The 56,170-nt window shown below is 72.4% G+C and carries 56 protein-coding genes and 1 pseudogene (2 of these 57 only partly in view); 28 read left to right on the top strand and 29 right to left on the bottom strand.

The features are described 5' to 3' along the window. The 3 genes in view from AMK10_RS01120 to AMK10_RS01110 are tightly spaced (at most 44 nt apart) and all read right to left on the bottom strand, a layout consistent with a single transcriptional unit that may run on beyond the window. Positions 1-281, bottom strand: partial view of a TetR/AcrR family transcriptional regulator gene (locus AMK10_RS01120; RefSeq protein WP_073743860.1) — the 5' portion only. It extends 271 nt beyond the left edge of the window; the window shows 281 of its 552 coding nt (coding positions 1-281); its start codon is at positions 279-281; the stop codon falls past the left edge of the window. Positions 282-287: 6 nt separating this feature from the next. Beyond that, positions 288-869, bottom strand: coding sequence for a sugar O-acetyltransferase (locus AMK10_RS01115; protein WP_073743858.1), 582 nt, complete (start codon positions 867-869; stop codon positions 288-290). Between the two features lie 44 nt (positions 870-913). Next, positions 914-2,155, bottom strand: a complete 1,242-nt coding sequence (locus AMK10_RS01110; protein ID WP_073743856.1) for a hypothetical protein — start codon at positions 2,153-2,155, stop codon at positions 914-916. Between the two features lie 64 nt (positions 2,156-2,219). Here AMK10_RS01110 and AMK10_RS01105 point away from each other — a divergent pair, with 64 nt between their 5' ends. Continuing rightward, positions 2,220-4,703 carry a helicase C-terminal domain-containing protein gene (locus AMK10_RS01105; RefSeq protein WP_073743854.1) on the top strand — a complete coding sequence of 828 codons (2,484 nt, stop codon included), beginning with the start codon at positions 2,220-2,222 and terminating at the stop codon, positions 4,701-4,703. Between the two features lie 18 nt (positions 4,704-4,721). Here AMK10_RS01105 and AMK10_RS01100 read toward each other — a convergent pair whose 3' ends face one another. From AMK10_RS01100 to AMK10_RS01090, 3 genes are all read right to left on the bottom strand, one after another. After that, complete coding sequence (locus AMK10_RS01100; RefSeq protein ID WP_241839457.1) at positions 4,722-6,128, bottom strand: MATE family efflux transporter; 1,407 nt, start codon at positions 6,126-6,128, stop codon at positions 4,722-4,724. Next, a complete protein-coding gene (locus AMK10_RS01095) occupies positions 6,125-7,120 on the bottom strand; it encodes a phosphotransferase family protein (RefSeq protein WP_241839456.1) in 996 nt (331 codons plus the stop codon). Before AMK10_RS01095 ends, AMK10_RS01100 begins: the two co-directional genes overlap by 4 nt. Before the next feature lie 134 nt (positions 7,121-7,254). Continuing rightward, positions 7,255-8,343, bottom strand: coding sequence for a LacI family DNA-binding transcriptional regulator (locus AMK10_RS01090; protein WP_073745941.1), 1,089 nt, complete (start codon positions 8,341-8,343; stop codon positions 7,255-7,257). 370 nt (positions 8,344-8,713) lie between these two features. Between AMK10_RS01090 and AMK10_RS01085 the strand changes: the two genes are divergently transcribed. After that, positions 8,714-10,357 carry a DNA repair helicase XPB gene (locus AMK10_RS01085; RefSeq protein WP_073743852.1) on the top strand — a complete coding sequence of 548 codons (1,644 nt, stop codon included), beginning with the start codon at positions 8,714-8,716 and terminating at the stop codon, positions 10,355-10,357. 106 nt (positions 10,358-10,463) lie between these two features. On the opposite strand, the gene AMK10_RS01080 is transcribed toward AMK10_RS01085, so the two are convergent. After that, on the bottom strand, positions 10,464-10,655 hold the full coding sequence (locus AMK10_RS01080) for a hypothetical protein (protein WP_198959600.1): 192 nt from the start codon (positions 10,653-10,655) through the stop codon (positions 10,464-10,466). Positions 10,656-10,792: 137 nt separating this feature from the next. Further along, positions 10,793-11,773: a zinc-dependent alcohol dehydrogenase family protein gene (locus AMK10_RS01075; RefSeq protein WP_073743848.1), complete on the bottom strand. Its 981-nt coding sequence runs from the start codon at positions 11,771-11,773 to the stop codon at positions 10,793-10,795. Between the two features lie 186 nt (positions 11,774-11,959). Here AMK10_RS01075 and AMK10_RS01070 point away from each other — a divergent pair, with 186 nt between their 5' ends. After that, positions 11,960-12,403, top strand: coding sequence for a winged helix-turn-helix transcriptional regulator (locus AMK10_RS01070; RefSeq protein WP_079180589.1), 444 nt, complete (start codon positions 11,960-11,962; stop codon positions 12,401-12,403). Between the two features lie 247 nt (positions 12,404-12,650). After that, complete coding sequence (locus AMK10_RS01065; protein ID WP_073743846.1) at positions 12,651-14,711, top strand: HelD family protein; 2,061 nt, start codon at positions 12,651-12,653, stop codon at positions 14,709-14,711. Positions 14,712-14,788: 77 nt separating this feature from the next. Here the strand turns inward: AMK10_RS01065 and AMK10_RS01060 are convergent, their stop codons facing one another. The 9 genes from AMK10_RS01060 to AMK10_RS01020 all read right to left on the bottom strand — a co-directional run bounded on the left by AMK10_RS01060 (position 14,789) and on the right by AMK10_RS01020 (position 24,877). Then, positions 14,789-15,832, bottom strand: coding sequence for an SGNH/GDSL hydrolase family protein (locus AMK10_RS01060; RefSeq protein ID WP_241839455.1), 1,044 nt, complete (start codon positions 15,830-15,832; stop codon positions 14,789-14,791). Positions 15,833-15,981: 149 nt separating this feature from the next. Beyond that, positions 15,982-18,231, bottom strand: a complete 2,250-nt coding sequence (locus tag AMK10_RS01055) for an MMPL family transporter (RefSeq protein WP_073743842.1) — start codon at positions 18,229-18,231, stop codon at positions 15,982-15,984. A gap of 152 nt (positions 18,232-18,383) precedes the next feature. Then, positions 18,384-19,073, bottom strand: coding sequence for a copper homeostasis protein CutC (locus AMK10_RS01050; protein WP_073743840.1), 690 nt, complete (start codon positions 19,071-19,073; stop codon positions 18,384-18,386). A 177-nt stretch (positions 19,074-19,250) separates the two neighbouring features. Continuing rightward, positions 19,251-20,660, bottom strand: a complete 1,410-nt coding sequence (locus tag AMK10_RS01045; protein ID WP_073743838.1) for a lipase family protein — start codon at positions 20,658-20,660, stop codon at positions 19,251-19,253. A 146-nt stretch (positions 20,661-20,806) separates the two neighbouring features. Beyond that, entirely contained in the window at positions 20,807-21,787 is a 981-nt protein-coding gene (locus AMK10_RS01040; protein ID WP_073743811.1) for a CU044_5270 family protein, read from the bottom strand. Continuing rightward, positions 21,780-22,364 (bottom strand): RNA polymerase sigma factor, encoded by a 585-nt coding sequence (locus AMK10_RS01035; protein WP_073745939.1) that lies wholly within the window; start codon positions 22,362-22,364, stop codon positions 21,780-21,782. Before AMK10_RS01035 ends, AMK10_RS01040 begins: the two co-directional genes overlap by 8 nt. 205 nt (positions 22,365-22,569) lie before the next feature. Then, positions 22,570-23,421 carry a biotin-dependent carboxyltransferase family protein gene (locus AMK10_RS01030; protein ID WP_241839487.1) on the bottom strand — a complete coding sequence of 284 codons (852 nt, stop codon included), beginning with the start codon at positions 23,419-23,421 and terminating at the stop codon, positions 22,570-22,572. 74 nt (positions 23,422-23,495) lie between these two features. Beyond that, positions 23,496-24,131, bottom strand: coding sequence for a 5-oxoprolinase subunit B family protein (locus tag AMK10_RS01025; protein ID WP_073743779.1), 636 nt, complete (start codon positions 24,129-24,131; stop codon positions 23,496-23,498). Next, a complete protein-coding gene (locus AMK10_RS01020; protein WP_073745937.1) occupies positions 24,128-24,877 on the bottom strand; it encodes a LamB/YcsF family protein in 750 nt (249 codons plus the stop codon). Before AMK10_RS01020 ends, AMK10_RS01025 begins: the two co-directional genes overlap by 4 nt. 91 nt (positions 24,878-24,968) lie before the next feature. Between AMK10_RS01020 and AMK10_RS01015 the strand changes: the two genes are divergently transcribed. Together AMK10_RS01015 and AMK10_RS01010 are read left to right on the top strand one after the other, a co-directional pair. Continuing rightward, entirely contained in the window at positions 24,969-25,613 is a 645-nt protein-coding gene (locus tag AMK10_RS01015) for an HD domain-containing protein (protein WP_073743777.1), read from the top strand. A 72-nt stretch (positions 25,614-25,685) separates the two neighbouring features. Then, on the top strand, positions 25,686-26,945 hold the full coding sequence (locus tag AMK10_RS01010; protein WP_079180586.1) for a Cmx/CmrA family chloramphenicol efflux MFS transporter: 1,260 nt from the start codon (positions 25,686-25,688) through the stop codon (positions 26,943-26,945). 116 nt (positions 26,946-27,061) lie between these two features. On the opposite strand, the gene AMK10_RS01005 is transcribed toward AMK10_RS01010, so the two are convergent. From AMK10_RS01005 to AMK10_RS00995, 3 genes are all read right to left on the bottom strand, one after another. Then, positions 27,062-28,315 (bottom strand): hypothetical protein, encoded by a 1,254-nt coding sequence (locus tag AMK10_RS01005; protein ID WP_073743775.1) that lies wholly within the window; start codon positions 28,313-28,315, stop codon positions 27,062-27,064. Positions 28,316-28,403: 88 nt separating this feature from the next. Beyond that, on the bottom strand, positions 28,404-28,700 hold the full coding sequence (locus tag AMK10_RS01000; protein WP_073743772.1) for a DUF4031 domain-containing protein: 297 nt from the start codon (positions 28,698-28,700) through the stop codon (positions 28,404-28,406). Continuing rightward, entirely contained in the window at positions 28,697-29,065 is a 369-nt protein-coding gene (locus AMK10_RS00995) for a hypothetical protein (RefSeq protein WP_073743770.1), read from the bottom strand. The genes AMK10_RS01000 and AMK10_RS00995 overlap by 4 nt, the downstream gene beginning before the upstream one ends. A 102-nt stretch (positions 29,066-29,167) precedes the next feature. Here AMK10_RS00995 and AMK10_RS00990 point away from each other — a divergent pair, with 102 nt between their 5' ends. From AMK10_RS00990 to AMK10_RS00955, 8 genes are all read left to right on the top strand, one after another. Next, positions 29,168-30,085 carry a MurR/RpiR family transcriptional regulator gene (locus tag AMK10_RS00990; RefSeq protein ID WP_073743768.1) on the top strand — a complete coding sequence of 306 codons (918 nt, stop codon included), beginning with the start codon at positions 29,168-29,170 and terminating at the stop codon, positions 30,083-30,085. An 82-nt stretch (positions 30,086-30,167) separates the two neighbouring features. Beyond that, positions 30,168-31,148 carry an N-acetylmuramic acid 6-phosphate etherase gene (murQ, locus tag AMK10_RS00985; protein WP_073743766.1) on the top strand — a complete coding sequence of 327 codons (981 nt, stop codon included), beginning with the start codon at positions 30,168-30,170 and terminating at the stop codon, positions 31,146-31,148. Positions 31,149-31,183: 35 nt separating this feature from the next. Beyond that, positions 31,184-32,695, top strand: coding sequence for a PTS transporter subunit EIIC (locus tag AMK10_RS00980; RefSeq protein ID WP_073743764.1), 1,512 nt, complete (start codon positions 31,184-31,186; stop codon positions 32,693-32,695). Between the two features lie 114 nt (positions 32,696-32,809). Then, a complete protein-coding gene (locus tag AMK10_RS00975; RefSeq protein ID WP_073743762.1) occupies positions 32,810-32,977 on the top strand; it encodes a DUF5670 family protein in 168 nt (55 codons plus the stop codon). Positions 32,978-33,167: 190 nt separating this feature from the next. Then, a complete protein-coding gene (locus tag AMK10_RS00970) occupies positions 33,168-33,521 on the top strand; it encodes a PRC-barrel domain-containing protein (protein ID WP_073743759.1) in 354 nt (117 codons plus the stop codon). A gap of 186 nt (positions 33,522-33,707) precedes the next feature. Further along, on the top strand, positions 33,708-34,535 hold the full coding sequence (locus AMK10_RS00965; protein ID WP_073743757.1) for a hypothetical protein: 828 nt from the start codon (positions 33,708-33,710) through the stop codon (positions 34,533-34,535). A gap of 67 nt (positions 34,536-34,602) precedes the next feature. Next, positions 34,603-36,480, top strand: a complete 1,878-nt coding sequence (locus AMK10_RS00960) for a hypothetical protein (protein WP_073743754.1) — start codon at positions 34,603-34,605, stop codon at positions 36,478-36,480. Positions 36,481-36,493: 13 nt separating this feature from the next. Then, entirely contained in the window at positions 36,494-36,892 is a 399-nt protein-coding gene (locus AMK10_RS00955) for a DUF5955 family protein (RefSeq protein WP_073743752.1), read from the top strand. 30 nt (positions 36,893-36,922) lie between these two features. On the opposite strand, the pseudogene AMK10_RS00950 reads toward AMK10_RS00955, so the two are convergent. Next, positions 36,923-37,048 (bottom strand): annotated as a pseudogene (locus AMK10_RS00950) (Uma2 family endonuclease); the annotation flags it as partial. A 178-nt stretch (positions 37,049-37,226) separates the two neighbouring features. On the opposite strand from AMK10_RS00950, the gene AMK10_RS00945 reads away from it, so the two are divergent. Then, positions 37,227-38,255, top strand: a complete 1,029-nt coding sequence (locus tag AMK10_RS00945; RefSeq protein WP_241839454.1) for a hypothetical protein — start codon at positions 37,227-37,229, stop codon at positions 38,253-38,255. A 28-nt stretch (positions 38,256-38,283) separates the two neighbouring features. Here AMK10_RS00945 and AMK10_RS38445 read toward each other — a convergent pair whose 3' ends face one another. From AMK10_RS38445 to AMK10_RS00930, 3 genes are all read right to left on the bottom strand, one after another. Beyond that, entirely contained in the window at positions 38,284-39,756 is a 1,473-nt protein-coding gene (locus AMK10_RS38445; RefSeq protein ID WP_073743750.1) for a hypothetical protein, read from the bottom strand. A gap of 133 nt (positions 39,757-39,889) precedes the next feature. Beyond that, on the bottom strand, positions 39,890-40,123 hold the full coding sequence (locus AMK10_RS00935; RefSeq protein WP_073743748.1) for a hypothetical protein: 234 nt from the start codon (positions 40,121-40,123) through the stop codon (positions 39,890-39,892). Beyond that, positions 40,113-40,313, bottom strand: coding sequence for a hypothetical protein (locus tag AMK10_RS00930; RefSeq protein WP_241839453.1), 201 nt, complete (start codon positions 40,311-40,313; stop codon positions 40,113-40,115). Before AMK10_RS00930 ends, AMK10_RS00935 begins: the two co-directional genes overlap by 11 nt. 157 nt (positions 40,314-40,470) lie before the next feature. Here AMK10_RS00930 and AMK10_RS00925 point away from each other — a divergent pair, with 157 nt between their 5' ends. From AMK10_RS00925 to AMK10_RS00915, 3 genes are all read left to right on the top strand, one after another. Next, on the top strand, positions 40,471-41,307 hold the full coding sequence (locus AMK10_RS00925) for a helix-turn-helix domain-containing protein (RefSeq protein ID WP_073745931.1): 837 nt from the start codon (positions 40,471-40,473) through the stop codon (positions 41,305-41,307). Then, positions 41,294-41,560 (top strand): DUF397 domain-containing protein, encoded by a 267-nt coding sequence (locus AMK10_RS00920; RefSeq protein WP_073743746.1) that lies wholly within the window; start codon positions 41,294-41,296, stop codon positions 41,558-41,560. Before AMK10_RS00925 ends, AMK10_RS00920 begins: the two co-directional genes overlap by 14 nt. A gap of 74 nt (positions 41,561-41,634) precedes the next feature. Further along, the gene (locus AMK10_RS00915) at positions 41,635-41,889 is read left to right on the top strand and encodes a DUF6332 family protein (protein ID WP_198959599.1); all 255 of its coding nucleotides are present in this window, start codon (positions 41,635-41,637) and stop codon (positions 41,887-41,889) included. Positions 41,890-41,906: 17 nt separating this feature from the next. Here AMK10_RS00915 and AMK10_RS00910 read toward each other — a convergent pair whose 3' ends face one another. Both AMK10_RS00910 and AMK10_RS00905 read right to left on the bottom strand, forming a co-directional pair. Further along, entirely contained in the window at positions 41,907-42,752 is an 846-nt protein-coding gene (locus tag AMK10_RS00910) for a helix-turn-helix transcriptional regulator (protein ID WP_073743745.1), read from the bottom strand. Positions 42,753-42,786: 34 nt separating this feature from the next. Further along, positions 42,787-43,542 (bottom strand): SDR family NAD(P)-dependent oxidoreductase, encoded by a 756-nt coding sequence (locus AMK10_RS00905; protein WP_073743743.1) that lies wholly within the window; start codon positions 43,540-43,542, stop codon positions 42,787-42,789. A gap of 238 nt (positions 43,543-43,780) precedes the next feature. Between AMK10_RS00905 and AMK10_RS00900 the strand changes: the two genes are divergently transcribed. Both AMK10_RS00900 and AMK10_RS00895 read left to right on the top strand, forming a co-directional pair. Continuing rightward, positions 43,781-44,986, top strand: coding sequence for an NAD(P)/FAD-dependent oxidoreductase (locus tag AMK10_RS00900; RefSeq protein ID WP_073743741.1), 1,206 nt, complete (start codon positions 43,781-43,783; stop codon positions 44,984-44,986). Beyond that, positions 44,983-45,897 carry an RNA polymerase sigma-70 factor gene (locus tag AMK10_RS00895; protein ID WP_073743739.1) on the top strand — a complete coding sequence of 305 codons (915 nt, stop codon included), beginning with the start codon at positions 44,983-44,985 and terminating at the stop codon, positions 45,895-45,897. Before AMK10_RS00900 ends, AMK10_RS00895 begins: the two co-directional genes overlap by 4 nt. 57 nt (positions 45,898-45,954) lie before the next feature. Here the strand turns inward: AMK10_RS00895 and AMK10_RS00890 are convergent, their stop codons facing one another. Continuing rightward, positions 45,955-46,530: a hypothetical protein gene (locus tag AMK10_RS00890; protein WP_073743737.1), complete on the bottom strand. Its 576-nt coding sequence runs from the start codon at positions 46,528-46,530 to the stop codon at positions 45,955-45,957. A 442-nt stretch (positions 46,531-46,972) separates the two neighbouring features. Here AMK10_RS00890 and AMK10_RS00885 point away from each other — a divergent pair, with 442 nt between their 5' ends. From AMK10_RS00885 to AMK10_RS00865, 5 genes are all read left to right on the top strand, one after another. Further along, positions 46,973-47,815, top strand: coding sequence for a hypothetical protein (locus tag AMK10_RS00885; protein ID WP_073743735.1), 843 nt, complete (start codon positions 46,973-46,975; stop codon positions 47,813-47,815). Between the two features lie 184 nt (positions 47,816-47,999). After that, on the top strand, positions 48,000-48,590 hold the full coding sequence (sigK, locus tag AMK10_RS00880; protein ID WP_073743733.1) for an ECF RNA polymerase sigma factor SigK: 591 nt from the start codon (positions 48,000-48,002) through the stop codon (positions 48,588-48,590). After that, positions 48,587-49,333, top strand: a complete 747-nt coding sequence (locus tag AMK10_RS00875) for an anti-sigma factor (protein ID WP_073743731.1) — start codon at positions 48,587-48,589, stop codon at positions 49,331-49,333. The genes sigK and AMK10_RS00875 overlap by 4 nt, the downstream gene beginning before the upstream one ends. A gap of 185 nt (positions 49,334-49,518) precedes the next feature. Next, the gene (locus AMK10_RS00870) at positions 49,519-49,878 is read left to right on the top strand and encodes a hypothetical protein (RefSeq protein WP_073743729.1); all 360 of its coding nucleotides are present in this window, start codon (positions 49,519-49,521) and stop codon (positions 49,876-49,878) included. Positions 49,879-50,000: 122 nt separating this feature from the next. Further along, the gene (locus AMK10_RS00865) at positions 50,001-50,435 is read left to right on the top strand and encodes an ATP-binding protein (RefSeq protein ID WP_073743727.1); all 435 of its coding nucleotides are present in this window, start codon (positions 50,001-50,003) and stop codon (positions 50,433-50,435) included. A gap of 54 nt (positions 50,436-50,489) precedes the next feature. Here the strand turns inward: AMK10_RS00865 and AMK10_RS00860 are convergent, their stop codons facing one another. Continuing rightward, positions 50,490-51,059: a hypothetical protein gene (locus AMK10_RS00860; RefSeq protein WP_073743725.1), complete on the bottom strand. Its 570-nt coding sequence runs from the start codon at positions 51,057-51,059 to the stop codon at positions 50,490-50,492. 198 nt (positions 51,060-51,257) lie between these two features. Here AMK10_RS00860 and AMK10_RS00855 point away from each other — a divergent pair, with 198 nt between their 5' ends. The 3 genes from AMK10_RS00855 (at position 51,258) to AMK10_RS00845 (ending at position 55,500) form a co-directional block, all read left to right on the top strand. Beyond that, positions 51,258-53,636, top strand: coding sequence for a hypothetical protein (locus tag AMK10_RS00855; RefSeq protein WP_143194935.1), 2,379 nt, complete (start codon positions 51,258-51,260; stop codon positions 53,634-53,636). Between the two features lie 275 nt (positions 53,637-53,911). After that, positions 53,912-54,322 carry a hypothetical protein gene (locus AMK10_RS00850; protein WP_073743723.1) on the top strand — a complete coding sequence of 137 codons (411 nt, stop codon included), beginning with the start codon at positions 53,912-53,914 and terminating at the stop codon, positions 54,320-54,322. Positions 54,323-54,459: 137 nt separating this feature from the next. Then, the gene (locus AMK10_RS00845) at positions 54,460-55,500 is read left to right on the top strand and encodes a LacI family DNA-binding transcriptional regulator (RefSeq protein WP_073743721.1); all 1,041 of its coding nucleotides are present in this window, start codon (positions 54,460-54,462) and stop codon (positions 55,498-55,500) included. 30 nt (positions 55,501-55,530) lie between these two features. Here AMK10_RS00845 and AMK10_RS00840 read toward each other — a convergent pair whose 3' ends face one another. Further along, positions 55,531-56,170, bottom strand: partial view of a glycosyl hydrolase gene (locus tag AMK10_RS00840; protein WP_073743719.1) — the 3' portion only. Its footprint extends 2,141 nt past the window's final position; the window shows 640 of its 2,781 coding nt (coding positions 2,142-2,781); the start codon falls outside the window, past its right edge; its stop codon occupies positions 55,531-55,533.

The raw sequence follows: 56,170 nt of genomic DNA, 5'->3' as shown, positions 1-56,170 counted from the left end.
TGGATGAGGTCGACCACCGCTTCCCGCGCCTCGTCCTGGGTGCCCGCGCGGCCCAGGTGCAGCTCGAACACGGCCACGATGTCGTCGGCGAAGCGGGTGAAGGCCTCGCGCAGCAGCTCGTCCATGCCGCTGAAGTGGTACGTCATCGAGCCGAGCGGCACCTCCGCGCGCACCGCGATCTTGCGGTGGGAGACCCCGGCCACGCCCTCGTCCGCGATGTGGTCGAGCGTGGCGGCGAGGATGCGCTCGCGGCGCTGCGGGTCGGTGTGCCCGGTGGCCATGGCGTGTCAGATCTCGCGCACGACGCGCGCGGGATTGCCCACGGCGACGACGTCGGCGGGGATGTCCTTGGTGACGACGGCACCGGCGCCGATCACGGAGTTGTCGCCGATCGTCACCCCGGGGCAGACGATGACGCCGCCGCCGAGCCAGACGTTGTCCCCGATGGTGATGGGGAGCGCGGCTTCGAGCTTGTCCCGCCGGGGCTCCGGCTCCACCGGGTGGGTGGGTGTGAGGAGCTGGACGTTGGGGCCGATCTGGCAGTCCTCGCCGATGGTGATCCGGGCGACGTCCAGCGCGGTGAGGTGGTAGTTGACGAAGGTGCGGGCACCGATCGCGATGTTGCTGCCGTAGTCGACGTAGAGCGGCGGGCGCACTTCGACGCCCTCGCCGACCGAGTCGAGCAGCTCGGCCAGGATCGTCCGGGCCTGCTCGGCGTCCTCGGTGTGCGCGGCCTGGTAGCGGGCCGCGAGCCGCATGGCCCGCTGCTGCCGCAGGGCGATCTCCGGGTCGTCGGCGATGTAGAGGTCACCCGCGAGCATGCGCTCCAGGTTGGTACGCGGATCCTGGGCGAAGTAGTCCGTCGTCATGCGTACGATCGTACACCTGGAATGTACGAACGTACACTCGCGGTTCACCCGGACAGCCGCCGTGCCCTCCACACCAGATAGAGCGCGGACGCGACCGCCGCCACCCGCACCACCACCGGCAGGACGTCCGTCATCGCGTCCCCCATGGCGTCCGCGGCCAGAGGGCTGCCCCAGCGGCCCTCCATGCGCCCCCACAGCCAGACGAAGGCGCCACCCACCACCACTCCCGGCAGGCCCATCGCGACCCACTTCGCCTCGGCGCGCGAGAACCTGCGGGAGCTGTAGGCGAGCAGCCAGCCGCCCGCGAGCGCCAGGAGGGACCCGAGTACGGCGCCTGCCACCAGCAGCGCCGCGGCCAGCAGCAGGACCGGGTTCGACAGGCGGACCCGCCCCGTGGAGCCGGAGCCCTCGGCGGACCGCCGGCGGCGGCGCAGTCGCGGCCTCCACCGGGGCCGGGTCCCGGGCTCCTCGGCCGCCTCCTGCTCCTCGTCCGGCTCGCCCTCGCCCTCGTCCTCGTCCTCCGCCTCCTCCGCCGGAGCGCGCGGCCCCGGGGGTTTCGGCCTGCCCGGCAGCCCGAACAGCTCCGGACTCTCCAGGCCGCCCACGAAGCCGGGCACGGGCGTGCCGGGGCCCGGCGCGCCCTGCGGTCCGAACAGCTCCGGACTCTCCGGACCGCCCACGAAGCCGGGCACGGCCGTGCCGGGATCCGTCGCACCCCGGCCGCCCTCCCCGAAGGGACCCGGCTCGATCCGCCACCACTCGGGCTCGCCCCCGGACGGCTGCTGGTCCAGCCCGGCCATGTGCGGCGCCGAGGCGGACGGCCAGCCGGGAACCGGCTCGCCACCGGGACCGGCGGCATCGGCCCGGGAACCGGCGGCCTCCGCGGCGGCATCGGCCCGGGAACCGGCGGCCTCCGCTTCCGGCGACGCGCCCTTGCGTGACGCGTCTTTACGGAGCGTCCGCCGCGCCCGGGGCACCGCACCGGCGCCCGCGTCCGCCTTCTTCCCGTCCGTGCTCCTGGCCGCGCGCGGCGGGGGCGGCGTCACCCCGCCGTCGCCCGACTCGGCCGCCGCCGCGACGAGTTCGTCCGGGGCGCCGAGTCTGCCGAGGATGCGGCGCACCACCGCCGGGGAGTCCGAACCGTCCGTGCCGCGCTGCCGGTCGATCTCGCCCCGCAGCGTCGCGACGAGCCGCATCCGGGCGCCCGAGGACAGCTGTTGCCGCTGCGCCAGGTCACCGACCCGGCTGAGATAGTCGTAGACAAGCTGGTCGCTCTCGATCCCCACGCGATCGTTCTCCCTCTACCCGCCCTGCCCCGACGGTAGCGCTCCAGGGGCTACCGTGGGTTGGATGGGGACGACCACACCACCGCGCACGCTCGCCGAAGCTCTGCGCGCCCGGGGCGACGAATCGCTGGCGGGGCTTCTGCGTGCCCGCCCCGACCTGCTCAGCCCCGTGCCGAACGACATCACCCAGCTGGCGACGCGGGCCGGCACGCGCGCCTCCGTGGTGCGCGCGCTGGAGCACCTCGACCGCTTCGCCCTCCAGACCGCGGAGGCGCTGGCGGTGGCGCCGGACCCGGCTCCGTACGACACGCTGCTCGCGCTCCTCACCGGTGACGGCCAGGGCGACGGCGAGGGGCGCGACGGATCGGGCGCGACGATCACCGCCGCGCTGCCCGCCGCCCTGACGACCCTGCGCGAACAGGCCCTCGTCTGGGGCGAGGACGCCCGGCTGCATCTCGTGCGCACCGCGCGCGAGCTGCTGGCGCCGTCCCCGCAGCACCCCTCCCCCACCGGCCTCGGCCCGACCGTCGCGGAGGCCACGGCCGGGATGTCGCCCGGCCGGCTCCAGGAGATCCTGGCCGCCGCCGGACTTCCGGCCACCCATGACCCGGTGTCCGCCGTCGCGGCGCTCGCCGGGCTCTTCACCGACCGGACGAGGATGGCGGAGCTGCTGGACACCGCGCCGGCCGAGGCGCTGTCCGTCCTCGACCGGCTCGTCTGGGGCCCGCCGTACGGCGAGGTCACCCCGAATCCCACCCCGCCCGTGCAATGGCTGCGCGACCGCGGGCTGTTGCTTCCCGTGTCGACGCGCACGGTGGTCCTGCCGCGCGAGGCGGCGCTGCATCTGCGGGCCGGACGCGCCCACCGCGTGCCCGAGCCCGTGCCCCCGGAGCTCATGGCGGCGGCCGAGCGCGATCCCCAGGCTGTGGACAGGGCGGCGGCGGGCCAGGCGTTCATGGCGCTGTCCACCGTCGAGGAGCTGCTGAAGCTCTGGAACCACGGCGGCCCGGCCATCCTCCGCGCGGGCGGCCTGAGCGTGCGCGAGCTGAAGCGGTGCGCGAGCGCGCTCGACGTCTCCGAGCCCGTCGCCGCCTTCTGGATCGAACTCGCCTACGCGGCGGGCCTGCTGGCCTCCGACGGCGAGACCGACGAACGCTATGCGGCGACCCCCGCGTCCGACGAGTGGCTCGACCTCGCCGCGCAGGAACGCTGGACCCACCTCGCCACCGCCTGGCTCACCGCCACCCGCACCTCCGGGCTGATCGGCGGCCAGGACGCCAAGGGCCGGGCCCTGTCCGCGCTCGGCCCCGATCTGGACCGTTCGGCCGCGCCCGAGGTGCGCCGCCGGGTCCTGGCCCTCTTCGCCTCGCTCCCGCCGGGCACCGCCCCCGACCCGCAGACCCTGCTGGCCAGGCTGCGCTGGGAGCGGCCCCTGCGTACGTCCAGACCGGGCGGCCCGCCCTCACCGGCGGGCGCCCCCTCCCCCGACGAGGCCACCGACCTGCGGTCCCGGCTCGCCCTGTGGACGGTCAACGAGTCGGAGCTCCTCGGCATCACCGGCCGCGGCGCCCTCTCCTCCCAGGCCCGCGCACTGCTCGACGAGGGTCCCGCCGAGGCCGCGGCCCGGCTCGCCCCGCTGATCCCCGAACCGCTGGACCATGTGCTGCTCCAGGCCGATCTGACGGCCGTCGCCCCCGGCCCGCTGGAGCGCCCGCTCGCCGACATGCTCTCGGTGCTCGCCGACATCGAGTCCAAGGGCGGCGCGACGGTCTACCGCTTCACCCCCGGCTCCGTGCGCCGCGCTCTCGACGCCGGGCAGGCCGCGTCCGACCTGCACGCCTTCCTCGCCACGCACAGCCGCACCCCGGTGCCGCAGCCGCTGAGCTATCTCATCGACGACGTGGCCCGGCGCCACGGCCATCTCCGGATCGGCGCCGCCTCGGCGTACGTACGCTGCGACGACGAGGCCGTGCTCAACGAGATCCTGGCCGACAAGCGCTCGGCCACCCTGCGGCTGCGCCGGCTCGCGCCGACCGTCCTGGCCGCCCAGACCGACCCGGGCTCGCTGCTCGAAGGGCTGCGGGAGATGGGGTACGCCCCGGCCGCCGAGTCCGCCGAGGGCGATGTCCTGATCACCCGTGCCGGCGCCCGCCGCACCCCGCCCAGGACGCCTCCGGCTCCCGTGCCCGAGGGCCCGCCCGTCCCGGACGCCACCCTGCTGAGCGCGGCCGTACGGGCCATCAGGGCCGGCGACACGGCCGCCAGGGTCGTCCACAAGGACACCCCGGACTCCACGGCCACGGGCTCCCTGCCGCGCACCACCCCCGCCGAGACCCTGGCCACCGTGCAGGCGGCGGCGATGACCGGCTCGGCGGTCTGGATCGGCTACGTCAACGCGGACGGGGCGGCCAGCCAGCGCGTGATCGCCCCGGTCAAGGTCGAGGGCGGTTTCGTCACGGCGTACGACCACACCGCCGACGAGGTACGGACGTATCCGCTGCACCGGATCACCGGGGTCGCCGAGCTCGCCGACGAGGAGACGGCCTGACGGGCCGTCCCCGGTAGCTCAACGCCACCGCGGCGGTTCCGGTGACCGTGCTCGGCGCAGGACGAGAAGGGCCGCCGTGGCGGAGAGGAGCGCCGCGGCGGGAAAGCTCGTCCACAGCCAGGGGGTCCCGAAAGCGCTGAGGACGAGCAGGAGCGGGACCTGGACGGCGAGGACCGATCCGACCGAGATCACGAAGGAGGGCCGGGACCGTCCGCGTGCCTGGAAGTAGGTGGACAGCAGGACCGGCACACCGGTGAAGGGGTAGCTCAGGGCCATGACCCGCATCACCGCCGCCGTGGTGTCGCGGGTGCCGGGGTCGTCGGCGAAGGCCGAGGCCAGGGGGTCGGCCGCCACGAACAGCAGGGCGCAGGCGGCCGCTCCGTAGAGGACGGTCGCGCGCAGGGCCAGGACGCGGGTGCGCTCGGCCCGTCCGGTCAGGCCGCGGCCGGCGTTGTAGCCGATGAGCGGCTGCATGCCCTGGGCGATGCCGGTCTGCGGCATGAGGACGAACGTGGTGACGCGGACAGCGGTCGCGTAGGCGGTGAGCGCCGCAGGGTCCGCGAGGGCGGCCAGACGGTTGTTGGCGACGAAGGTGACGAGCGTGGCACCGAGGCCGGTGAGGAAGGAGGGAGTTCCCACCGCCACGAGTTCACGCAGGGTCGGGCCGTGCGGGCGAAGGTCCGTCAGGGTGATGCGGTAGGGGCGGTCGCGCTGGAGGAAGAAGAACCACAGGCTCATCGCCATGGAGACCGCCTGCCCGGCGACGGTCCCCACGGCGGCGCCGCGCACTCCCCAGCCGAGGCCGAGGATGAGCAGGGGGTCGAGGACGATCTGGCACAGGACCGGGAGCATCCACAGCATCGTGGAGAAGCGCAGGCGTCCCTCGGCCCGGACCAGGCTGGAGAACCCGGTCGATGTGATCGCCCCGGCCAGCATGATCAGCGCGTAGTCGTGCGCATGGGCGCGGACGTCGCCCCTGGCTCCCAGCAGCGTCAGCAGCGGGTCGAGCGTGAGCAGGCCCACGAGCGTGATGGTCACCGCCGCCGCCCAGTAGACGAGGAAGGTGTTGCCGGCCGCGCGCGCGGCCTGACGGGTGTTCCCACTGCCGAGACTGCGGGAGACCATGGAGGCGCCGCCGACGCCGACCGTCGTGGAGACCGCGCCGAGGATCAGCAGGAGGGGCGACACGATGTTGACGGCCACCAGCGCGTCGGCGCCGACCCCCCAGGAGACGAACCACGCGTTGGTCAGGGCGTAGATGCCGTAGGTGGCCACGGACATGGTGGTGGCCAGGCTGTTGCTCCACAGCAGCCGCCCCACGGGCCTGGTGCCCAGGGACGCGGCACGGTCGGGCCGCCCTCCCCGCGGGGCGGTCCCCGCGGAGGGTGCGGGCCCGGCGGCGGATTCGTCGGACGCGTACGTCACGGCCGGCCGTGACCGAACCGGCTCATCAGCAGGTCGAGCTGGGTGCGGCCGAAGTCGTACGTGGTCATGTCCTGATGGCCCCGGTACTTCGTCTCGACGACCATGATGACGGCCAGGTACAGGGAGTAGAGGCGTCGTCGCACGCACTGTGAGGGGGACAGCTCGCCCAGGCCGTAACCGGCCATGAAGTCGGACGGGTCGCCGAACACCGGGAGGTCGATGCCGGTGAAGCCCGCCTCCATGAGCGGATCTCCCCAGACAGCCCGCTCGTGGTCGAGGACCGCGACGATCCGGCCGTCCCTGATCATCGAGTTCTTCGTCCACAGGTCGAGCTCGACGAACCGCGGCTCGTGCACGTCGTCGAGGGCCCACGCGTGCTCGGCGAGGACGTCACGGATGTCGCCGTGGTCCCACCCGAGGTCGACGCCCGCCCGCCGGCCGTCGTCGAGCGTGTCCTCGATCATCCGGGTGAACGCCTCACGCCACGTCGGGTGTCCGGGGCCCTCCAGCGGCCCGAAGTGCGGTCCCACGATCGAGTTGAGCTCCCGGTTGAGCGCGCCCAGCTCCCTGCCGCCCGCAGCGACGACGTCGGCCGGGAGGCGGCCTTCGGACGTGGCGATGCCGAAGTTGTCCGCGTCGACGAACTCCATGAAGAAGTAGTCCGCGTCGACCAGTTCCCGGGACAGGTCCGCGTGGTCGATCCGTGGGATCGGGACGGCGGTGCGTTCCCGGACCAGTGCCATCGCGGCCAGTTCGTTGCGCATCATCCCCACCTCGCGGGTCAGCACCTCTGTCCCCGCCGGCGGCGCGATCTTCAGCACCGCCTGCTGTCCGTCGCGCAGCCGGATCCTGTAGGCGACGTTGAACCAGCCGTGGGTGATCTCCTCGGCGAAGTCGTCGCCCTCGGGGAGCTGATGAGCCCCGTAGGCCCGTTCGATCATCGCCCGCAGCGTCCGCGTGGACTGCCGGTTCTTGGTGATGCTCTCGGTCACGGCTTCCACAGGGCTCCCTCGGCTCGGACTTCCCGGGAGCGGATCTTCCTGACCTGGCACTTCCCGGCGCCGAACACCGTAGGACGAAAGAGGGCCGCCGCAGTAGGGCAACGTTCCCACACGGCTGTCTCGGCTCAGTGCGTCCCGCAGCTCTCCCTCAGCAGGACCCGGGAGGGCACGACCAGATCCTGGCGTGGCAGACGCGGATCGGCCAGGCACGCCTCCAGGACGCCGACCGCGAGCCGGCCCAGATCCGCCACCGGCTGCTCGACCGTCGTCAGCCGCGGCGAGCAGGTCCGCGCGGCGTCGATGCCGTCGAACCCGGTGACCGCGACGTCGTCCGGCACCCGGACGCCCTCGGCGCTGAGCACGTCGAGGAACCCCAGCGCGGTCTCGTCGTTGGTGCACACCAGGGCCTCGGGAAGTCGGGCGCGCCCGCTCCGGTGGTCGGCCACGACCTGTTCGGCCAGCCGTCGCCCGGAGTCACGCGTGAAGTCCCCGCGCAGGACCGGCTCGGCGGGCACGGGCAGCCCCAGCGCCCTCGACGCCGAACAGAACCCCCGGAAGCGGTCGATGTCGTCACGCGTACCCGGCCGGCCTGCGGCGAACCGGAGGTCCCGCAGACCGTGCACGCCCACGAGGTGCTCGACCAGGACCCGTATCCCCTCCCCGTTGTCGACCCCGACGTGGTCATATCCTCCGGCAGGCCGCGGGCCCGCGACGAGCACGACGGGAACCCGGTGCGCCACATGCTCCAGGAGCGCGTCCGGCAGCGTCCCGGCGACCACCACCAGGCCGTCGACACGTCCGGCCAGGTCCCGGACCCGGGCTTCCGCCTGCGGCGGACGGGCCACAGCGACGGCCAGTGCGTAATCCGCCTCCCAGGCGGCGTACTCCGCGCCCCGCAGGACCTCACCGAAGTACAGGCTCCCCCAGGTGGCCCCGCCGGGCCCGGGACCGGAATCCTCGACCAGCTCGACAGGCGTACGGAGCGGCCCCAGCGCCTGCTGAACCCCCGCCGGACCCATGTCGGGCAGGCACAGGCCCAGCAGCCCGGTCCGCCGGGCCACCAGGCCACGGGCCGCTCCCGACGGTACGAACCCCAGCTCCGTGATCGCCTTCTCGACCAGCGCCCGTGTGCCGGCCTTCACATACCCGTGGGCGTTGACCACCCGGGAGACCGTGGACACGGAGACACCGGCACGCCCGGCCACGTCCCGCATGGTGGCGGCCCTGAGGGCGGGCGCTGCGACCGGAGGGACAGCCTCCGGACGGCGTGCGGCGGTCCGGCGCGCTCCCGCCCGGCGGGCGTCCGGCGGCCGGGCACGCCTCTCGTCCGTCATCGCGCGATCGGTCCGTGGCGGTCGGCGCTGGTCATGGCGCGATTGAACAACACCCCTGCCGAACACACAAATGTGCACACAACAACCCTTCGATCGCACGGTGTGTGTGCTGAGGCGCCGGTGGTCCTGACCGGCGGCGACGAGGCAGGGGCCGCACACGGCTCCCCCGCTCACGCCCCCGATGCGGCACACTGGACGTTTGGCCGTTCGCACCCGGGCGGCCACCCCACGCCGGAAAGGGCCGACGCGCGTGACCGGACCCCTCATCGTCCAGAGTGACAAGACGCTGCTCCTGGAGGTCGACCACGACCAGGCCGAGGCCTGCCGTCGTGCCATCGCGCCCTTCGCCGAGCTGGAGCGTGCGCCCGAGCACATCCACACCTACCGGCTGACCCCGCTCGGCCTGTGGAACGCCCGCGCCGCGGGGCACGACGCCGAGCAGGTCGTCGACGCCCTCGTGGAGTACTCGCGCTACCCCGTGCCGCACGCGCTCCTCGTCGACATCGCCGAGACGATGGCACGGTACGGCCGTCTCACCCTGTCCAAGCACCCGGTGCACGGGCTGGTGCTGACCTCCAACGACCGGCCGGTGCTGGAGGAGATCCTCCGCTCGAAGAAGGTCCAGCCGCTCGTCGGGGCCCGTATCGACCCGGACACCGTGGCCGTGCACCCCTCCGAGCGCGGGCAGATCAAGCAGACGCTGCTGAAGCTGGGCTGGCCGGCCGAGGATCTCGCCGGGTACGTCGACGGCGAGGCGCACCCGATCGAGCTCGACCAGGACGGCTGGGCGCTGCGCCCGTACCAGCGGCAGGCCGTCGACGGCTTCTGGCACGGCGGCTCGGGTGTCGTCGTGCTCCCCTGCGGCGCGGGCAAGACGCTGGTCGGCGCCGGTGCGATGGCGGAGGCCAAGGCGACCACGCTGATCCTGGTCACCAACACCGTGTCGGCGCGGCAGTGGAAGCACGAGCTGGTGAAGCGGACCTCGCTGACCGAGGAGGAGATCGGCGAGTACAGCGGTACGCGCAAGGAGATCCGCCCGGTCACGATCGCCACGTACCAGGTGCTGACCACCCGCCGTAAGGGGATCTACCCGCACCTGGAGCTGTTCGACTCCCGGGACTGGGGGCTCGTGATCTACGACGAGGTGCATCTGCTGCCCGCGCCCGTCTTCAAGTTCACCGCCGACCTCCAGGCACGCAGGCGCCTCGGGCTGACCGCGACGCTGGTGCGCGAGGACGGCCGCGAGTCGGACGTCTTCTCGCTGATCGGGCCCAAGCGCTTCGACGCCCCGTGGAAGGAGATCGAAGCGCAGGGTTACATCGCGCCCGCCGACTGTGTCGAGGTCCGGGTGAACCTCACGGACTCGGAGCGCCTCGCGTACGCGACGGCCGAGGCCGAGGAGAAGTACCGGTTCTGCGCGACGACCGCGACGAAGCGGAAGGTCACCGAGGCCCTCGTGCGCAAGCACCGGGGTGAGCAGACCCTCGTCATCGGGCAGTACATCGACCAGCTCGACGAGCTCGGCGAGCATCTGGACGCCCCGGTGATCAAGGGCGAGACGAGCAACGCGCAGCGCGAGAAGCTGTTCGACGCGTTCCGCCAGGGCGAGATCAGCGTGCTGGTGGTGTCGAAGGTCGCGAACTTCTCGATCGACCTGCCGGAGGCCACGGTCGCCATCCAGGTGTCCGGGACGTTCGGTTCGCGCCAGGAGGAGGCACAGCGGCTCGGCCGGGTGCTGCGGCCGAAGGCGGACGGGCACGAGGCCCGGTTCTACTCGGTGGTCGCGCGCGACACGATCGACCAGGACTTCGCGGCGCACCGCCAGCGGTTCCTGGCCGAGCAGGGCTACGCGTACCGGATCGTCGACGCGGACGAACTGCTCACGGAGAGCTGACGGGGGCCGGTCGCGTACGGGGCCCGGTCGGGCGCAGGGGCAGGCCCCGGTACGGGGCCGGTCCGGTGCGGCGGCCGGTACCGTACGGCGCCCGGCCGGGGCGGGCTCAGCGGTGGCGGCGGACGACGCCCGCCTCCTCCGCGTACTCGCCGAGTACGGCCACACCGAACGCGGCGCGCACATAGACGGAGACGGCGCGCACCACGTCCCCGGCGCGGTGGCCGCGCGGGCGGCCGGTGGCCGCGGTCGCGCCGTGCGCGGGCCCGGTCCTTCGCGGGTTCAGATAAAGGGTGCTCATGCATTCCATGGTGCTCCGCCCGGCCGCGCCCCGGCATCGGCCGGGCGGCCGAAGAATGTGCGGACCGGGGTCGCCCGCAGGACGGACCCGTCCCCTACGGGACGGACACAGGCTGCGGGCCACCGTGCCCCTCGTGGTCAGACGGTGACGACGATCTTGCCGACCTGCCGTCCCCGCTCCAGGTACCGGTGCGCCTCGACGATGTCGTCGAGGCCGAACACCCGGTCCACGGTGGGCCGCAGCGCTCCGGTGCGCAGGCCGGCGTCCAGGAAGGCCGCGATGCGGCGCACCACGACGGGGTCGAGCGTGTGCTCGAAGCCGGCGTAGCCGAGGACCGTGAGGGGCCAGTTCATCGGGAACGTCGCGGGCCGGGGGTCCAGCCAGCCCGCGGTGACCAGGGTTCCGCCGGGTCTGGCCGCCTTCGCCAGGTCCGCCAGACCGGGGCCCATGACGGAGTCGAGGATGACGTCGGCCCCGGCCCCGCCGCTGTGCCTGCGGGCGGCCTCCGCCACGTCCTCGTCGTCGGTGACGACGACCGCGGCGGCGCCCGCGGCCAGCAGGCGGTCCTTCTTCGCGGTGTGCCGGGTGACCGCCAGGGGAACGGCACCGATCTGCCGGGCGACCTGGAGGGCGGCCAGGCCGACGGAGCTGGAGGCGGCGGTGATCAGGACATGGTCGCCGGGGCGCGTCCCGGCCTTCTCCACGAGCGCGCCGTACGCCGTGGAGTACGCCACCCACAGGGCCGCCGCGCCGGTCGCGTCCAGCCCTTCGGGCCGCGCGACGACGGTGGCGGCGGGCACGGTGGTGTATTCGGCGTAGGTGCCGTTGAGGTCCATCGCCGGGACGGCGGTGACAAGGACCGCGCCGCCCGCTGCGAGCCCCTCGACACCGGGGCCCACCGCGTCGACGACGCCCGTTGCCTCGCAGCCCAGCCGGGCGTGCGGCAGACGGACCGGCCCGGGGTAGGACCCCGCACGCATCATCTGGTCGAGCCGGTTGACGCCGATGGCCTCGATCCTGATCCGTACCTCGCCCTCGGCGGGCTCGACGACCGGTTCCTCGGCGATGCGCAGGACGTCCGGTGCTCCGGTCCTGTCGAACACGACGACGCGTGGCATGGGGTGACCCGTCTTTCTCTCGGAGGGCTGCGCGCGGGGCGGCGGAAGGGCGCTCGGCCCTCCCGCGTGGGGCGGCGGCAAGGCGCTCGACGGGGCGCGGAAACTGGGGTGTTGCCCGCGTCCGGCGTCGTCGCACACAGACGAAACTACGGATCCGACAGGTACCTCCTGGTACCTTCCCGTCCCATGAGCCACTCGGCCGGAGACGTCTTCCTCGCCGACTGCCCCGCCCGGCTGGCGATCGAGATCATCGCCGACAAGTGGGCCGTCGTCGTGATCTTCGCGCTCAGCCGCTCACCGTGCCGGCACGGTGAACTGGTCGGCCTGATCGGCGGTGTCTCGCGCAAGGTCCTCACCCAGACGCTGCGCAGGCTCCAGGGCTACGGCCTCGTCGAACGCCATGCGTACGCCGAGGCGCCGCCCCGGGTCGAGTACAGCCTCACCGAGCTCGGCCGGACGCTCGTGGTGCCCATCGCCGCCCTGACGGAGTGGGCGGCCCAGCACGGCGAAGCCGTCGTCGACTTCCAGGAGTCGGAGCAGGACGGGTCCGCCGGGCAGGCGGCAGCGGTCCCCCGACGCGGGGACGTCCGGGCAGGCACCCCCGTCCGCCGAAGCCCTCCGGGCCCGTGATCTATTCGTTCGCCCCCGGAAGCCGCGATCGCTACAATCGCCCGTCTGCCCGCCTCCCGCACCGTGGTACCGGCTCGCCCTTCCGAGCGGCCGGCAGCCGGGGGAGCGCCGCCGACCGGACGGAAACCGGCCGACAACAGCCGCACGCGCCACTCGCGTGCGCATCTGTGTGTGTGAACGTCCCCGAGCGGACCGGGCGGTGAGCCCTGTCCGCCGTCCTGCGTCGACAAAGCCGGAGGCAAACACCGTGCCCGCGCACGAAGAGTCAAGCAATCCACTGGTCAGGGAGCAGGCGCATCTCGCCGCGTCCCGTGCCGCGCTGCGCGCCATGCGCGAGGACGTGCAGGCACTCGACATCCGCGACGTCACCGCGAACTGGGTCAACGCCGCAGTCCTCCAGGCACAGATCGACGACCGCATCAAGGCGCTCGCCGACCTCTCCCACACCCCGCTGTTCTTCGGGCGTCTCGACTATCTGCACGTGGTCGGGGCCGAGAAGGCGGAGGGCGCCGAGGGAGAGCAGTTCTACATCGGGCGCCGCCATGTCCACGACGCGCAGGGCGACCCGATGGTCATCGACTGGCGCGCGCCGGTCTCCCAGCCCTTCTACCAGGCCTCCAGGAGCAACCCGCTGGACGTCGACCGGCGCCGCCGCTTCGGCTACACCGGCGGGGAGCTGACCGCGTACGAGGACGAGCACCTCACCGACCCCGCGGAGGAGGAGCAGACCAGCAGGCTGCTCCAGGCCGAGATCGAGCGGCCCCGTGTGGGTCCGATGCGCGACATCGTGGCGACGATCCAGCCCGAGCAGGACGGGATCGTCCGCAGCGGGCTCGGCGGGACGGTCTGTGTCCAGGGAGGCCCCGGCACCGGGAAGACGGCCGTGGGCCTGCACCGTGTGGCGTACCTCCTGTACGCGCACCGCGAGCGGCTGGCCCGCACGGGCACCCTGGTGATCGGCCCGAACCGCTCGTTCCTCCACTACATCGAGCAGGTGCTCCCCGCGCTGGGCGAGCTGGAGGTCAAGCAGGCCACCGTGGAGGACCTGGTGACCGCCCGCGTCGAGGTGCGCGGCACGGACGAGTCGGCCGCCGCGGTGATCAAGGGCGACGCCCGCATGGCGGAGGTCCTGCGGCGGGCGATCCGCTCGCACGTCACACCCCCGGTGGAGCCGGTCGTGGTGGTGCGCGGCTCTCGTCGCTGGCGGGTCCCGGCGTACGAGATCGAGGAGATGGTGGCCGAGCTGCTGGCCCGCGACATGCGCTACGGCGCGGCGCACGAGGCGCTCCCGCAGCGCATCGCGCACGCCGTCCTCGTACGGATGGAGGAGGCGGGCGAGGCCCCGGACGACCGGGTGCAGAACTCGGTTGCGCGCAATCCCGCCGTGAAGGCGGCCGTGAAGGCGATCTGGCCGGCGGTGGAGCCGGCGAAGCTGGTGCTGCGGCTTCTGACGGACGCCGGTTTCCTGGCGGAGCACGCGGAGGGACTCCTCGACGAGGACGAGCAGAAGCACGTCCTGATGGCCAGGCCCGCCCGCAGTGTGAAGTCCGCGAAGTGGACGGCGGCGGACGCGGTCCTGATCGACGAGGCCGCCGACCTGGTGGCCCGCACGCACTCGCTGGGCCATGTCGTCATCGACGAGGCCCAGGACCTCTCCCCCATGCAGTACCGCGCGGTGGGCCGCCGCTGCTCGACCGGTTCGGCGACGGTGCTCGGCGACCTGGCGCAGGGGACGACGCCCTGGTCGACGCAGAGCTGGGAGCAGGCGCTGTTCCACCTGGGCAAGGCGGACGCGGTGGTGGAGGAGCTGACGGCTGGCTTCCGCGTGCCGCGCGAGGTGATCGCGTACGCCTCCCGGCTGCTCCCGGCGATCTCGCCCGGTCTGTCCCCGGTGGAGTCGGTCCGTGAGACCCCGGGTTCCCTGGACGTACGGGCGGTGGCCGAGGGGGACGCGCTGGACGCGGCAGTGGTCGCGGCGTGCGAGGAGTCGCTGCGCCACGAGGGCTCGATCGGCCTGATCGCGGCCGACGCCCGTGTCCCCGCCCTGGCGGAGGCCCTCGCGGCGGCGGGCCACAGCGTGCTGGCCCCCGGCGAGGAGACGACGGCCGACTCCCGGCTGACGCTGGTCCCGGCCTCGCTGGCGAAGGGCCTGGAGTACGACTACGTGGTGCTGGACGAACCGGCGGCCGTGGTCGACGGGGAGCCCGACGAGCGCACCGGCCTGCGCCGTCTGTACGTGGCGCTGACGCGTGCGGTCTCGGGCCTTGTGGTCCTGCACGCGGCGCCGCTGCCGGAGCGGCTGGGCTGAGGGCTGCGCCGCGAAGCCCCAGGCCGATGGCGGGTCCTGGGGCCTCGTTCGTGCGGCGAACGCGGTTGTGCGGCCGGTCAGCGGTTGAGGACTTCCTCGATCTTGGTGGCCACCTGCTTGGCCTGGATGTCGCGGCCCTTCGCGTTGGGGTGCGCGTACCAGGGGATCTTGGTGCCGAGGAGCTCGAGCTGGGATTCCTCCAGCAGGCCGCCGATGCCACGGTCGGCGCCGTCGCACGCCGTGTTGGCGCCGGTGCTGGCGTAGAGGTCGACGTAGTCGGCGCCGCCTTCGGCGTCGGCGGCGGCCTTCTTCATGGCGTCGTTCAGCCGCTTCTGGATCTGGTCCAGGACCGGCAGGGCGTCCTGGGGGATGTCGGCGAACGGCAGCTGCGTCTGGCCGGGCGCAGCGGTCTGGCACTTGGTGGTGTCCTCGGGCACGAGCCTGGGGTAGCCGACCAGGACGCGCTTCGCGTCGGGGGCGAAGTAGCCGATGCGGTCGAGCAGCTCCTCCAGCTCATATCCGACCCGCTCGAACTGGCCGTCCAGCCACTGCTTCCCGTCCCCGGTCTCGAAGAACTCACCGCACTTGGCAGCCGGCTCATCCGTGTCCACCGGGTCTCCCGGCAGCAGAGAGGGCTTCCGGAGTTCGTCGGAACACTGCTTCAGGATGCGGTTGAAACCCAGTGTGTTGCCGCCCAGGCTTCCCACGGTCAGCTGGGTGTCCTGCTTGAGGGCGTCCTGCTGCGCCGGGAGCGTCCCGGCGCCGAAGGGCAGCTCCTGCTTCTCCCAGAAGTGATGGAGGAGGGCGCCTCCGCAGGAGACGTCGGCCTGGAGGTTGAGCGTGATGTCCTTGTCGGCCAGGCGCCGGGTGGCGACGGCGGGATAGTTGTCCGTGGCCTGGAAACACCAACCCCTCTCGCTGTCCTGGTTGTTCACGGGAGAGATGCCGAAGTTGGCGGTGTAGGAGTCGCCGAAGAAGACGGTCGGCACCGGCTCGGTGGGCGCCGCGGCGGCACCTCCCGCCGGGACGGCGAGCGCCAGGCAGCTGCCGAGCGCGATCGCGGCGGCGGCCCGCCGCCGCGCCCTGGGAGTGGTGGTGGTCCTACGCATGGCTGAAGACATGGCTGTGCCCTTTCATCGGGGCCCACGAGAAGAGGAAGCGAGAGGGATGTAACGCAAGGTATTCATTCACATGCGGAACGTGATGGTCCAGTCGTGGTGAAGCGCAACCGGGCGATCTTGGTCGGCTACCCCCATGGAACACAGCCCGGCTACGCCTTCGTCTTCGGTCCTTCCGCGTCGAGGTGCGGCAGGATCCGGTCGAGCCACCGCGGGGTCCACCAGGCGGCGCGGCCGAGCAGGGTCATCACGGCGGGCACGAGGAGCAGGCGTACGACGGTGGCGTCGATGAGGACACTGGCGGCGAGGCCGAGGCCGAGCATCTTGACCACGATGTTGTCGCTGATGAGGAAGGCCGCGAAGACGCTGACCATGATCAGCGCGGCGCAGGTGATGACCCGCGCGGTGATCTCCAGGGCGTGCGCGACGCTCGCCCTGGGGTCGCCGGTGGACAGCCATGCCTCGTGGATGCGGGAGAGCAGGAAGATCTCGTAGTCCATGCTGAGGCCGAAGACGATGGCGAACATCATCATCGGCACATAGCTCTCGATCGGCACGTCGCCCGACACCCCGAGCGCCGGTCCGCCCCAGCCCCACTGGAAGACGGCCACCACGACCCCGTACGAGGCCGCGATCGACAGCACGTTGAGCAGGGCCGCCTTGACCGCGACGAGCAGCCCGCGGAACACGGCCAGGATCACGAGGAAGGCGAGGGCGACCACCACGGCGATGATCAGGGGCAGTCTGCTGGAGACGATGTCGAGGAAGTCGACCTGGGCGGCGGTCGTGCCGGTCACGTAGCCGTGCGCGGCGGTGCCGGACACCGCGTCGGGCAGGACGTCGTCCTTGAGGTGGTTGACCAGGCTCGTGGTCCGCTCGTCCTGCGGCGCGGCGACGGAGTAGGCGGTGGCCGTGAGGACGTCCCCGTCGGACGTGGCGGTGAGCGGGGTGATGACGGACGCGTCCGGCACCTTGGAGAGGGCCTGTCCGGCCTGGCTCGCCAGGGCGGACCGGTCGTCCTGCGACACCTTGCTCTGGTCGATCACGATCGTCAGCGGACCGTTCGAACCGGGGCCGAACGCCGAGGACATGAGGTCGTAGGCCCGCCGGTCGGTGAAGGACTTGGGGTCGGCGCCGTCGCCGATGTGACCGAGCTGGATGAAGAAGACGGGGAAGGCCAGGACGGCCAGGACGACGACGCCCGACGCCAGGAACCACCACGGTCTGCGCTCGACGCGCTGGGCATAGCGGTGCCAGGTGCCGGTCTGCCGCTCCCCCGGTCCGGCGTTCACGTCGCCCTCGATCTCGGCGATCGGCCGGCGGACGTGGATCCGGTCGATGTGGCGGCCGATCAGTCCGAGCATGGCGGGCACCAGGGTGAGCGCCCCGAGCACCGCCGTGACGACGGTGACGGCGGCGGCAACGCCCAGCTTGCCGATGAAGCCGATCCCGGAGACCCAGAGTCCGCAGAGGGCGATGATCACCGTGCATCCGGAGAGCAGCACGGCCCGGCCGCTGGTGCTCGTGGCCGAGCCGGCGGCGGCGACCGGGTCCTTGCCGTCCATGAGGTTCTGGCGGTGCCGGGTCACGAGGAAGAGGGCGTAGTCGATGCCGACGCCGAGCCCGATCATCGTGGCCAGCGTCGGCGAGACGGTGGCGAAGGTGGTCGCGGCGGCCAGCAGCCCCAGGAGGGCGAGCCCGCAGACGACGCAGATCAGGGCGGTCACCAGCGGCAGCAGCGCGGCGACGAGACTGCCGAAGCCGATCAGCAGCACCAGGACGGCCACCCCGAAGCCGATGGCCTCGCTGGTGCGGTCGTTCGCATCGGGCCGGGCCAGCTCGCCGAGCGAGCCGCCGTACTCGACCTCGGCACCCGCCTTGCGCAGCGGTTCGACGGCCGAGTCCACACCGTCGAGGTAGCCGTCCCCGAGCGTGGAGGGCTGCTCGCTGAACCGGATGGTGATGTACGCGGTCTTCCCGTCGGTGGAGAGCGGCCCGACGTCCGAGCTGCCCGAGCCGCTCTGCGTCGTCAGCGGGTTCTGGACGGACAGCACGTCCGGCAGCTTCTGGAGGCTGCCGACGACCGTCGACATCTGGCTGCTCAGTCCGGTGAGCGAGGCGTCCGCGTCGTACACCACCACCTGGCTGCTGTAGCCGCCGGCCGTCGGGGCGTGCGCCTCCAGCACGTCGAGGCCCTCCTGCGACTGGGTCCCGGAGATCGAGAAGTCGTCGGAGTAGTCACCGCCGTAGGCGTGGTGCAGGGCCTGGAGCGCGGCGAGCGCCGCCAGCCAGAGCACGATGACGATCACGAAGTGGCGTGCGCACCAGGCGCCGGTGGCGTGCAGCACGCCCGGGCGGCGCGCAGCCGTGCCGGAGCCGCTGGGGGGCTGTGGTCGGGGCACGTGAACTCCGGGGCTGGACCGGACACCTTGGACAACCAGCATTCAAGGCCGGTTCCGCCCCGACGGCACTCCGGCGGGTGGGAACGGGTGAGGGACGGGGCGCGGGGACGGACGCGGCGACGGGTGCGCCGGCCCGTCCCGCCCGTCCCGTCTCACCCGTCGAGCGCCGTGCGCCACTCCCGTACGGCAGCCACGTCCACCGGCCCGTCCCAGCCGCCCGGCCGGGCCGCGCCGCCGATGTGGAAGGCCTCGATGCCCGCGGCACGCAGGCGCGGCAGGTGCTCCAGGCGCAGGCCTCCGCCGACCATGATCTGCGGCTCGTAGCCGGGCAGGTCCGCGTGCTCCGCTTCGGCCAGCAGGGTGTCGATGCCCGCGTCGACACCACGGGGCGAGCCCGCCGTGAGGTACGTGTCCAGCCCCGGCAGGTCCGCGAGGTGCTTGCGCAGGACGTCGCGGTCGGCGGCGCGGTCGATGGCGCGGTGGAAGGTCCAGCGGCAGCCGTTCAGCTCGGCGACGAGCCGTTCGACGGCGACGAGGTCGGCGTGGCCGTCCTCGTCGAGGAAGCCGAGGACGAATTCCTCGGCGCCCGCCGCGCGCATCTCGCGGGCCTTCTCCACCAGGACGCCGATGTCACCGGCGGCGAAGCCGTCCGTGACCCTGAGCATGACCCGCAGCGGGATGTCGACGGCGGCCCTGATCGCCATGAAGGTCTCCACCGAAGGGGTCAGGCCGTCGGCCGCCATGTCGGTGACCAGTTCGAGGCGGTCCGCGCCTCCCGTCTGCGCCGCGACCGCGTCCTCCGCGTCGAGAGCGATCACCTCCAGAACTGCACGGTTGCTCATGGTCTTCCATTCCCTCGGAGCGGCTACGGACTACAGGTCTAGTCCAATAACCAGACTACGGGCCCGTCCCCCGCCGCGCAGCTCCCACGATGAACGCGTACATGAACATGCGCGAGGCCGCGGCGGCGTCCATGGGCGGACGCGCGCCGCGGCCTCAGGGCTCACGGGGCGGGGATGTCAGGGCTGGACGGGCATCGACCAGCAGTTGGAGGTGGCCTTCCGCCCCGAGAGACGGTCGGTCAGCCAGGAGATGGCGCTGCCCTGGTCGGTGAGGAGCGGGGCGAGGTGGTTGGTGAGGATCTTGTCGCCGAGGTTGGGGAGCAGGACCGCCTCGTACGTCACGTTCGCGCCCTTGCGGCACCAGTCCACCGCGAGCTGCCTGGCCTGCGCGTGCCCGACGATGTCGTCCTGCACACCGGTCACGACCCGCACCGGGGCCGCCGGCTTCAGGGTGCCGATGCGCTGCCGGTCGAGGATCGCCTGGAGCTTCGGCTCGGCCGCGATGATGTCGGCGATCGGCTTGCCGCTGGCGGTCCACTTCTTGCTGCTGGTGAAGCCGTGGCCGAGGATCGCGTCGCCCACGCACATGGTCGAGGTGTCCTTCAGCGCGGCCTTGCCGACGTCGTTGGTGTTCGCGTCGACGATCGCCTTCAGCGACGGGTCGGTCTGGGCGAATCCGTTGATCGACCAGCCCAGCGCTCCGGCCAGGGCGCTGCCGTCTATCCCCTTCATGACCTCGGTGAGGTCGGCGGGCGGCGCTCCGGCGTAGGCACCCGCCAGATTGACGTCGGGGGCGTAGGAGGGCTGGAGTTCGGCGGCCGACGCGGCGGCTCCGCCGCCCTGGCTGTAGCCGTAGAGGCCGACCCTGGAGGAGGAGGTGAGCGAGCTGCCCGCGACGGAGCGCGCGGCCCGGGCCGCGTCCAGGAGGGCGTGGCCCTCGTCGAGCCGGTTGACGTAGGTGTGGAGACGGTCGGTGGCGCCGAGGCCCACGTAGTCGGTGACGACGACGGCGGCACCGGCGGCGAGGAAGCGGTAGGCCGCGATGTTGTCGTAGCCGATGGAGACCGTGCCCTCGCCGATGGTCAGCGGGTTCTGGAGCGACAGCGAGGGGGCGCACTGGTCGCCCTGGCCCATGGTCCCCGAGGCCAGCGCCACGAGCGGGCGGGGGCCGCCGCCCTTCCAGGCGGCGGAGGGCTCGATGTAGGCGCCGGTGACGGCGACGGGCGCGCCGTTCGCGTCGGTGGACTTGTACATCAACCGCGTCGCGGTGCCGGGAAGCCGGCGGCCGTCCAGCCCCGGGAGGCTCACACCGAGGGGCAGCGGCTCCGTGCGGACGAGGGACCCGTCGGCGGAGGGCAGCTGCTCCGGCGGGTCGTAGAAGGCGGGGATGGTCACACCCCGGGAGACCACCGGCTCCGAGCCGGCGGCACCGGAGGCCGACGCGGGCACGGTCGCCGCGCCCAGGCAGGCCGCGGCGGCCACCGAAGCGGCCAGCAGGCGTCCCGTACGGCGTCCCGGCCGACGGGCTCCATGGAGGTGGGGGGCGTTCTCGGTCGAGCTCGAACGGGTGGTCTTGCGCGGACTCACGGCTCACTCCTCGCTCTGCTCCGATGGCTGTCCGCGCAAGCTAGCACCGCCGGGTTACCCGAAGTAACTCGTCGGTAAGTTACGCTTCGGTAACGTGAGCGGGGGGGGCGGGCCCGGCCCCCCGACCGGGCCCGCCCTCCCGCCCTTCACCGGGGCCGCTGCCCGATCTCGTCCACCACGCCCGACTTCACGCGGCCCCTGACCTCGACGTACTTCTCGCCCCCCTTGACCTCACGACCCACCGGGCGGCCCCCCTTCACCCCGTCCAGGCGCATGCCGAGGTAGGCGCAGGTGCCTCGTTCGAATACGGGGCCGAACGACATGCCGGGGTGCGAGACACCGATCCCGTGGCGCCCGAGTGCGTCGAGCTCGTCCTCGTCCAGGACGATGCCGGGCAGCTTCGCGAGGGCTTCGAAAGCGGCAGCCTGGAGCCCTGGTGGCATGGCTGCCGGGCCGCGCAGCAGCAGGCACAGGTCCATGAAGGCCGGCCCGTCGCCCTTGCCGTGCCCGAGTGCCGCGAGAAGCCCGTCCGGGTCGGCCGGCAGCTTCTTGAGCTCGGCGTACTCGGTGGGCGGCCACCGCACCTGGTGCTTGGTCAGCGGCGGCTCGTCGACGACGCGTTTGCCGTAGACGTACCGGGAGGGGCGGGAGCCGTCCACGGAGAGCCAGATCCTGTTCGTGCTCGTCGTCCGCCTCCCGCCCTTCGAGAAGGTCCTCGTGACGAACTCCTCGGTGTAGAAGTACTGGTCGTCGCGTGGGACCGGCAAGGAGGCTCCGTCCGCGCGCGTCCTGTCCGCCGCCCTGTGCAGCACCTGGGCCGCGGACAGCGTGGTCATCCGCGGTGCGCCCGAGCCGGTGTCTCCGCCGTCCCCTCCGTCCCCGAGGACGACCGTCCCGGCCACCGCCGCGGTGGCCATCGTGGCGAACCCGGCACGCAGCACCAGTCGCCTGGACGGCACAACGGCCTGCGGCAGAAAGGCCGGTGGCACCAGGGCCCGCAGCAGACCGGTCCGCCGCCCCTCCTTCGCCATGGCCCCCGCCAGCCGGTCGCGGCCGGCGGCGCGGGCGTCCTCGGTGAGTGCGGGCACCTCGGCCTCCAGCTCCCGCAGCGCGTCGAGGTCATTCATCGCGGGACTCCTCGTGTTCGTCGTGAAGCCGGGTGGGATCCGAACCCCCCAGTGCCGCGCGGAGCTTCTTCCGGGCCCGGTGCAGCCGTGAGCGCACGGTGCCCACGGGAACCCCGAGAGCTTCCGCCGCCTCCGCGTAGTCCAGGTCGCCCCAGGCCACCACGAGCAGCACGTCCCGGTAGCGGGCGGGCAACGCAGCGAGGGCTCCGGCGAGTTCGGCGCGGAGACCCTCGGCGCTGACCCGGGCGGCCACCCGGTCCGCCATCGGTTCTCCGTCGCCGCTCCCCCCGGTGTCCGCCGTGGACGCTGCACGCGCCAGCGCCCGCAGCCGCCGGGCCTCGGCACGCCGGTGCCCGCCCACCAGATGGGTGGCGATGCCGTACAGCCAGGGCCTCACCTGCGGTCTGGACACGTCGTACCGGCGGCGCTGCTGGAACGCGATCACGAAGGTCTCGGCCATCAGGTCGTCGGCCGCCTCGGTGCCGAGCCTCCTGGCCACGTACCGGTGGATGTCGTCGGCGTACCGGTCGAACAGCACGGAGAACACGTCCGGTTCGTCCCATGACCGCTCGACGATCCAGGCGTCGGTGTGCTCGGCACCCCCCGCGCCGGACCCGCCGGACCCGCCGGGTCCGAAAGCTCCCGGGGCCGGGCCGCCGGTGGCGCGGCGGGGCGCGAGGTCCGGTGGGGCGGTCACTGGTCGGCTCCTGGGCTCATGGGCTTCCCTCGGCGAGATGGGTTCCGTCACCTCCTGTTCGCCGATGCCCGCTCCCGGGTTCCCGTCACGCCCGCACGAATCTCACCGGTGTCCCCGGAACCGCCTGAGCCGCCCGGGCCAGCGCGGCTTCCGCGACCACGCCGACGACGGGGTAACCACCGGTCGTCGGATGGTCGTTGAGGAACACCACGGGCAGCCCGTCCGGCGGGACCTGGACGGCGCCCAGCACCATTCCCTCGCTGGGCAGTTCGCCCTCCACCGCGCGCTCCAGGGCGGGGCCGCCCTCCGTGCGCAGCCCGACGCGGTTGCTCCGCTCCGAGACCCGGTAGGCGGCGCTCGCCAGCGTGCGCAGGGCCCTTTCCGTGAACCAGCCGTCACGCGGCCCCGGATGCAGGGGCAGCACCAGTTCGGCGGGCGCGCCCGGCCAGGGCACGGTGTCGGCGTGCGGGGCGAGGGACGAAAGCGCGGGACCCAGCGGCAGCACGTCGCCCTCGCGCAGCACCGGAGGGCCCAGTCCCGAGAGCAGGTCGGCCGACCTGCTGCCGAGCACCGGCTCGGGCACCAGGCCGCCCGCGAAGGCCAGATAGCCGCGCAGGCCCTGCACCGCCGGTCCCGCCTCCAGGACCGCTCCGGGCGGTACGCGCACGGGCGCGCCCCACGCGGCCGGGCGGCCGTCCACCGTGACCCGGCATCCCGCGCCCCCGACGACGGCGAGCACCGGCCGGGCGCCGGTCACCCGGACCGCGCACCCGGTGGCGGTGGTCTCCAGGACCGCGGCGTCCGGCGCGTTGCCGACGAGCCGGTTGGCCAGCCGCAGGGCGGGCCCGTCCAGCGCACCGGCGCGGGGCACGCCGAGGTGCGCCCAGCCGGTGCGGCCCGCGTCCTGCACGGTGGTCAGCGCGCCCGCCCTGACCACTTCGAGCGCCGGACCCGCGCTCCCGGCCCCTTCGACCGCCGGACCCGCGCTCCCGGCCCCTTCGAGTGCCGGGCTCACCGGGTCGCCTCCGCCGCCACGAAGCGCACCCGGGCCCCGGGACCGAGCAGTGCGGCCGGTTCGCGCGCCGGGTCCCACAGGGTCTCCGGCGCGGGCATCCGGCCGATGAGCTGCCAGCCGCCGGGCGACGGCCGTGGATAGACCCCGGTGTAGGGCCCGGCGAGGGCGAGCGCCCCGGCCGGCACCCGGGTCCTGGGGGTGGCCCTGCGCGGCACGTTCAAGTGCCCGGGAAGGCCGGTCAGATAGCCGAAGCCGGGCGCGAACCCGCAGAAGGCCACCCGGAACTCCGTACGCGCGTGGATGCGCGGCACCTCGTCGACGGCGACGCCCCACGCATCGGCGACATCGGCGAGGTCCGGGCCGTCGTACACCACGGGTATCTCGACGGCCTCCCCCGCGCTCCGGCTCAGCGGCGGCACGGTCCAGGAGGCCATCCGCGCCGCGAGCGCCCGGTCCTCCACGCCGTCCAGCAGCACCGTCCGGGCGCCGGGGACGATCTCGCGTACGGCGGGGAGTTCACCGGCGGCGCGGCGGCGCAGCAGCTCCGCGTGGAAGGCCTCCGCCTCCTCGCCCGAGCCGAGTTCCACGAGCAGGGCGCGGGGTCCGGCCTCCAGCACCCGGATGCCGCTCACGCGAACGCCCGTATGCGCACGCCGGCTTCCTCCAGCGCGGCCCGCACCCGCCGGGCGAGCGCCGCGGCCCCCGGAGTGTCGCCGTGGACGCACAGCGAGCGCGCCGCGACGGCGATCCGGCCGCCGTCCGCGCCGGTCACGGCGCCGTCGACGGCCATGCCGACGCTGCGGCGCACGACCTCGTCCGGGTCGTGCACCACCGCGCCCGGCTCGCCGCGCGGGACGAGCGTGCCCTGCGGGGTGTACGCGCGATCGGCGAAGGCCTCCTCCACGGCGGTCAGCCCCGCGGCCTCCGCGTGGGCGAGGAGGCGCGAACCGGGCAGCCCGAGGACGGCGGGGCTGCCGCCCGCGAGCCGCACGCCCGCGACGACGGCGGCGGCCTGCTCCTCGTCCCGGACGACGCGGTTGTAGAGGGCACCGTGCGGTTTCACGTACGAGACGGTGGACCCGGCGGCCTCGGCGAAGACCCTCAGGGCGCCGATCTGGTAGGCGATCTCGGCGGTGAGCTCGGCGGCCGGTACGTCCATGGAGCGCCGCCCGAACCCGGCGAGGTCACGGTAGGAGACCTGCGCCCCGATACGCACGCCGCGCTCCGCGGCCGTCTCGCAGACCCTGCGCATCACGGAGGCGTCGCCCGCGTGGAAGCCGCAGGCCACATTGGCACTGGTGACGCAGGTCAGCAGCGCCTCGTCCTCGGTGAGGGTCCAGCGTCCGAACCCTTCGCCCAGGTCCGCGTTGAGATCGATGAGATACGGGGATTCCGCCGGTTCCGTCACGGCCGAACGCTAACGAGCGGCCGGCCCGCCGGGCAAGGTCCCCCGGCTCTACAGTCGCTGCATGACCGACGCCACCGCGCTCCGCGTCCGCTGGCAGGACGCCCTCACCGCCGCCCGGGGCGGCGCACCCGGCCCCGACCCCCTGCCGTACGCCGACAACCTCCTGGAACGCTGGGCCGAGCCCCAGCGGCGCTATCACACGACCGCGCATCTGACGCAGGTCCTGGACCGCGTCGACACCCTGGCCGGGCACGCGGCCGATCCGGACCTGGTGCGCCTCGCCGTCTGGTTCCACGACGCGGTCTACCGCCCGGACCGGTCCGAGAACGAGGAGCGCAGCGCCGCGCTCGCCGAGCGGGCCCTGCCCGAGGCCGGTGTCCCCGGTACGGCGACGGCCGAGGTCGCCCGGCTGGTCAGGCTCACGGTCACCCACGACCCGGCCGAGGGCGACACGAACGGCGAGGTGCTGTGCGACGCGGACCTCGCGATCCTGGCCGCGTCCCCGAAGGAGTACGCGGCCTACGCGGCGCAGGTGCGCGAGGAGTACGGCTTCGTGCCGGACGACGCCTTCCGCGAAGGGCGCTCGGCGGTGCTGCGGCAGCTGCTGGAGCTGCCCCGGCTGTTCCGCACGCCGCACGGCGTGGAGGAGTGGGAACCGAGGGCGCGGCAGAATCTGACCACCGAATTGGAGCTGCTCACCCACTGAGACAGGGGAATGACAGGGACGAGGCCGCTGTTGGCCACTGTCATGCCCGACTCCGCTTCCAGTCGTCCCCGTATGCCGATGGCCGTCTACATCCTCGGCCTCTCGGTCTTCGCTCTCGGTACCAGCGAGTTCATGCTGTCCGGGCTGCTGCCACCCATCGCGTCCGACATGGACGTGTCGATCCCCAAGGCCGGGCTCCTCATATCCGCCTTCGCGATCGGCATGGTGGTCGGCGCCCCGCTGCTGGCCGTCGCCACCCTGCGGCTGCCGCGCCGCACGACCCTGATCGCGCTGATCTCGGTCTTCGGGCTCGGTCAGATCGCGGGTGCGCTGGCGCCGACGTACGAGGTGCTGTTCGTCTCCCGGGTGGTGAGCGCGCTGGCGTGCGCCGGCTTCTGGGCGGTCGGCGCCGCGGTGGCCATCGCGATGGTGCCGGTGAACGCGCGGGCCAGGGCGATGGCCGTGATGATCGGCGGGCTGTCGATCGCCAATGTGCTGGGTGTGCCGCTGGGCGCGTTCCTCGGGGAGAGCTTCGGGTGGCGCTCGGCGTTCTGGGCGGTGGGCGCGGCGTCCGCCGTGGCGCTGGTGGGTGTCGTCACCCGTATCCCGCGCATCCCGCTGCCGGACGAGAAGCCGCAGCTCAAGAAGGAAGTGGCGATCTACAGGGACCGCCAGGTGTGGCTGTCCGTCGTGATCACCGCACTCGCGGCGGGCGGGGTGTTCTGCGCGTTCAGCTATCTCGCGCCGCTGCTGACGGATGTGGCGGGGCTCGGCTCGGGCTGGGTGCCGTGGGTGCTCGGGCTGTTCGGCGTGGGCGCGCTGATCGGTACGACGATCGGCGGCCGGGTCGCGGACGCGCACCTCTTCGGGGTGCTGCTGAGCGGTATCAGCGCCTCGACGGTCTTCCTGGTGGCACTGGCCCTCTTCGCGTCGAACCAGGCCGCCGTGATCGCCCTGGCGTTCCTGCTCGGGCTGTCGGCCTTCTACACGGCCCCGGCGCTCAACGCCCGGATGTTCAACGTGGCGGGCGCGGCTCCGACGCTGGCCGGGGCGACGACCACGGCCGCGTTCAACCTGGGCAACACGACCGGCCCGTGGCTGGGCGGCACGGTGATCGACGCGGACTTCGGCTTCCGGGCCACGGCCTGGGCGGGCGCCGGGATGCTGGTCCTCGGCCTGGTGGCCGTGGTGGTCTCGCTGCGGCTGCGCGGCGACGGCACCCCGTCCCGGCTGGTCGCCACGGCGAAGTCCGCGACGACCGGCACGGGCGGGGAGCACCGCGAGGCGGCGACGTCACCCCTCGACCCGGCCCGCACCCCCGACAGGGCCTGAGCGGGACGCCACCGGAGCCGGGCTCACTCCCCCGGACACACCGGAGCCGGGCTCACCTCCCTGGGCACACCGGAGCCGGGTTCCCCCGGCTCACCGGGACGGGCTGACGCACCGGCTCACCTCACGCTGCTCCGGAACGCCGCGAACGGCTGGGGTGCCGCCCCGTCGGCGACCGACGTGCCGAGCACCGTGAGACCGGCGCGGTCGCCGATCACGGCGTGGGCCGAGTTCTCCGAGAGGTCCGTTCCGGCGGGCTGCGGCAGCCCCAGCGCCGTCCATCGGCTCCCGGCGGTGTCCGAGGGCGCCGCCGGGTCCCACTGCCAGGCGATCGCTTCGCGCCGTTCGCCCAGCGTCTGGCCGACGACGACGATGCCGCGCCCCGGGGCCGGCGTCACGCAGAAGAGGCGTGCGTCGGCGCCCGGTACCGCCGCCCTTCGCCATGTCCCGCCGGTACGGCGCGCCACGAGGGCACGGGTCGTCCCGTCGGCCGGGGACCAGTCCTCGCCGACCAGCCACACCTCGCCCCCGGGGGTGACCGCGAGCGCGTGCGCGAATCCGGGCCGGTCCGTCACTCCCGGGGCGGTGGCCCGGCTCCAGGACGTGCCGTCGTAGTGCATGAGGAGCGGGCCACCGCTGTCGCCGTCGTAGCCGGCGGCCCAGACGTCGTCGGGGGACACGGCCCGCACCGAGTTCAGGTACCAGGAGTCGCCCGGCACCTCGGGGAGCGGCACATCACGCCATACGGTCCCGTCGAAGCGCCTGGCGATCCCCGCCTGCCTCGACTCGGTGATCCAGACGCCCTTCTCCTCGTTCCAGACGCGTGACACCTCGATCTGCGCGAAGCCCACGGCCCAGGTGCCGCCGGGCCCCGTGTCCACGCCGAGGAGCGAGGCGGCTTCGGCCTTCTCCGGCAGGCCCGCCGGGACGACGCTCCACCGGGTGCCGTCGTAGTGCTGGGTGTAGATCCGGCCGTCGAGGACCGAGGTGTCGTCCCCCACCAGCCACACGTCGTCGGGGCCTGCGGCGTCGATCGCGTTGACCCGGCTGCTCACGGTGGAGGCGGCTTCCGTGGCCGCCCCGACGGGGATCCACTCCCCGTCGGCGCTCGCGCGCTCCGCCACCACCGGGGTGAAGCGGGTCGCCTTGCCCTCCAGGCGCAGGGTGAATCCGGCGGCCCAGGTGCGCCCCCGCCCCAGGTGCACGGCCCCGACGAGGTTGGCGTCGGCGAACGGCAGCGGCTGGGCCGACCAGGAGGGTGCGGTGCCTGCGCTGCCGTGTGCCGCCGCGGGCAGCGAGGTGAGCGGGACGGCCGACAGGGCCGCCAGGGCGGCGGTGGAGCGGAGAAGCGACCGGCGGGTGAGCTCGGGCATGCGGTGGTTCCTTCCGGGTTCTGGGTCTCACCCGGTAAGTGCGGTGGGCCGCGCCACACGTTGCACCGCACCACACGTCGCACCGCCGTTACGGCAAGGCGCTCCGGCCCACGTCAGGCGGAGCGGGCCGCCCCTTCGGCCGTCTCAGCCCTGCCTCGGTGATCCGGCGCACGATCTCCTTCGATCCGACCTCGCGCGCACCGGCGCGCACCGCGTCCGCGTAACGCGCCTCGGGCACGTCGTAGTGGTCGCGCTCGAAGGCGCGGAGCGGGCAGCCGATCGAGGCGGCGAAGGCGTGCAGCTCCTCGAACGACACGTCGCTGACCAGGTGGGACCACATGCGCCCGTGTCCGGGCCAGGTCGGCGGGTCGATGTAGACGGTCACCTGCCGAGCACCTCTGCCAGCGCGCCGACCGGTGCGACGGACACCGTCGCCTTGGTGCAGACCCAGTGCGGATCGGGGCCGAGCTCCGGCTCCACGTCGAGCGCGTGCGGCCCTTCCTCCGTGCAGACCGGGCAGAGCGGCCAGCGTCCGTAGCGCTCCAGCAGGGCGTCCTGGACGTCCTGCGCTATCAGCCCGGTGACGAAGGACACACCCTCGGGCCACTGCTCGACCCACCACCGCCGGTGGGTCACCGCGTCCTCCACCAGCGAGACGATCGCGGCCTCGGCGACGTCCCCCGCGACGAGGTCGGCCATCACCAGCGCACGTGCGCTGTGCAGCGCCTGTTCCAGGCGGTTCAACTCCATGGCCCCATTGTCCCCTGCCGTCAGGGGCGCGGGCCTTGATCCTTCAGAGGTAGGGACCAAAGGGGGGTTGACGGGATTTCCGGGTGAAAATATCTTTCATGTGTGACCAATGACGTGAAGGAAAGTTTCAGCGTGGACTCTCCGCCCGCCCCTGCCGCCCTGGCGGCCAAGGTGCGGACCCTCGCCCCGTCCATGACCCGCTCCATGCAGCGGGTCGCCGAAGCCGTCGCGGGCGACCCCGCCGGGTGCGCCGCCCTCACCGTCACCGGTCTCGCCGAGCTCACCGGCACCAGCGAGGCGACCGTGGTCCGCACCGCGCGCCTCCTCGGCTACCCCGGCTACCGCGACCTGCGCCTCGCGCTCGCGGGGCTCGCCGCGCACCAGCAGTCCGGCAGGGCGCCCGCCGTCACGGCGGACATCGCGGTCGACGACCCGATCGCGGACGTCGTCGCCAAGCTGGCCTACGACGAGCAGCAGACCCTGGCCGACACCGCCGCCGGTCTCGATACCGTGCAGCTCGGGGCCGCGGTCGCCGCCGCGTCGACCGCCCGCCGCATCGACATCTACGGCGTGGGCGCGTCCTCGCTCGTCGGCCAGGACCTCGCGCAGAAGCTGCTCAGGATCGGCCTGATAGCCCACGCCCACATGGACCCGCACCTCGCCGTGACCAACGCCGTGCAGCTCCGCTCGGGCGATGTGGCCATCGCGATCACGCACTCCGGCTCCACGGGTGACGTCATCGAGCCGCTCCGCGTCGCCTTCGACCGCGGCGCGACGACGATCGCGATCACCGGACGCCCCGACGGCCCGGTCTCGCAGTACGCCGACCACGTGCTGACCACCTCCACCGCCCGCGAGAGCGAGCTGCGGCCCGCCGCGATGTCGAGCCGCACCAGCCAGCTCCTCGTCGTGGACTGCCTCTTCATAGGCGTCGCCCAGCGGACGTACGAGACGGCGGCGCCCGCCCTCTCCGCTTCGTACGAGGCGCTCGCCCACCGCCACACCCCGCGCAGCCGCTGACCCCGGCAGCACGGCACCCGCACCCGCACCTGCACCCGCCCCCGCAGAGCCGTACGAGAACGAGAAAGCAGAGCCGCTGTCCATGTCCTCCACCACCGACGCAAACGCCGAAGCGAACGCCCAGGACGCCACCCCCGGCGGCTACGGCGAACTGCGCGCCCAGCTCGCCACCCTCACCACCGAGGCGTTCCGCCCGGAGCTCGCCGAGATCGACCAGCTGCCGACACACGAGATAGCCCGGATCATGAACGGCGAGGACACCACCGTGCCCGCCGCCGTCGCCGAGAAGCTGCCCCTGATCGCCGCCGCGATCGACGCCACCGCCGAGCGCATGGCGCGCGGCGGCCGGCTGATCTACGCGGGCGCGGGCACCGCGGGCCGCCTCGGTGTGCTCGACGCCAGCGAGTGCCCTCCCACCTTCAACACCGACCCGTCCGAGGTCATCGGCCTGATCGCCGGCGGCCCCTCCGCCATGGTCAAGGCCGTCGAGGGCGCGGAGGACAGCAAGGAGCTGGCCGCCGCCGATCTGGACGGGCTGGGCCTCACCGCCGACGACACGGTGGTCGGGATCTCCGCCTCCGGCCGCACTCCGTATGCCATCGGCGCAGTCGAGCACGCCCGCGCCGAGGGCGCGCTCACCATCGGCCTCTCCTGCAACGCCGGCTCGGCGCTCGCCGACGCCGCCGAACACGGCCTGGAGATAGTCGTCGGCCCCGAGCTGCTCACCGGCTCCACCCGGCTCAAGGCGGGCACGGCGCAGAAGCTCGTCCTCAACATGATCTCGACGATCACGATGATCCGGCTCGGCAAGACGTACGGGAACCTCATGGTCGACGTCCGCGCGTCCAACGAGAAGCTGCGCGCCCGTTCCCGCCGGATCGTCTCCCTCGCCACCGGCGCCTCCGACCAGGAGATCGAGGCGGCGCTCGCCGCCACCGACGGCGAGGTGAAGGACGCCATCCTCACCATCCTCGGCGGGGTCGACGGACCCACCGCCGCCACGCTCCTGGCCGATTCCCACGGCCACCTCCGCGCCGCCCTCGCGGCCGTCCGCACCACCTGACGCACCACTCCTCGCACAGCAAGGCACCACGCACCATGGCTACTGAAGACAAGAACCGCGCCACCGCCGCCGCGATCCTGCCGCTCGTCGGTGGCGCTGCGAACGTCAGCTCGATCGCCCACTGCATGACCCGGCTCCGGCTGGGCCTGCACGACCGTTCCCTCGTCGACGACGAGGCCCTGAAGGCGGTCCCCGCAGTCATGGGTGTGGTCGAGGACGACACGTACCAGATCGTCCTCGGCCCGGGCACGGTCGCCCGGGTCACCCCGGAGTTCGAGCAGCTCGTCGAGGAGGGCAGGGCGTCCGGGACCCCCGCGCCCGTCCCCACCGCCGAGGAGCTCGCCGACAAGGGCGCGGCGCTCAAGGCGCAGCAGAAGGCGAAGAACTCCACTCCCTTCAAGCTGTTCCTGCGCAAGATCGCGAACATCTTCGTCCCGCTGATCCCCGCCCTGATCGGCTGCGGCATCATCGCCGGCCTCAACGGCCTCCTGGTGAACCTCGGCTGGCTGACCTCGGTCACCCCCGCCCTGGCCGCGATGGCCTCCGGCTTCATGGCCCTGATCGCGGTCTTCGTCGGCTACAACACCGCGAAGGAGTTCGGCGGCACGCCGATCCTGGGCGGCGCCGTCGCGGCGATCATCGTCTTCCCCGGCGTCGCGAACATCGACGCCTTCGGCCAGACCCTCTCCCCCGGGCAGGGCGGCGTCCTGGGCGCCCTCGGTGCGGCGGTCCTCGCGGTGTACGTCGAGAAGTGGTGCCGCCGCTGGGTGCCCGAGTCGCTGGACGTCCTCGTCACCCCGACACTGACGGTCCTGGTCTCCGGCCTCGTCACGATCTTCGGCCTGATGTACGTCGCCGGTGAGGTCTCCTCCGCCATCGGTACGTTCGCCGACTGGCTGCTCTCCACGGGCGGCGCGGGCGCGGGCTTCCTGCTCGGCGGCTTCTTCCTGCCGCTGGTGATGCTGGGCCTGCACCAGGCCCTGATCCCGATCCACACGACGCTGATCGAGCAGCAGGGCTTCACCGTCCTGCTCCCGATCCTCGCGATGGCCGGTGCAGGCCAGGTCGGCGCCGCAGCGGCGGTCTACCTCCGTCTCCCGCGCAACGAGTCGATCCGCAGGACCATCAAGTCCGCTCTGCCCGCGGGCCTGCTGGGCGTCGGCGAGCCCCTGATCTACGGCGTCTCGCTCCCCCTGGGCCGCCCGTTCATCACGGCCTGTGTGGGCGGCGCGTTCGGCGGCGGCTTCGTGGGCCTGTTCAACCAGCTCGGCGACTCGGTCGGCTCCACGGCGATCGGCCCGTCCGGCTGGGCCCTGTTCCCGCTCCTGGACGGCAACCACGGTCTCGGCTCGACGATCGCGATCTACGCGGGCGGCCTGCTCGTCGGCTATGTCGCGGGCTTCCTGGCGACGTACTTCTTCGGCTTCAGCAAGGCGCTGCTGACGGAGTTCAACGTCTCCCAGGAACCGGTCCCCTCCACGGTCGCGGCCACCGGACCGGCCACGGCGTCGGGCGGCACCTCGGCGAAGGAACCCGCGGGAGTCTGAGCCGGCGCCTCGACGTGTCCGCGCGGTCACGGAAAGTCCTAGAAGTTTTCCTCACGAACACGTGTGTGTAGGAAATGGATCGCCGGGCACCAGAGGTCTCGGAGGTTGATAACAATGGTTCCCCTTCTTCTCGTTCTTCTGCTCGCCCTGATCCTTTTCGGTGCCGGTTTCGCACTCAAGGCACTGTGGTGGATCGCGGTGATCGTGCTGGTGATCTGGCTGGTCGGGTTCTTCGCCCGGTCGACCACCGGCGGCAGGCGTGGCCGTTGGTACCGCTGGTAGAACGCTTCCAGCAGCACAGACGCGGGTGGCGCGGGACTTCCGAGTCCCGCGCCACCCGCGTTTTCCGCACTCTCCCGGAATTCTCCGGGAATGGACCGGAAATGCGCGGGCAGTCGAATAACTGAGCGGCACCCACCCTCACCGGAGGGATCAGCCGCGCCGAATGAAACCGTCGAGGAAGGAGCCAGTAATGAGCCACGATCTGTGGGGCTATCAGCCCACGAGCGGTCACACCGCGGGCGCCGACCTGACCGGATTCTCGGTCGAGGCGACGGACGGAAGCATCGGCAAGGTCGACAAGCACTCCGACGAGGTGGGGTCCGCCTACCTCCTCGTCGACACCGGGGTCTGGATCTTCGGCAAGGACGTCCTCCTGCCGGCCGGCACGGTCAAGGGCATCGACACCGAGGAGAAGAAGATCCACGTCGACCTGACCAAGGCCCAGATCAAGGACTCCCCGGAGTTCGACCGCCACAGCCACGCGGGCGATCCGGGTTATCACGCCCAGATCGGCAGCTATTACGACAGCTACCGCATCATGTGACACGCCCCGCACCGCTGTCAGAGGCGGGGGTCTGCCCGGCGAACCACGGGCGGACCCCCGCCTCTCCGCTGTGCGCGGCCGAACACCGGCCCCCGGGGAGCGGTCTTCGGCCACATCACAACGCCCCGTTGGCTGTGCCCCTGGTACGTGGGATGGTTGCCGTTCTTGCAGTGGCGGGGGGCCCACATGAGCGAGAACCACGGCAATGGACCGATGCGTTGGGACGAGCACGCGCGCGGGGGCGCGGGCGGCTGGGTACGCGCCTCGGCGGACCCGCAGAGGTCTTCGGCCGAGCCGGACCCTGGAGCGGGACCCGGCCAGGGACCCGCACCCGCCCCGGAGCCCGGCCGTCGCGCGTTCCCGAAGAAGCACGTCCTGCTGGCCGTGGGCGGCGGGCTGCTGTTCGCCGCCGTGGTCCTCGTCACCGCCCATGCCGTCCGCCCCTCCCCTACCGAGGCCGGCCACTCCGCCGCCCCTTCCGTCTCCGGTTCGCCGGCAGCGGCCGTCGAGGGCTCCACCGCGGCCGACCCCACAGAGCCGACCGCCCCGTCCACGGCGACGGCAGAGGAACAGGCCGCGGCCGTCGACGCGCTCCTGGAGCGCAGCGAGTCGGACCGTCAGCAGGTCATCGACGCCGTCAACGCCGTGGAGACCTGCGCCTCGGAGAACTCCGTCGCCGACGCGGGCACGGCCCTGGACGCCGCCGCCGTCCGCCGCGAGGAACTGATCACCGGCCTCGCCGAACTCGACCTGGGCGAGCTCCCGTCCGGCCCGTCCGCGGCGCGCAGCCTCCGCACGGGATGGCAGCATTCGGCCGACGCGGACCGGGCGTTCGCGAACTGGGCGGACGACGCGCGGGGCTGCTCCCCCGGCTCGGTCCCCCGCACCGCCTCGTACCGGCAGGGCGTGCGCAGCAGTGGACTCGCCACCGAGGCCAAACAGGACTTCCTCTCGCTCTGGACACCGATCTCCGATCGCTACGGGCTGCCGCAACGCGACACGGCACAGCTCTGACGACGGGTCACGTCACCCTGGCACCGCGCCCCTTCTCCTTCGTCCCGACGGAAAGCCGCCTCCCGCCATGACCGATCCCCAGGGCCCACCGCCCCCGCCGCTCCCCCCACCGGGGCCGCCGACGCCTCCCCCACCGCTCCCCGCACCCGGACCGCCCACGCCTCCGCCGCCCGGCCCCGGCAGCCGGCTGTGGGAGCTGGTCCGCTCCCAGGCCGGGAACCGGCCGGGCAACGCCACGGCCTATCTGCGCGGCGCCGCCCACCTGGACCGCCGGTTCCGGGACGCCGTGGTCAAGGAGCTCGCCGAGAACCCGCACCGTCTGCCCCCGCCGTCGTACGGGGTGGATCTGGCAGCGGTCCTCAAGGAGTGCTTCATCGCGCGCAAGGAGGTCTCCACCCGCGCCAAGCTGATGCTGGTGCTGCCCCTGCTGCTGCTTCCGTTCAGCGCCACCGGGGCGATCGTCCCGCCCCTGCTGGTCCTGGTCGTGCGGCTGCTGCGCACGGTCTGGCGGACGCTGAAGAACACGATGGCCGGGCGCGACCGGCCCGACGCCGATCCGAGGTCCCGCTCGGGACAGGGCGTCGTCACGCTCCTGCTGCTGGTCGTCCTCGTCTGGGCCCTCTGGCAGACGGTGAGGCTGTCCTCCACTGCCTTCACGCTCCTGACCGGTGGCTTCTCCGGCGGGGGCGAGCACCTCCTGGCCGCTCTGGTGGTCCTGGCGGGCTGGGCCGCCATCGCCACCGTCTACCGGTACCGCACGGAGCGCCGCCTGTACCTCCTGGCCATCGGCCGGAGCGTGGAGGTCTCCGACCCTCCCGCGATAGCCCGCCGGCTCGGCGAGATCCGCGAACAGCAGGCCGACCCCGATGTCGTGTACAGCGACTACGCCCCCTTCGTCGGAGCCGGCATCGAGCTGGACCACTGGTCGTTCGCCGTCGAGCTCGTCCCCGACCTCACGAAGCGGGACAACGGCGCCGCAGGCCGCCGCGCCGCGTTCACCGTGCCCGAGGTCCACGCGCGGATACGCAGCGAACTGCGCAGGTTCGGCGAGGGCACGACCTACCCCGGCGACCGGCTGCGCGGGCTCCAGGTGGACGACTACGTCATGAAGAGCGGCAAGCGGCTCGGTCCCTCCCGGGACTGGAGCGGCACGTCCCCCGGCACCCCCTTCCACGATCTCGCCCCCGAGGCCCGCACCGAGGCCGCAGCCCTGCTCCGCACCCCACCGGACGCGCAGCCGCCCGCGACCTGGTGGCCGGACAGCCTCGACCTGTTCGCCGAGGAGCGGTTGCGCCACTATCTGACGGTCCGGGTGGGCAGTTGGGGCGACGAGGTGGTGCTCACGGTCTTCAGTCGCGTACAGATGCAGGGCGGCCTGCTGTTCCTGGAGTCGCGGGCCTTCCTGCTCCCGCCGATCGCCCGCTTCTACCACTGCATCGACGACATCCTCCCGCCGAAGGACGTCAAGGACTGGGCCGATCTGGCCCGTGCGGCGACGGCGTCGATGTTCTCCGTGGTCGCCGACGCCCCGAACGACCTCTCGGCGCCCTCGCGCACGGTCACCCGCACCGCACAGTCCCGGATCTGGTACGACCGCATGTGCAAGACGGACCGCCCGGTCGACCACGGCCCCGCCTACTCGATCCGCGAACTGGCGGCGGAGCCCCACTTCCAGCAGCTCTTCCAGGAGATGGACGTCCGGCGCTTCCTCAAGAGCGTCCAGACCAGGACGGTCACGGCGGTACGCAACAGCCTGAGCGACGCGGGCTACAGCACGAGCGAGTTCGACGCCCGCACCACCGTCCTCTTCGACCGCTCCGTGCACGTCAACGGAACGGTCAACGGGAACATCCAGACGGGCGACAACGCCCGGGCCGGCCACCAGACGATCACCACACCGCAGCCGCAGGTCGGTCCGGCCGGCGGCTCCACGGGTTCCAGCTGAGGGAGTCGACACGATGACGGACACACCGGCCGGAGAAGGACGCGGAATCCATGTGAGCGGCACGTTCACGGGGAACGCCCAGACTGGCGACAACAGCACCGCCGAGTACGTCAGCCATGCCGGAGGGGCGGTGGGCGCCGTGGAATCGGCCGAGATCGTGCAGCTGCGGGAAGCCGTCGAAGCCCTCCGGGCCCGCATCCGCGACCTGGGCCCGGACGAACTGTCGGCGGCGGAAGGAACAGCCGCGGAGTCGGCACTCGCCGAGGTCGAGGACGCGCTCCCCAGCACCGACGAAGCCGGTCAGGGCCGCGTACGGAACGCGATCTTCACGGTGTCCGGCGCACTGGCCTCGGTGGCCTCGCTCGGCGAGTCCCTCAGAGCACTGCGGGAGGCGGCGGCCCCCTGGTTCTGACCGCCCGCACGAAGCCGCGACAGGACCCGCTCAGACCGGGAAGTCGGCCGTGGGCAGGGTGACGTCGAAAGGACCGGGAAGCTGGAGGGGCTTCCCGAAGGGCACGGCGTCGCTGTGCTTGTACGTTCCGTCCTCGTTCGGTTCGGTGAACAGCGTGGTAGTCCCACGCACGGCCTTCAGAGCCCTGATCACCCTTCACCACACATACTCCCCCGCTCATCGTGACAACTGCCCTTCCCCTCCGGGAACCGCCCCGCCGTCCGTCCGCATCACACTCTCAGGACGTTGATCCTGACCATCGTGCAGCGCAAACGGGCGGTAAGAGGCGATAGACATGGCGAACGACCCCGCGACCGAGACCGGTGCCCCCCTCCGGGAAGAGCACGCGGACGGCGAGGGGCGCGGCATCGTCCGTACCGCGTTCGTCGTCCTGCGGCGCGACAGGGGCCGTCTGTTCGGACGGGCGGCCGGCGTCACCGGTCTGGTCGCCCTGGGCGGACTGCTGCTGACCGTCGTCGGCTTCGTCGCCGCCTGGCCCGAGTTCACCGAGATACGCCTGGGCGCGGTGCGGGCCCGCATCGACGAGGACTCCTACGCCCCCGACGGCAGCCGCGTGCACACCATGTGGCTCATCCTGCTCGCCTGCCTGCCGTTCCTGATCCTGCTGCTGCACCTGGCGTGCACCGCGCTCCAGACGGCGTCCGCCCGCGCGGTCACCGGACGGGCCCCCGGCCGGTTCCGCGCGGTCCTCGGGGTGTACGCGCTGCGCGGAGTGTTCGTCTGGGCTCCACTGGTGGCCGGTGTCCTGGTGGAGGAGACCTTCACCACCACCCTGTTCAGGGAGCACACCGTGATCGTGCCGAAGTGGGAGTACCCCAACCTGTTCGTCCTCCTGCGCTACGGCCCGCCCCTGCTGGGCCTGGTTGCCGCGCTCGTGCTCCGGCTCGGCTGGACCCTGGCCCCGGCCGTCGCCGCGACGGAGGAGCTCTCGCCCCTGGCCGCGCTGCGCCGGTCCTGGTCCCTGGTGTGGGGCCGGGCCTCCGCGTGGTTCCGGACCGTGGCCGTCGCCCTGCCCCTGGGCGCGCTGACCATCGGCCTGTACGTCCTGCTCAGTTCCGCCGCCCATCCGCTGCGCTCCGGCGCGGCCTCCCTGTTCCTGGAGTGGGGCCCGGACAACACCTATGCCGCGTACGTCGCCGGGGTCCTCGCCCCGATCGCCGCCGCCCTGCTGCTCACCGGGGCCCTGGCCCTCCCCTTCGCGCACACCGTCCTCGCGGTGCTCCAGCAGCGGCTCTCCCCGGCCGTCGCGCGCTCGGCTCCGGCAGGTCCGGACGCGGTCGCCGCGCTGCCCACGGCCTCCTGACCCGCTGTCGGCGGCACGTGATCGGGTGTCACAGGCCCGCGAGGGTCAGCAGCCGGTGCATGTCCGCGAGGGGCAGGCCGGGGTGTGCGGCCGCGGTGGCCGCGACGGACTCCGACGGATCGGCCAGCAGCCGCCTCAACTCCTCGGCCGGGAGACGGGGATGCGCCGCGACGGCGCGGCGCACCCTCTGGTCGGGGTCGGCCGCCAGCAGGTGAGCGGACGGCACGGGCAGGCCGGGGTCGCGCGGGGCCAGCTGTCTCATTCTCGGGTCGGGGTCCGTGGCCAGACGCCGGAGCACCTCCGCGGGAAGGGGGAGGTCGTCGGCCGGACGCCATCGGACCCTCTTGGCCGGGCGGTAGGTCCGGTCGATGCGCTCGGCGGTGTCGGGATCGATGCCGTCCCGGGCGTGCAGGGCCATCGCCGTGCGGACGCCGCTCTCCTCGTCGTCGAGGAGTCGCGCGACGAGCGGCGGCGGAAGGGCGTCGGACATCGCCGCGGAGGCGCGGAAGCAGACGTAGGGCGAGTCCACATACGGCAGGGGGTCGGCCGTCACCCACGGCAGGCGCAGGGTCCGGAGCTCCGCACGGGCCACCTCGCCCATGAGTTCCCGTTCGAGCGTGGCGTCGTCCATGTCCTCGTCGTCCGCGAACAGGTCCGGTGGGGGCACGTCGGACAGAATCCGCGCGTGGATCGCGGCCCGCGTCGGCTCCGGGGTGTCCTGACGGGCGAAGACACGCAGCGCGACGCGCAGGTCGGCATCCTGGGCGAGCTCCTCGCGCAGTGCCGGTGGGAGGCCGGGGTGCTGCGCGAGTTCCCCGCGTACGTCGTCGTCGGGATCGTCGGCCAGCCGGCGGGCGGTGGAGGCGTCCAGTGCGCAGTGGCGCACCGCCCCGGCACGCGTGACCGGGTCGGCCAGCAGCTCCGGAACGAGGTCCGCCGGAGGTACGGGGTGCGGCATCCGGCGGAAGTAGATCGCGCAGGCTGCCGCACGCACCGAGTCGTCGGGATCGGTCAGCAGCAGTCGGCGCACGGCTTCCGGAGCCGTCGTCCACCACTGGGCGAGCGTCGCCCGGACCGTCGGGTCCGGGTCCGTCGCCGACCGGGCCCGCAGGTCCGCCGGCACGTCCTCGCTCTCCGCCACCTGCGCGCGGACCGCCGGGTCGGCGTCGTCGAGCAGCCGCGCGAACAGCTCGCGCGGCGCACCGTCCGCGGCAACGGCGACAGCCTTACGGATCGCAGGGTCCGGGTGCCCGGCGAGCACCATCCGGAAGGCGTGGGGAAGGCCGCGGTTCAGGGCGAGGGAGTGCGTGAGCCAGTGATCGTCCGTGGCGAGGATCTCGGCGATCAGGTCATCGCTCAGGTCCGGTCGCCCGGCCACCCTGCCCAAGCCCGTGCGCCGGCCGAGGAGTCGGCGCACGAGAGCGGACGGCAGGGCGGGGTTCTCCGCGAGCCCGTCCAGCACCGCGTCGAGATGCACCGGCGGCGGTACGACATCCGACATGGCAAGCGCCCTTCCGCCTCGGTGATCCGGCCTCCGAGTCTCCCACCCGCGTTCGTGTGCCGAGGCGCCTCCGACGCACCGGACGAAACGCCTCGCGGTCGTCCGGTCAGCCTGCCGCCCACCCACGACCGGCTCAGGGCAGCCGCCCCTCCCGGTTGATCTCCCTCACCCGCGCCCGGAGCACGACCCCCGGCGGGGCGGGGCGGACGGCCTCCGGCGGGCAGTCCCACTCGGCGCCGCCGCCCGGCGGGCGCAGCTGTACGTACGGGCCGACGCGGCCCATCACCCGGCCCACCCTGCCGTCACGGCCGTCCACCGCGAACGTCCCGGGCTCCGGCGTACACGGCTCCAGTCCTTCAACTGTCATGTGCCGCCGCCGCTTCCAACTGAACACTCAGCCGCAGCGCCGTCTCGACCGAGCACCGGCCGAGGTCCACGAGCGGGTTGGGCTCGTCCCCCGCGAACGAGACCGGGTCGATCCGCAGCGAAGGCAGCTTCACGCCGACCCCCGCGAGACCGGCCCTCAGCCGCTCCACCGCGTCCTCCGCAGCCCGCACTCTTCCCGCTGCCTCTTTGCGCCGTTCCGTAGCCGTCATCATGATCTTCCCCATTTCCACGCTGAGTAGTGGCTATGCCTACTCAGCGTGGCCAATTCCCGGCTACCGTGGAAGTGGTGCAGTTCCAACACCCGGACGTGTGCAACAGGGAGTCGCCTTGCCCGGACCCAAGAAGCTCGACCCCTCCTCCTCACCCCGCGCGCTCCTGGGCGCCGAACTCCGCCACCGCAGGGAGGCGGCCGGCCTCTCGCAGGAGGACCTCGGCGCACCGCTGTTCGTCAGCGGCTCGTTCATCGGCCAGCTGGAGTCCGGCACCCGCCGCATGCAGTTGGACCAGGCCCAGAAGCTCGACGAGGTGCTGGACGCGTCCGGCTTCTTCGTACGGAACTGCGCGGCGCTGAAGAAGTCGAAGTACCCGGACCACTTCGCGGAGGCGGCGGAGGCGGAGCGCCTGGCGACGACGATCCGAGAGTACGCGCCTCTGCTGATCCCAGGCCTGTTGCAGACGGAGGCGTACGCACGGGCGGTGTTCCGGGCGTATCAGCCGACGGCCACGGAGGACGTGATCGACGAGCTGGTGGCAGCGCGGCTGGAGCGGGCCCAACTGCTGACCGATCCAACGACGCCCCTGTTGTGGGTGGTTCTGGACGAGGCGGTTCTACGCCGCCGAGTCGGCGGGCCGGGGGTGATGGCGGCGGCGCTGGATCACGTGGCCACCTTGGTCCGCCAGCACCGCGTGATCGCCCAGGTATTGCCATTCTCCACAGGTGCACACGCCGCCTTGGACGGCGGCCTCAAACTCATGGCCTTTCCTGACGCACCTCCGCTCGCGTACGTCGATGGCCTGGGCATGGGGCGGCTACAGGACGATCCCGCGAGCGTCGCACGATACGAACTGACCTACCATCTGCTGGGAGCCAGCGCGTCGTCACCAGAAGCGTCACTGGCACTGATCGAGTCAGCGGCGGAGGATTACGACCATGAAGATCAGTAGCTCTGACTACGACCTGTCCACGGCTATCTGGCACAAGTCCTCATACAGCGGCGGTGACGGCGGCAACTGCCTGGAGGTCGCCACCTGGCGCAAGTCCACGTACAGCGGCGGTGACGGCGGCGACTGCCTCGAAGTCGCCGACGGCCTCCCCCACGTCGTCCCCGTCCGCGACTCCAAGGTCACCGACGGCCCGGCCCTCGTGTTCCGGGCGGACGCCTGGGCGGCCTTCGTCGCGGACCTCAGGCGCGGCTGACCATCGGCCGAGCAGCGCCTCGATCAGCCCTCGGAACATGCCGTGGGCCAGGAGCGAGAGGGACCGGGGGCGAGATGGACCAGGGGCGTGAGTCGCGGTGGGAGAAGGACGCGATGACGGTGGAGATCGCCTTCGCCCTGGTCACCGCCGGAGCGCTGGCCCTCGCGGTGTTCGCTCCCGCTGTGGTGTTCACGCTCGCCCTCCCGGTCTCCGGCTCCGTACGACACGGAGTGCTGGTGGGCGGCGCGGTGCTCGGAGCGGCGGCGGGACTGTGGCGCCTCGTCCGGGTGCTGCTCCGGTTCGACACGCAGCGCCGCCAAGGGCACTGACGGCCGGCTGCCTCAGCTCACGTCCCCGCAGCCCGCGCTCCCAGCACCGGCAGGAGCCGGAGTTTGTCGTCGTCCTCCGATCCGGGGATGGCCGTGTAGACGAGGAGGGCCTGGTACTGCTCCGGATCGAGCAGCACCTGGCACTGGAGGTTCAGGACGCCGAGCTCCGGGTGACGTACCCGCTTGGGGTCGACGCGCGGGGCGCCGATCTCGTGGGTGCTCCACAGCGCGGCGAACTCCTCGCTGCGTTCCCGCAGCAGGCCCGCCAGTTCCTCCGCGCGTCCTCCCGCTCCCTGCCGGGAGTAGGCCTCGCGGAGCCCGGAGGCGAAGAAGCGGCTGTGCAGCGGGTGGTCCTCCTCGGGGTAGACCAGCCGGGCCGCCGGGTCGGTGAACCAGCGGTAGGTCATGCTGCGTTCGGGCCCCGTGAAGCCGGTCTGGTCACCGAGGAGGGCGGTGGCGACCGGCGTCTGCATCAGGGTCTCCGCCACATCGCTGATGACCTGTGCCGGGGTGTCGTTCAGTCGCCCGAGGATGCGCATGAGGCCGGGAGTGATGTGGTCCGACCGCAGGGCCCCTGGGCGGGAGGGCGTGTTGTGCCCGGCGACGCGGAAGAGGTGGTCGCGTTCGGGGAGGGTGAGGTGCAGGCCGCGCGCGATGGCCGCGAGCATCGGCTCCGAGGGCTGCGGGCCTCGCTGCTGTTCCAGCCGGCTGTAGTAGTCGGTGGACATGCCGCTCAGCGCGGCCGCCTCCTCCCGCCGCAGGCCACGGGTACGGCGGCGGGGTCCGCGCGGCAGGCCCACGTCCTCCGGTTGCAGGGCCTCCCGGCGGGTGCGCAGGAAGTCCGCGAGCTGTGCTCGGTCCACGGTTCCGCTCTTTCTCGTCGATGTACGCAGGCCGTCAGAGCATCATCCCGCCGGACGCCTCGATGCGCTGCCCGGTGACCCAGCCGGTGCCCTCGGCGAGGAGGGCGGCGGCAGCGGCGCCGATGTCGTCCGGCTCCCCGGGGCGGCCCATGGCCGTGACACCGCTGAGCATGGAGCGCATCTCCTGGTTGTCGCGGACCCCGCCGCCGCCGAAGTCGGTGCCGGTGGCGCCCGGGGCGATGGCGTTGACCGAGATGCCGCGCGGGCCGAGCTCCTTGGCGAGGTAGCGGGTGAGGATCTCCACGGCACCCTTGGCCGCCGCGTACGCCGAGGTCGGCGCAGCGATGAAGCGGGTCAGGCCGGTGGAGACGTTGAGGATCGTGCCGCCGTCCACGATCAGCGGCAGCAGCGCCTGGGTGAGGAAGAAGACGCCCTTGACGTGCACGTTCATCAGCCCGTCGAACTGCTCCTCGGTGGTCTCGGCGAACGGCGCGTGCACTCCGTGCCCGGCGTTGTTCACCAGCGCGTCGAAGTCCTCGCGGCCCCAGTTCTCCGTCAGCGCGGTGCGCAGCTCCGCCACGAAGGCGGGGAACGAGGCGGTGTCCCCGGTGTCCAGACGCAGCGCCACCGCCGTACGGCCCAGCTTCCGCGCCTCCTCGACGACGGCCTCCGCCTCCTCCGGGTGCGAACGGTAGGTGAGCACGATGTCCGTGCCCGCCTCCGCGAGGTGGAGCGCGGTGCTACGGCCGAGCCCCCGGTTGGCGCCGGTGACAAGTGCGATGCGGGTCATGACGTACTCCCTGGCTGTGACGGTCCGGCGGAATCCCCGTGATCCCGTCCGGCTTCGTCCACCACGGTGCCGCGATCCGGGAGGCGGATGAAGGCAGCACTTGTCCAGGGATCGCGGATCCCCCCTTGCGAGTCGACCACACAGTGTGACCCAGGTCACACTTTTCCGTGTCACAGATCGGGGGCGCGCTTGCGTCTCGTGGCCGTCATCAGGAAGCAGCAGCGAAGAGGCGGACATCATGAACACGCACAAGACGCAGGAAACGGTCCCCCACCACATCGTCGTCCTGGGCGCGGGGTACGCGGGCATGGCCGCGGCCGTCCAGCTGGCCACCAGGGCCGGGCGGATGACGAACCCGGCGACCGTCACCCTCGTGAGCGCGCAGGAACGCTTCACCGAGCGGCTGCGGCTGCACATGACGGCGACGGGGCAGGAAGTCGCGGAGCTGAGCATCCCGGAGATGCTGGAGGGAACCGGGGCGCGCTTCGTGCGCGGCTGGGTCACGGCGGTGGACGCGGACGCGAGGACCGTGCGGATCGACGACGACCGGGTCCTGCCCTACGACAACCTGGTCTACGCCCTGGGCGGCGTCGCCGACACGGCGGCGGTTCCGGGCGTCGAGGACCACGCGTTCACCCTGAGCGGCCCCGAGGAGGCGGAGGCGCTGGCCGGCCGGCTGGCACGGCTGAGCAGCGGCACCGTGGTGGTCGCGGGCAGCGGGCTGACGGGCGTCGAGTCGGCGGCGGAGATCGCCGAGCGGCACCCGGAGCTCGATGTCGTCCTGGTGGGGCGCGGCGAGCCGGGCGCCTCGATGAACCCGAAGGCCAGGGCGTATCTGCAGGCGGCACTCGACCGGCTGGGCGTGGCCGTGCGCAGCGGGGTGGAGGTGGCGAAGGTGCTGCCCGACGCGGTCGTGTCGGCGGACGGGGAGCACATCGCCGCCGACGTCGTCCTGTGGACGAGCGGCACCCGGGTGTCACCGCTGGCAGCGGCGGCCGGACTGGAGGTGGACGAGCGCGGGCGCATCGTCACCGACACCGCCCTGCGGTCGGTCTCGCACCCGGATGTCTACGCCGTGGGCGACGCGGCGGCGATCCGCCAGGGGTACGGCGTCATGCACGGCACCTGCCAGGGCGGGATGCCGACCGGGGTGCACGCGGCCCTGTCGATCGTGCGCGTGCTCCAGGGCAAGCAGCCCAAGCCCTTCCGCTTCGGCTACTACCACACGCCCGTGAGCCTGGGCCGCGACGACGCCGTGGTGCAGTTCACCCGGCCCGACGACAGCCCGAGGCGGATCTTCCTGACGGGCCGCGCGGCGGCCAGATATAAGGAGACGGTGACCGCCTCGCCCTGGCCGACCTACGGCCGGATGAAGAAGATGCCCGCCTCGGGTGCCTTCTGGCCGCGCGGCGGTCGCTTCACCAGGATTCGGGGGGATCGATGAACGAACAGGACACCGACCAGGAGCAGTTCCAGCGCTACCGGAGCCTGTTGTTCTCCGTGGCCTACCGCCTCCTCGGCTCGGCCGCCGATGCCGAGGACGCGGTGCAGGACGCCTGGATCAAGTGGTCGGCCGCCGACCGCTCCCAGGTCGCCGACCCCAAGGCGTATCTGGTGCGGATCGTGTCCCATCTGGCGATGGACCGCCTGCGTTCGACCCGGCACAAGCGCGAGGTCTATGTGGGTCCGTGGCTCCCGGAGCCCATCCTCACCGGCGGGGACGCCTCGGACAGGGTCCTGGACGCGGAGTCCGTGTCGATGGCGATGCTGGTGGTGCTGGAGACCCTGAGCCCCCTGGAACGCGCGGTGTTCGTGCTGAAGGAGGTCTTCGACTTCAGCCACGCCGAGATCGCGGACGCGGTGGAACGCTCCGAGGCCGCCGTGCGGCAGGCCGCCCACCGCGCCCGCGAGCACGTCCGCACCAGGCGCCCGCGCTTCACCGCGGACCGGGACCGGCAGCGCGACGCGACGGAACGGTTCTTCGCCGCCGCGACCGGCGGGGACATGAACTCCCTGATGGAGCTGCTGTCCCCGGACGTCACCCTGTGGACCGACGGCGGGGGCAAGGTCCGCCAGGCCCTGCGCCCGGTCGTGGGCGCGTCCACGGTGGCGGCCTGGTTCGCGGCGATCGGCACCGTGTCGTACCAGGGCGTCGAGCCCTCCGACATGCGCGCCGAGCTGGTCGGGATCAACGGCGGGACGGGCATGGTCTTCAGCGCACCGGACCGGGTGATCGCCACGGTGACCTTCGACTTCGACGCCGAGGGCCGGATCTCCGCCATCCACAACGTCGCCAACCCCGACAAGCTGGGGGCCATCGGCAAGGGCACGCACCACTCGATCCGTACGCGCTGAACCGTCACGGGGGCCGCGGGCGGAGCCGGCGGCCCCCACGACGGGGCGTCACGGCCGTTACGGGCGCACGGCCTTCCAGTCGGCCACGTCCGACGAGCGGTTGGAGTAGGCGTTGGTGCAGATGTCGTACTTGCCGCCGGCCGGTCCTGCGCCGTTGGTCTCCAGGAAGCCGCCGTGGTCGGCGTAGAGGTTCCACAGCTGGATGACGTCACCCGGGCGGATGTTCCCGTCGGTCGGCGAGGACGTCCGCGCGGTGATGCGCCAGCGACCGGTGCCGGAGCCGGGCGAGCGGTCCCGGTCCTTGGACGTGGAGACGTTGTACTTGGCGCCCGCGTTCTTCTGGTCCGCCGTGGCGTGGCCGTTGGTGTCGAGGTAACCGCCGTCCCCGCCGTAGAGGTTGCGCAGCTGGATCACGTCGCCGCTGACCACCGGGGCACCCGTCGCCTTGCCGTTCGGGGAGAGGATCTCCCAGGTGCCGGTGCCCTCCCCGCGGGTGGGCGATTCGGCGGTCGACACGGCGTACTTGGCGCCGGAGTCGGTGCTGTGGCCGTTGGTGTCCAGGTAGCCGCCCGCCCAGCCGCCGTAGCCGTTCTGGAGGTGGATCTTGTCGCCGTACTTCAGCTCGTTCGCCATGGTCGCTCCCGCTCGGATCGGTCGACGGCAGGCAAGTGCCCCCGCCCTTCGACCTGCTGGTCAGGGCGCCGTCACCGGTCATCCTGGCGATCTTGTGACGCGCCACGCCCGGGTGCGCAACCAAGATCATCCGTTCGGGCAGGCCCCCCTCACGGGTTGACCGGAGCTCAAGTCCTGGAGTCCGGGCGCTCTTTCAGAGGAATGGATGGAGGGGTCCTTTCCCACCCACCCTCCCTCGTTCGCCACGAAGGGTTGACTTTTCGTGGTCGGCTTGCCACGGATCGTGACGACGCTCTAGCGTGCGGAGTGACGCAGACAGAACGACCCCCGTCGGTGCGCCAACACCGAGCGAGGGTCTGACCACCAAGATCGGATCGAACGAACTGATGGCTGCCAAGCAGTTTAGTGCTCCCCCCTGCCCCCGCACGGCTCCACGCACCCCATGGCGAACCCCGGCTACGGCAAGCGTTCCGCACCGGACCAACGCCCCCGCGAGGCCGCCGATTTCAGGCATCTGCCGCCCCGCGAGGCCGCCATCGCCTCGTACATCGACCGGCTGCCCGACGGCTCCGACATCTCCGTGAAGACGCTCGCCAAGGTCCTTCCGTACGGGCAGTGCGCCCTGCGGACCGCGCTCAACAGGCTCCAGGCGGCCGGGCATCTGCGCCGGGGCAGCGAGTGTGTCGCCAACGACGAGGTCCTGCTCTGGGTCACCCGGACGTTCTTCTCCAGGACCGCGCGGGACGACGCGTGGTGGGCGGCGTTCACACGGGGCGACGTGCCCCGGGAGACCCCGCAGCCGCAGACCCGCTCACGGGCGTTCGTCCTGCTGGCCGCGCTGGGGCGCACCGCGCCCTCGCTGAGCCTGTCGGCGGCGGAGTGCGCGAGCCTGGAACCGCAGGTCAGCGAGTGGTTCGAGCGGGGCGCCACGACCGCCGAGCTGATGCACGCCCTGACCGACGGGCTTCCCACGCCCGTGCACCACGCGGCCTCGCTGCTCCGCAGGCGGCTCACCGACAAGCTGCCGCCGCACCGGCCCACCCCCGAGCGGCGTACGGCTCTGCTCACCCTGGAGTGCGGCGAGTGCCGCGCGCCGGGCAGCCCGGAGGCCCTGGCGGGCGGGCTGTGCGCGTCCTGCCGGGGCGAGGCCGCCCCCACCCCGGCCGGGCCGCCCGGCGCCGTACCCACCAACGGGGTGCGGGACCGTGTCGCGCAGGTCAGGTCAGGGCTCGTCCCCCGCGCCGAGCGGACCGAGCGGGCACGGAGAAGGCCGGCCAGGGGCTGAACGCCCGGGGCTTCGCTACTCGTCGGTACTGACTGTTCGGGTGCACATATCGGGCCCGGCCCAGGTCCCGGTGCCTATATTCGGCTGGTGGGCCCGCGACCGCGGCCACACGATTCCTGCGCCGTGACCGCGCCGGGCCGGCAGTCCCCGCGCCCGCGCACCGAGACGTCAGCGAGGGCCCCGGGTGCATTCCGTCGATCGCGGTGAGGACGCCCGGCCGGGCCCGGGGAGACACGACCTGGACCAGCTGATGGTCTCCGCCGCCGAGGGGGACCGGGAAGCCTTCGCCGGGGTGTACGACGTGACCGCCGGACCCGTCATGGGACTGGTGCGCCGGGTCCTGCGCGACCGGGCACAGTCGGAGGAGGTCACCCAGGACGTGCTGCTGGAGGTGTGGCGGACGTCCGGGCGCTTCAGGCCCGACCGGGGCAGCGCGATGACCTGGATCATGACCCTGGCCCACCGGCGGGCCGTCGACCGGGTACGCGCCGCGCAGGCCAGCCAGGACCGCGAGCACAGGGCCGCCCTGCTCAGCGTCGACACCCCGTTCGACGAGGTGACCGAGCGGGTGGAGACCCGCATGGAGTGGCAGCAGGTCCGGCGGTGCGTGCGGCGGCTCACGGACATCCAGCGCGAGGCCGTCGTCCTCGCCTACTACGGAGGTCACACCTACAAGGAGATCGCCCATTCCCTGTCCCTGCCGCTGGGCACGGTCAAGACCCGCCTGCGGGACGGCCTGATCCGGCTCCGCGACTGCCTGGGGGCGAAAGCGTGATCACCTCGGACCCGCACGAGTCCTCCGCCGCCTATGTCCTGCACGCCCTGCCCGAGGAGGAGCGCGGGGAGTTCGAGGCCCATCTGGAGGAGTGCGAGTCATGCCGCCGGGAGGTCGCGGAGCTCCGGGCGACCGCCGCCACACTCGGGCGGTCGACCGCCGAGACCCCGCCCGCCGCCCTGCGGGAGCGGGTCCTGAGCGCGGTCGCCACCACCCCGCAGGAGCACCGCCCGAGGACGTCGGGGGCCAGGACATCGGGCCGGAGCCCGGCCAGGGCGCTGCGGATGGCCCTCGCCGCCTCGGTGGCGGTGATCCTGGTCTGCCTGGGTCTCGCCGGGTGGCAGCACCGCGAGGCCTCGGACGCCAGGGCGGACGCACAGCGGGCCGAGGCGGCCCGGCAGCACCTCACCAGGGTGCTCACCGCACCGGACGCACAGCTGGAGAGCGAGCAACTGCCCGACGGGGCCACCGCATCCGTCACCTTCTCCCGGGTCGAGAACTCGGCCGCCCTCGCCGTCTCGGGCCTCCCCGCGCTGCCCGCGAGCCAGACGTACGAAGCGTGGTTCATGGAGGACGGCACCCCTGTGCCGGCCGGGCTGCTCAGCGCCGACCCGGGACGTCGACTGACCCTGCTGAAGGGGTCGTTGGACGACGCCGAGGCCGTCGCCCTCAGCGTCGAGCCCACCGGGGGCTCCCCGCAGCCGACCACCGTCCCGCTCGGCGCGATCCCGCTCCCCTCCTGACAGCTGGACATTTCCCCCAGAACCCACCAAACATTCCGACCGGCGTCTCCGAATCCCTTGTGTAAGCCGCTCACGACATCAGTACCGCGACCGACAGGCCCGGGATCGCCATCGACTCCCGTACCGCTTGCGGAAGCACGCACCGCATGAAGGAGCGGCCCATCCACGCAAGGGAGATGAGCCCGATGACGCTTTCACTCCGAGCCCGCCGCATGGTGGCCGGAGCGGCCACAGCCGGCCTGCTCGCAGGTGGTGGCGCACTGGCAGCCGCCGGGACGGCGACCGCCGCCCCTGCCCCCACCGTCTCGACCTCGTCCACCAGCAGCCACCACGACCACAACGACCGCTGCACCTGGAAGAAGGGGCACTGGGAGAAGAAGTGGGTCAAGGGCCACTGGGAGAAGAGGTGGCAGAGCGACCACCGTCACGACCACAAGGACAAGCACCACCACACGTCGCACAAGGGCCACTGGAAGAACGTCTACGTCCCCGGCCACTGGGACACGCACTGGGTGAAGGGCCACTGGTCCTGCCACCACAAGTGATCCGCCGTCACACCGGTTCGACGCGGGGTTCCCGGGCCGAGGCCCGGGAACCCCCTCGTCACATCCGTCACCCCGACCCCTCCGGCCCCACCACGGCGCCGCGTCATCCTCGGGACATCGCCATGACCACCCTGACCGCACCACCGTCATCGCCCACTTCGCCGGCCATCACGGCGGGCACGCTCTCGATCCCGCTGCCCTCCGGGCCGGAGGCACCCTCGCACGCCCGCCGCGCGACAGCCGGGTTCCTCCGCTGGTCATGGCCCTCACTCGCACAGGACCGCTGCGACGACTTCCTGCTGATCGTCTCCGAACTGGTCACGAACGCCGTCCGGCACGCACCCGGGCCCAGCACCCTGACCCTGACGACCACGATCGACGTCCTGGACATCGCGGTGACCGACTGCTCGTGCACCCTGCCCGCCCCGCGCACACCGGACCTCAGCGACGGCACCGGCGGCATGGGCCTGCACATCGCCGAGGACCTGGGGGCGGACGTCTTCACCGAGGCTCTCGCGGACGGGAAGTGCGTGCACGCGGCGTTCGCCGGGGCGTGACCCGCCGCCCCCGTTCCCCGGACGGGCCGACACCGGACCCTCCGGGGAACGGGGTCAGCCCTCGTCGCCCGCGCCGTCGTCCTCGTCCTCGAACTCGTCGTCGTCGTCGTACGGATCGTGGAGCGCACCCCGGAGACGGTGCTCGACGGGCTCTCCCCACTCGTCCTCGGTGCTGTACAGCTCGTTGATCACTCCGAGCGGGTAGACCCACTCGCCGTCCACGGAGTCCCGCGCTCCCACGAACGGCGTGTTGGACACGGCGTGGGTGCGGGGGGCGAAGAACGCCGAAGGCGCCTGCCCCGCAAAAGGTTCGGGATCGTACATCCACACAAGCGGATCGTGCGTTCCGCATGCAGCGAAGGAGCGGCGGATCGCCTCGCCGACGTACCAGGTCGCACCCTGGACGAACTCCCCGTCCTTCGCGGCCCCGACGTCGTCCAGCGAGGGGAACCTCCGCCGTACGACTTCCTCCAGGTCATCCAGCGATTCGGCGCTGAAGTCCCAGCGTTCGAGGGGGCCCAGCGCAGTGGCCCAGCTCTCGAATGCCGCCTCGCGTCCGGACAGCCATTCCACCAGCTCGGGATGGAGCTGCCGGACGGCTCCCCCGCCTGCCTGATCACCCATGGATTCATCGTAGGGAAGGTGATCCATCGCCCTCACAACCACCCAGAACGGTCACAAGGTTGACACACGCCTCGCCGCGAAGACGGCGCGTAAGGGGCCTTGGGGACTCCTACGGTGGTGCGAGTTGGCGGTGGCATGTCACGGGGGCCCCACCGTCCGCGCCCTGTTCCCATGCGCCCCCACGGGGGAACGACCATCTTGAGTACGCCCATACGCATGCGCATACGGGCCCGCATGACGGCCTGTCTCGCGTCGCTCCTGGCGGCCGGAATCCTGACCACCGGCGTGCCCGCTCTCCAGAGCCAGGCGGAGGCCGCACCCGCGCCCATCCGCTGCGACAAGAAGTGGCTGGGCAGGGAGTACACCTCGCCGCCCTCCAACTCCGGCATCCAGGGAAAGAACCAGGCCTTCAGCCAGCGCCCGCAGAACGAGTGGGACGACTACTGGTTCGAGAACCCCTCCCACGCCTTCGACGGCCTCAAGCAGCCCACCCCGGCCCAGAGCGACCTCGCCGGGAACACGGACGCCGACGCCCAGAAGTGGAAGAAGCAGTTCGAGAACACCCAGAACCCGAAGTACCGCGTGCTGGAGATCTACGCGCGCTACAACGCCCAGGCCGGCAAGTCGACGGGCCTCAAGGACTGGGGCACCTGGCTGGACCAGCGGCTCATCGGCTACGAGGCGAACCGGCTCAAGGGTGACGGCTTCGAGGCCAAGGTCGTGCGCGACTACAAGCTCGTCGGGCCGGACTGGATCTGCCAGAAGAACGTCCCGGTCTTCGACAAGGACGGCAAGCCCGTCATCGACCCGAAGACCGGCAAGCAGGCCGTCCGCAAGTACGACGCGTACAACGCGAAGACCAAGGAACTCGTCGAGTTCAAGTCCAACGGCAAGCACATCCCGAAGCAGCTCCGCTACGACAGCCACATCCTGCGGAACAAGGAGTACAGCGACCACAAGCTGCGCCTGATCACCGGCAACGAGACAGCGAAGAACACGGTCAAGCAGTACGACAAGCTCAACCGGCAGCTCGCGGCCGAACGCGGCTCCCAGAACCAGGCGACCGTCAGGGAGCACCGCTCCCAGGGCGCGCCCAGGTGGCGGCCCAACCAGTACACCCGCTACAACCCCATCATGAATCCGGATCCGCGCCGGGTGGGTTCCGTCGGGCCGATCAGTGACGCCGCCTACCGCTCCGGATCGACCCCCGGCACCGCCAAGCAGATCCAGCACCAGTACAGGAACGCCAACGGCAACGGGGTCTTCGGGCGCGGTGGCCCGGGCGGCATCGACTTCTCCACCCTGGAGCTGAACTACGTCGGCAGCCCCGTCAAGGGCAAGGGCATGGACTACTCCTTCAAGGCCGACTACGCCAAGGACCCCGAGAACAACCCCGGCTGGGGCGGCAAGGCCAAGCTCCAGCTCGCCTCCGACGCCATGTTCACCTGGCTGGCGCTGACCCCGGACAAGTTCTGGGTCAACCTCAACCCGGACCAGCCCGACAAGATCATGGACAAGACGTTCGGGAAGACCGACGCGGGCCGTGTGCTCCTCGACGCCGACCTGGAGATGAAGCACGACTACGCCAGGGACATGGACCCGCGCCAGGGCATCGGCAAGCAGTACTGGGACGCCATGAACGCGGCGAACATCCCCTGCGGGCACCAGATCCGCCTGTGGATCGTGCCCAAGACCGCCCAGGTCCGCGTGGAGGACGACGGCGTCTACATCCTCGACGCCCCGCTGAAGGTCAACTCGGAGCCGCAGTCCGTCGACCACCCGTCGCCGAACGGCTCGTGCACGCTGACCGAGGCCCAGATCCGCACCTCGCAGCGCCTGGTGGAGCGTTACGTCATCCCCGACGTGGAGAAGAAGGTGAACGAGGGCACGGCCTACGCCGATCTGCGCCGCGTCTACTCCTCCCGGGTCGCCGCCGAGTACCTCCGCGACCAGGACAAGGACCACGCCACCGACTTCCGCCCGATCATCAACAGCGACGACGTGGCGCGGTGGCCGATGAGCGCCGAGCACAAGGGCTGGACGCCGAGGCAGACGTGGGACGCCTACATGAAGTCCTACACCGAGGGCGACTACAGCTACCCCTGCAACATCGCGGGTGAGAACAAGACCTGTGTCATGGGCGGCGTCGACTTCTCCAAGTCCCCCAAGCGCAACATCACCCGGGTCCGCTTCGACCTGGAGCACCCGCGCCTGGACAAGGACACCAGGACGTCGGTGAAGGCGGAGACCGCCTACCGGGACTCCGGCACCGCCCTCATCGGCGGCAACGGCTCCGGACAGACGGGCGGAGGCGACGAGGACCCCGTCCCCACGCCGACCCCGACGCCGACGCCCTCGGACGGGCCGAGCACCCCGGCACCGTCCGGCACGCCGTCCAGTAAGCCCAGCAACCCCGCCGGCGGCACACCTGCGCCCTCCCAGGACCCGGACGGCGACCTCGCCGACACCGGCTCCAGCACACCGGTCGGGCTGATCGCGGGGATCGCCGCCGTACTCGCGGTGGGAGGCGCGGCACTCACCTGGTGGATGCGCCGCCGCAGGTCGCACACCGGCTGACCGACGAGCCGCGGTCCGCACACCGGCCGACCAGCGGCCCTCAGTTCGCACACCGCTGACCAGCGGCCCGCAGCACGAACGCCGGCCCCCGGGACTCCTCCCGGGGGCCGGCGTCGTATCCACGGACAGCCGGGGCTCCTCCAGGGCCCGGCGCCGACCTGCCCCGGACGACCGGGGCTCCCCACCCTGTCCTACGCTCCTGTCAGCACCGGCCGGACGTGCCGATGCCCTGTGCAGAACCGAGGTGGCGTGTGTCGCGTTCACGCAGGGCCCTCATGGCCCTCGCTCCCGCCGTGTTCGCCCTCGTCGCCTGCGGAAGGCTCGCCTTCCCGCCGGTCCCCGACGGTGAGCCGATCGAACTGACCCCCTCCCGGGCAGCCACCACCTGGACCGACACCGACGGCGGCACGCTGGAACTGAAGCCGGACGGCACGGTCCTCGCCGACCGTGTGTGCAGCGACCACGACATCATCGACGGCGAGGACGCGCCCCGGTCGGGCTCCGGCACCTGGGAGTCCTGGGAGGACGACGGAGGGAGCGAGATCACCGTGTCGTTCGACACCGACAGCACGGCCACCACGTCCTATCTGGCCCTGCGGGACGGCGGGAAGCTCAAGCTCTGGACCTACGTCGGTGACCCCGACGAGGGCACTCCGCTCTGCGTCCTGATCGCCCCCGCGGGGTGACGGTCGCCCGCAACTGCACCGCCCGGCCGCCGATTGGAAGCGCTCTCAGCCCGCTGTCCCACCCCGGCGATAGGCTGTAGGCGATCCGGCGGCGCACGTCTGCCCGTGCCGCCGCCCAGCAGCGAGGAGCGCCCGCCTTGGCCGAGCAGCATCCCGGGTCCCGGCCCACCCTGGAAGCCGTCGCGGCGCTCGCGGGTGTCTCCAGGGCCACCGCGTCCCGGGTCGTCAACGGGGGCGAGGGCGTCCGCAAACCGCTGGTCGACAAGGTGCTCCGGGCCGTCGACGAGCTCGGCTACATCCCCAACCACGCCGCACGGACGCTCGTCACCCGGCGAGCCAGCGCGGTGGCCGTGGTCATCACGGAACCCGAGATCCGGATCTTCTCGGACCCGTTCTTCTCCCAGCAGCTCCGTGGCATCAGCAAGGAGCTGGCCGCCCACGACATCCAGCTCGTGCTGCTGATCGTGGAAGGCCCCGAGGACTTCGACCGGATCGCGCGCTATCTGTCCGGCGGCCATGTCGACGGGGCCCTCGCGTTCTCCCTCCACACCGACGACCCGCTGCCCGCGATCACCCGGCGGGCCGGGATACCGACGGTGTACGGCGGGCGGCCGAGCTGGACCGCCGCCCCGGGCGAGCAGGCCGTGCCGTACGTGGACGCCGACAACCGGGGCGGAGCGCGGGTGGCCGTGCAGTACCTCCGCGACCTGGGGCGGAAGCGGATCGCGTACATCGGGGGGCCGCCCGACCAGACTTCGGCGGTGGACCGTCTCGACGGCTACCGGGACGTCCTGCTGGAGACGGACCCTACGCTCGTCGCCGAGGGGGCGTTCACCGTGGAGAGCGGGGCGCGGGCGATGTCGGAACTGCTGGAGCGCCGGCCCGATCTGGACGCGGTGTTCGCGGCCAACGACCTGATGGCCACGGGCGCGCTGCGGGTGCTGCGCGAGCACGGGATCACGGTGCCCGGGCAGGTGGCGCTCGTCGGGTTCGACGACATGGACTCGGTGGCCGAGGCCTGCGACCCGCCGCTGACCACCGTCCGGCAGGACATCGAGGGCCAGGGGCGGCTGATGGCCCGGCTGCTGCTGCGCGGTCTGCGCAAGGACCGTGACGGGGCGAACACCCCCGACTCGGTGATCACACCGACCACACTCGTGCGGCGGGCCTCGGCCTGAGAGGCCGGGACCCGCCGCACAGGGTCACGCTCAGACGTACGGGATCGTCACGACCGCCGCGTCCGTACCGGTCTGCACCTGGGACGTGCCGTTGCCCAGCGCGTTCCAGATCTCCAGACGGACCGTGCCGGCCCTGAGGTTGCCCAGGCTCCCGGTCACCGCCGCTGTGCCCACCGCCTGGGTGTACTCCTCCCACCCCGCGACCGGGTCGGTCGCGAAGTAGCGGAAGGTCTCGACCCGGTCGAACGTGCCGTCACCGGTGAGGTCGTAACTGACTCTGACCTGCGGGGCGAGCCCGACCTTCGTGCCCGCGTCGACCCGGAGGCGGAACGCGGTGGACGCACCCGCCGCGAGTGTCCCGTCGACGTTCTTGATCTCGTAGACCGTCGGCTTGTACGGCGTACCGTCCCGGTTGACGCCGTCCGCCGAGGCCAGCGTGTCGGCTCCCGCCGCGCCGTCCGTGGCGGTGGTGAGAGTGCCGCCGGACTTCAGCCGGAAGGTGTTGCCGGTGGACGGGCCCGGCTCCTCGGGATCGGGGTCGCCGCCGCCGGTACCCGTGCCGGTGGCCGTGGAACGGGCCGGGACGGAGAGCGTCTTGCCGTCGGAGAAGGTGACGGTGCGGGCGGTGGAGTCGTAGTTGTGGGCGGCGTAGGTGCGGACGCCGTTCTTG

It is taken from the genome of Streptomyces sp. CB02058 (assembly GCF_001905505.1).
Classification (GTDB): domain Bacteria; phylum Actinomycetota; class Actinomycetes; order Streptomycetales; family Streptomycetaceae; genus Streptomyces.
Note: the sequence above shows the minus strand (reverse complement) of the source record. Positions and strands in the feature narration are given on the sequence as shown.

Coding starts and splice junctions, on each gene's coding strand:
- AMK10_RS01115 (WP_073743858.1), bottom strand. CDS start 869: ATGACGACGGACTACTTCGCCCAGGATCCGCGTACCAACCTGGAGCGC.
- AMK10_RS01105 (WP_073743854.1), top strand. CDS start 2,220: ATGGGGACGACCACACCACCGCGCACGCTCGCCGAAGCTCTGCGCGCC.
- AMK10_RS01090 (WP_073745941.1), bottom strand. CDS start 8,343: ATGCGGGACGTGGCCGGGCGTGCCGGTGTCTCCGTGTCCACGGTCTCC.
- AMK10_RS01080 (WP_198959600.1), bottom strand. CDS start 10,655: ATGAGCACCCTTTATCTGAACCCGCGAAGGACCGGGCCCGCGCACGGC.
- AMK10_RS01075 (WP_073743848.1), bottom strand. CDS start 11,773: ATGCCACGCGTCGTCGTGTTCGACAGGACCGGAGCACCGGACGTCCTG.
- AMK10_RS01070 (WP_079180589.1), top strand. CDS start 11,960: ATGAGCCACTCGGCCGGAGACGTCTTCCTCGCCGACTGCCCCGCCCGG.
- AMK10_RS01060 (WP_241839455.1), bottom strand. CDS start 15,832: ATGTCTTCAGCCATGCGTAGGACCACCACCACTCCCAGGGCGCGGCGG.
- AMK10_RS01050 (WP_073743840.1), bottom strand. CDS start 19,073: ATGAGCAACCGTGCAGTTCTGGAGGTGATCGCTCTCGACGCGGAGGAC.
- AMK10_RS01040 (WP_073743811.1), bottom strand. CDS start 21,787: ATGAATGACCTCGACGCGCTGCGGGAGCTGGAGGCCGAGGTGCCCGCA.
- AMK10_RS01015 (WP_073743777.1), top strand. CDS start 24,969: ATGACCGACGCCACCGCGCTCCGCGTCCGCTGGCAGGACGCCCTCACC.
- AMK10_RS01010 (WP_079180586.1), top strand. CDS start 25,686: ATGCCGATGGCCGTCTACATCCTCGGCCTCTCGGTCTTCGCTCTCGGT.
- AMK10_RS01005 (WP_073743775.1), bottom strand. CDS start 28,315: ATGCCCGAGCTCACCCGCCGGTCGCTTCTCCGCTCCACCGCCGCCCTG.
- AMK10_RS00995 (WP_073743770.1), bottom strand. CDS start 29,065: ATGGAGTTGAACCGCCTGGAACAGGCGCTGCACAGCGCACGTGCGCTG.
- murQ (WP_073743766.1), top strand. CDS start 30,168: ATGTCCTCCACCACCGACGCAAACGCCGAAGCGAACGCCCAGGACGCC.
- AMK10_RS00980 (WP_073743764.1), top strand. CDS start 31,184: ATGGCTACTGAAGACAAGAACCGCGCCACCGCCGCCGCGATCCTGCCG.
- AMK10_RS00975 (WP_073743762.1), top strand. CDS start 32,810: ATGGTTCCCCTTCTTCTCGTTCTTCTGCTCGCCCTGATCCTTTTCGGT.
- AMK10_RS00970 (WP_073743759.1), top strand. CDS start 33,168: ATGAGCCACGATCTGTGGGGCTATCAGCCCACGAGCGGTCACACCGCG.
- AMK10_RS00965 (WP_073743757.1), top strand. CDS start 33,708: ATGAGCGAGAACCACGGCAATGGACCGATGCGTTGGGACGAGCACGCG.
- AMK10_RS00960 (WP_073743754.1), top strand. CDS start 34,603: ATGACCGATCCCCAGGGCCCACCGCCCCCGCCGCTCCCCCCACCGGGG.
- AMK10_RS00955 (WP_073743752.1), top strand. CDS start 36,494: ATGACGGACACACCGGCCGGAGAAGGACGCGGAATCCATGTGAGCGGC.
- AMK10_RS00945 (WP_241839454.1), top strand. CDS start 37,227: ATGGCGAACGACCCCGCGACCGAGACCGGTGCCCCCCTCCGGGAAGAG.
- AMK10_RS38445 (WP_073743750.1), bottom strand. CDS start 39,756: ATGTCGGATGTCGTACCGCCGCCGGTGCATCTCGACGCGGTGCTGGAC.
- AMK10_RS00935 (WP_073743748.1), bottom strand. CDS start 40,123: ATGACAGTTGAAGGACTGGAGCCGTGTACGCCGGAGCCCGGGACGTTC.
- AMK10_RS00920 (WP_073743746.1), top strand. CDS start 41,294: ATGAAGATCAGTAGCTCTGACTACGACCTGTCCACGGCTATCTGGCAC.
- AMK10_RS00915 (WP_198959599.1), top strand. CDS start 41,635: ATGGACCAGGGGCGTGAGTCGCGGTGGGAGAAGGACGCGATGACGGTG.
- AMK10_RS00905 (WP_073743743.1), bottom strand. CDS start 43,542: ATGACCCGCATCGCACTTGTCACCGGCGCCAACCGGGGGCTCGGCCGT.
- AMK10_RS00900 (WP_073743741.1), top strand. CDS start 43,781: ATGAACACGCACAAGACGCAGGAAACGGTCCCCCACCACATCGTCGTC.
- AMK10_RS00895 (WP_073743739.1), top strand. CDS start 44,983: ATGAACGAACAGGACACCGACCAGGAGCAGTTCCAGCGCTACCGGAGC.
- AMK10_RS00890 (WP_073743737.1), bottom strand. CDS start 46,530: ATGGCGAACGAGCTGAAGTACGGCGACAAGATCCACCTCCAGAACGGC.
- AMK10_RS00885 (WP_073743735.1), top strand. CDS start 46,973: ATGGCGAACCCCGGCTACGGCAAGCGTTCCGCACCGGACCAACGCCCC.
- AMK10_RS00870 (WP_073743729.1), top strand. CDS start 49,519: ATGACGCTTTCACTCCGAGCCCGCCGCATGGTGGCCGGAGCGGCCACA.
- AMK10_RS00865 (WP_073743727.1), top strand. CDS start 50,001: ATGACCACCCTGACCGCACCACCGTCATCGCCCACTTCGCCGGCCATC.
- AMK10_RS00860 (WP_073743725.1), bottom strand. CDS start 51,059: ATGGGTGATCAGGCAGGCGGGGGAGCCGTCCGGCAGCTCCATCCCGAG.
- AMK10_RS00850 (WP_073743723.1), top strand. CDS start 53,912: ATGGCCCTCGCTCCCGCCGTGTTCGCCCTCGTCGCCTGCGGAAGGCTC.